45 protein-coding genes (2 of these 45 running past the window's edge) are annotated in these 57,671 nt (G+C 68.0%); 28 read left to right on the top strand and 17 right to left on the bottom strand.

Features of this window, described 5'->3' with window-relative positions:
- Positions 1-1,576, top strand: the 3' portion of a protein-coding gene (locus EDF58_RS17080) for a potassium transporter Kup (RefSeq protein WP_132267717.1). Its footprint begins 308 nt before the window's first position; 1,576 of the gene's 1,884 nt are visible here — the last part of the coding sequence; its start codon lies off the left edge, out of view; its stop codon occupies positions 1,574-1,576.
- A 198-nt stretch (positions 1,577-1,774) separates the two neighbouring features.
- A complete protein-coding gene (locus tag EDF58_RS17075; RefSeq protein WP_243654323.1) occupies positions 1,775-2,596 on the top strand; it encodes an energy transducer TonB in 822 nt (273 codons plus the stop codon).
- 39 nt (positions 2,597-2,635) lie between these two features.
- Here EDF58_RS17075 and EDF58_RS17070 read toward each other — a convergent pair whose 3' ends face one another.
- Positions 2,636-3,304, bottom strand: a complete 669-nt coding sequence (locus EDF58_RS17070; protein WP_243654322.1) for an isochorismatase family cysteine hydrolase — start codon at positions 3,302-3,304, stop codon at positions 2,636-2,638.
- A 27-nt stretch (positions 3,305-3,331) separates the two neighbouring features.
- On the opposite strand from EDF58_RS17070, the gene pncB reads away from it, so the two are divergent.
- On the top strand, positions 3,332-4,636 hold the full coding sequence (pncB, locus tag EDF58_RS17065) for a nicotinate phosphoribosyltransferase (RefSeq protein ID WP_132267715.1): 1,305 nt from the start codon (positions 3,332-3,334) through the stop codon (positions 4,634-4,636).
- Positions 4,637-4,661: 25 nt separating this feature from the next.
- Here pncB and EDF58_RS17060 read toward each other — a convergent pair whose 3' ends face one another.
- Positions 4,662-5,555, bottom strand: coding sequence for a class I SAM-dependent methyltransferase (locus EDF58_RS17060; RefSeq protein ID WP_132267714.1), 894 nt, complete (start codon positions 5,553-5,555; stop codon positions 4,662-4,664).
- Positions 5,556-5,669: 114 nt separating this feature from the next.
- On the opposite strand from EDF58_RS17060, the gene EDF58_RS17055 reads away from it, so the two are divergent.
- A complete protein-coding gene (locus tag EDF58_RS17055) occupies positions 5,670-6,689 on the top strand; it encodes a pyridoxamine 5'-phosphate oxidase family protein (RefSeq protein WP_132267712.1) in 1,020 nt (339 codons plus the stop codon).
- A gap of 14 nt (positions 6,690-6,703) precedes the next feature.
- On the opposite strand, the gene EDF58_RS17050 is transcribed toward EDF58_RS17055, so the two are convergent.
- The gene (locus EDF58_RS17050; protein WP_165921461.1) at positions 6,704-7,969 is read right to left on the bottom strand and encodes an FAD-dependent oxidoreductase; all 1,266 of its coding nucleotides are present in this window, start codon (positions 7,967-7,969) and stop codon (positions 6,704-6,706) included.
- A gap of 130 nt (positions 7,970-8,099) precedes the next feature.
- Positions 8,100-9,917, bottom strand: coding sequence for a diguanylate cyclase (locus tag EDF58_RS17045; RefSeq protein WP_132267708.1), 1,818 nt, complete (start codon positions 9,915-9,917; stop codon positions 8,100-8,102).
- Between the two features lie 185 nt (positions 9,918-10,102).
- Between EDF58_RS17045 and EDF58_RS17040 the strand changes: the two genes are divergently transcribed.
- On the top strand, positions 10,103-10,510 hold the full coding sequence (locus tag EDF58_RS17040; protein WP_132267706.1) for a low affinity iron permease family protein: 408 nt from the start codon (positions 10,103-10,105) through the stop codon (positions 10,508-10,510).
- 118 nt (positions 10,511-10,628) lie between these two features.
- Positions 10,629-12,572 (top strand): sugar phosphate isomerase/epimerase and 4-hydroxyphenylpyruvate domain-containing protein, encoded by a 1,944-nt coding sequence (locus EDF58_RS17035; protein WP_132267704.1) that lies wholly within the window; start codon positions 10,629-10,631, stop codon positions 12,570-12,572.
- A gap of 108 nt (positions 12,573-12,680) precedes the next feature.
- Here the strand turns inward: EDF58_RS17035 and EDF58_RS17030 are convergent, their stop codons facing one another.
- From EDF58_RS17030 to EDF58_RS17015, 4 genes are all read right to left on the bottom strand, one after another.
- A complete protein-coding gene (locus EDF58_RS17030; protein WP_132267703.1) occupies positions 12,681-13,592 on the bottom strand; it encodes a shikimate dehydrogenase in 912 nt (303 codons plus the stop codon).
- An 87-nt stretch (positions 13,593-13,679) separates the two neighbouring features.
- Complete coding sequence (locus EDF58_RS17025) at positions 13,680-15,029, bottom strand: MFS transporter (protein WP_132267701.1); 1,350 nt, start codon at positions 15,027-15,029, stop codon at positions 13,680-13,682.
- Positions 15,030-15,203: 174 nt separating this feature from the next.
- On the bottom strand, positions 15,204-16,121 hold the full coding sequence (locus tag EDF58_RS17020; protein ID WP_132267699.1) for a LysR family transcriptional regulator: 918 nt from the start codon (positions 16,119-16,121) through the stop codon (positions 15,204-15,206).
- Positions 16,122-16,195: 74 nt separating this feature from the next.
- Positions 16,196-17,551 (bottom strand): amino acid permease, encoded by a 1,356-nt coding sequence (locus tag EDF58_RS17015; RefSeq protein WP_132267697.1) that lies wholly within the window; start codon positions 17,549-17,551, stop codon positions 16,196-16,198.
- Positions 17,552-17,888: 337 nt separating this feature from the next.
- Here EDF58_RS17015 and EDF58_RS17010 point away from each other — a divergent pair, with 337 nt between their 5' ends.
- The 7 genes from EDF58_RS17010 to EDF58_RS16980 all read left to right on the top strand — a co-directional run bounded on the left by EDF58_RS17010 (position 17,889) and on the right by EDF58_RS16980 (position 24,911).
- On the top strand, positions 17,889-19,037 hold the full coding sequence (locus EDF58_RS17010) for an FAD-dependent oxidoreductase (RefSeq protein ID WP_132267695.1): 1,149 nt from the start codon (positions 17,889-17,891) through the stop codon (positions 19,035-19,037).
- Between the two features lie 25 nt (positions 19,038-19,062).
- A complete protein-coding gene (locus tag EDF58_RS17005; protein ID WP_132267693.1) occupies positions 19,063-19,965 on the top strand; it encodes a VOC family protein in 903 nt (300 codons plus the stop codon).
- On the top strand, positions 19,965-20,414 hold the full coding sequence (locus EDF58_RS17000; protein WP_132267691.1) for a nuclear transport factor 2 family protein: 450 nt from the start codon (positions 19,965-19,967) through the stop codon (positions 20,412-20,414). Before EDF58_RS17005 ends, EDF58_RS17000 begins: the two co-directional genes overlap by 1 nt.
- A gap of 15 nt (positions 20,415-20,429) precedes the next feature.
- Positions 20,430-21,587 (top strand): alpha/beta fold hydrolase, encoded by a 1,158-nt coding sequence (locus EDF58_RS16995; protein WP_132267689.1) that lies wholly within the window; start codon positions 20,430-20,432, stop codon positions 21,585-21,587.
- On the top strand, positions 21,584-22,375 hold the full coding sequence (locus EDF58_RS16990) for a cyclase family protein (RefSeq protein ID WP_132267687.1): 792 nt from the start codon (positions 21,584-21,586) through the stop codon (positions 22,373-22,375). The genes EDF58_RS16995 and EDF58_RS16990 overlap by 4 nt, the downstream gene beginning before the upstream one ends.
- 2 nt (positions 22,376-22,377) lie before the next feature.
- Positions 22,378-23,352, top strand: a complete 975-nt coding sequence (locus tag EDF58_RS16985) for a fumarylacetoacetate hydrolase family protein (protein ID WP_132267686.1) — start codon at positions 22,378-22,380, stop codon at positions 23,350-23,352.
- 254 nt (positions 23,353-23,606) lie between these two features.
- Positions 23,607-24,911, top strand: coding sequence for a methyl-accepting chemotaxis protein (locus tag EDF58_RS16980; RefSeq protein ID WP_132267684.1), 1,305 nt, complete (start codon positions 23,607-23,609; stop codon positions 24,909-24,911).
- A gap of 100 nt (positions 24,912-25,011) precedes the next feature.
- Here the strand turns inward: EDF58_RS16980 and EDF58_RS16975 are convergent, their stop codons facing one another.
- From EDF58_RS16975 to EDF58_RS16965, 3 genes are read right to left on the bottom strand one after another with little or no spacing between them, the layout of a single operon-like run.
- A complete protein-coding gene (locus tag EDF58_RS16975; RefSeq protein WP_132267682.1) occupies positions 25,012-26,472 on the bottom strand; it encodes an efflux transporter outer membrane subunit in 1,461 nt (486 codons plus the stop codon).
- Between the two features lie 8 nt (positions 26,473-26,480).
- Complete coding sequence (locus EDF58_RS16970; protein ID WP_132267681.1) at positions 26,481-28,055, bottom strand: MDR family MFS transporter; 1,575 nt, start codon at positions 28,053-28,055, stop codon at positions 26,481-26,483.
- Positions 28,052-29,248 carry an HlyD family secretion protein gene (locus tag EDF58_RS16965; protein WP_132267679.1) on the bottom strand — a complete coding sequence of 399 codons (1,197 nt, stop codon included), beginning with the start codon at positions 29,246-29,248 and terminating at the stop codon, positions 28,052-28,054. The genes EDF58_RS16970 and EDF58_RS16965 overlap by 4 nt, the downstream gene beginning before the upstream one ends.
- A 111-nt stretch (positions 29,249-29,359) precedes the next feature.
- On the opposite strand from EDF58_RS16965, the gene EDF58_RS16960 reads away from it, so the two are divergent.
- Both EDF58_RS16960 and EDF58_RS16955 read left to right on the top strand, forming a co-directional pair.
- Complete coding sequence (locus EDF58_RS16960; RefSeq protein ID WP_132267678.1) at positions 29,360-29,860, top strand: MarR family transcriptional regulator; 501 nt, start codon at positions 29,360-29,362, stop codon at positions 29,858-29,860.
- 391 nt (positions 29,861-30,251) lie between these two features.
- The gene (locus EDF58_RS16955) at positions 30,252-31,286 is read left to right on the top strand and encodes a class 1 fructose-bisphosphatase (protein WP_132267676.1); all 1,035 of its coding nucleotides are present in this window, start codon (positions 30,252-30,254) and stop codon (positions 31,284-31,286) included.
- 76 nt (positions 31,287-31,362) lie between these two features.
- Here EDF58_RS16955 and EDF58_RS16950 read toward each other — a convergent pair whose 3' ends face one another.
- A complete protein-coding gene (locus EDF58_RS16950; protein WP_132267674.1) occupies positions 31,363-32,577 on the bottom strand; it encodes a mechanosensitive ion channel family protein in 1,215 nt (404 codons plus the stop codon).
- 358 nt (positions 32,578-32,935) lie between these two features.
- Here EDF58_RS16950 and EDF58_RS16945 point away from each other — a divergent pair, with 358 nt between their 5' ends.
- The 5 genes from EDF58_RS16945 to treY all read left to right on the top strand — a co-directional run bounded on the left by EDF58_RS16945 (position 32,936) and on the right by treY (position 41,448).
- Positions 32,936-34,078 (top strand): glycosidase, encoded by a 1,143-nt coding sequence (locus EDF58_RS16945; RefSeq protein WP_132267673.1) that lies wholly within the window; start codon positions 32,936-32,938, stop codon positions 34,076-34,078.
- Between the two features lie 86 nt (positions 34,079-34,164).
- Positions 34,165-35,394, top strand: coding sequence for a sugar phosphate nucleotidyltransferase (locus EDF58_RS16940; protein ID WP_132267671.1), 1,230 nt, complete (start codon positions 34,165-34,167; stop codon positions 35,392-35,394).
- An 11-nt stretch (positions 35,395-35,405) separates the two neighbouring features.
- Positions 35,406-37,529 (top strand): glycogen debranching protein GlgX, encoded by a 2,124-nt coding sequence (gene glgX, locus EDF58_RS16935; RefSeq protein WP_132267670.1) that lies wholly within the window; start codon positions 35,406-35,408, stop codon positions 37,527-37,529.
- A gap of 5 nt (positions 37,530-37,534) precedes the next feature.
- Positions 37,535-39,280, top strand: coding sequence for a malto-oligosyltrehalose trehalohydrolase (gene treZ, locus EDF58_RS16930; RefSeq protein WP_132267668.1), 1,746 nt, complete (start codon positions 37,535-37,537; stop codon positions 39,278-39,280).
- Positions 39,277-41,448 carry a malto-oligosyltrehalose synthase gene (treY, locus tag EDF58_RS16925; RefSeq protein WP_132267666.1) on the top strand — a complete coding sequence of 724 codons (2,172 nt, stop codon included), beginning with the start codon at positions 39,277-39,279 and terminating at the stop codon, positions 41,446-41,448. Before treZ ends, treY begins: the two co-directional genes overlap by 4 nt.
- A 58-nt stretch (positions 41,449-41,506) precedes the next feature.
- On the opposite strand, the gene EDF58_RS16920 is transcribed toward treY, so the two are convergent.
- From EDF58_RS16920 to EDF58_RS16910, 3 genes are all read right to left on the bottom strand, one after another.
- The gene (locus EDF58_RS16920; protein WP_132267664.1) at positions 41,507-42,358 is read right to left on the bottom strand and encodes an SDR family oxidoreductase; all 852 of its coding nucleotides are present in this window, start codon (positions 42,356-42,358) and stop codon (positions 41,507-41,509) included.
- A gap of 143 nt (positions 42,359-42,501) precedes the next feature.
- Positions 42,502-43,242, bottom strand: a complete 741-nt coding sequence (locus tag EDF58_RS16915; RefSeq protein ID WP_132267663.1) for an alpha/beta fold hydrolase — start codon at positions 43,240-43,242, stop codon at positions 42,502-42,504.
- A gap of 52 nt (positions 43,243-43,294) precedes the next feature.
- Positions 43,295-44,404: a DUF3182 family protein gene (locus EDF58_RS16910; protein WP_165921460.1), complete on the bottom strand. Its 1,110-nt coding sequence runs from the start codon at positions 44,402-44,404 to the stop codon at positions 43,295-43,297.
- Positions 44,405-44,619: 215 nt separating this feature from the next.
- Between EDF58_RS16910 and EDF58_RS16905 the strand changes: the two genes are divergently transcribed.
- Genes EDF58_RS16905 through EDF58_RS16890 form a run of 4 tightly spaced genes read left to right on the top strand, consistent with a single transcriptional unit; the run spans position 44,620 to position 48,878 of the window.
- Positions 44,620-45,738, top strand: a complete 1,119-nt coding sequence (locus EDF58_RS16905; protein ID WP_132267660.1) for a fumarylacetoacetate hydrolase family protein — start codon at positions 44,620-44,622, stop codon at positions 45,736-45,738.
- An 11-nt stretch (positions 45,739-45,749) separates the two neighbouring features.
- Positions 45,750-46,502 (top strand): SDR family oxidoreductase, encoded by a 753-nt coding sequence (locus tag EDF58_RS16900; protein WP_132267658.1) that lies wholly within the window; start codon positions 45,750-45,752, stop codon positions 46,500-46,502.
- Positions 46,486-47,364 carry an SMP-30/gluconolactonase/LRE family protein gene (locus tag EDF58_RS16895; protein WP_132267657.1) on the top strand — a complete coding sequence of 293 codons (879 nt, stop codon included), beginning with the start codon at positions 46,486-46,488 and terminating at the stop codon, positions 47,362-47,364. Before EDF58_RS16900 ends, EDF58_RS16895 begins: the two co-directional genes overlap by 17 nt.
- A gap of 50 nt (positions 47,365-47,414) precedes the next feature.
- Positions 47,415-48,878, top strand: a complete 1,464-nt coding sequence (locus EDF58_RS16890; protein ID WP_279388331.1) for a sugar porter family MFS transporter — start codon at positions 47,415-47,417, stop codon at positions 48,876-48,878.
- A gap of 320 nt (positions 48,879-49,198) precedes the next feature.
- On the opposite strand, the gene EDF58_RS16885 is transcribed toward EDF58_RS16890, so the two are convergent.
- Together EDF58_RS16885 and EDF58_RS16880 are read right to left on the bottom strand one after the other, a co-directional pair.
- Complete coding sequence (locus EDF58_RS16885; protein WP_132267653.1) at positions 49,199-50,269, bottom strand: LacI family DNA-binding transcriptional regulator; 1,071 nt, start codon at positions 50,267-50,269, stop codon at positions 49,199-49,201.
- A 121-nt stretch (positions 50,270-50,390) separates the two neighbouring features.
- Entirely contained in the window at positions 50,391-52,490 is a 2,100-nt protein-coding gene (locus tag EDF58_RS16880; RefSeq protein ID WP_132267652.1) for an alpha-glucuronidase family glycosyl hydrolase, read from the bottom strand.
- A gap of 247 nt (positions 52,491-52,737) precedes the next feature.
- Here EDF58_RS16880 and EDF58_RS16875 point away from each other — a divergent pair, with 247 nt between their 5' ends.
- The 4 genes in view from EDF58_RS16875 to uxaC are tightly spaced (at most 11 nt apart) and all read left to right on the top strand, a layout consistent with a single transcriptional unit that may run on beyond the window.
- Positions 52,738-55,119 (top strand): glycoside hydrolase family 3 N-terminal domain-containing protein, encoded by a 2,382-nt coding sequence (locus tag EDF58_RS16875; protein WP_132267650.1) that lies wholly within the window; start codon positions 52,738-52,740, stop codon positions 55,117-55,119.
- Between the two features lie 11 nt (positions 55,120-55,130).
- Positions 55,131-56,342 (top strand): D-mannonate dehydratase ManD, encoded by a 1,212-nt coding sequence (manD, locus tag EDF58_RS16870; RefSeq protein WP_132267648.1) that lies wholly within the window; start codon positions 55,131-55,133, stop codon positions 56,340-56,342.
- A complete protein-coding gene (locus EDF58_RS16865) occupies positions 56,339-57,658 on the top strand; it encodes an MFS transporter (RefSeq protein ID WP_243654321.1) in 1,320 nt (439 codons plus the stop codon). Before manD ends, EDF58_RS16865 begins: the two co-directional genes overlap by 4 nt.
- Positions 57,655-57,671: the 5' end (the start) of a glucuronate isomerase gene (uxaC, locus tag EDF58_RS16860; RefSeq protein WP_132267645.1), read on the top strand. It continues 1,396 nt past the right edge of the window; the window shows 17 of its 1,413 coding nt (coding positions 1-17); its start codon is at positions 57,655-57,657; its stop codon lies beyond the right edge, outside the window. Before EDF58_RS16865 ends, uxaC begins: the two co-directional genes overlap by 4 nt.

Here is a 57,671-nt window from a genome sequence, read left to right as displayed (position 1 = left end):
CTGGACGCCGGTGATCGCCATGCTGGGCGTGATGGCCACGGCGCTGTTCTACGGCGATGCCATCATCACCCCCGCCATGTCCGTGCTTTCGGCGGTGGAGGGGCTGACGGTGGTGAACCCGCGCTTCGCCGAATTCGTGCTGCCGATCGCCGTGGTGATCCTGATCGGGCTGTTCTCGGTCCAGTCCCACGGCACGGCGGCCATGGGCAAGCTGTTCGGGCCGATCATGATCGTCTACTTCCTGGTGCTGGCCGGGCTGGGCATCCATTCCATCCTCCAGGCCCCCGAAGTGCTGTCCGCGCTGAGCCCGCATCACGCGCTCGAATTCTTCATGGTCAACCCGAAGCTCGCCTTCCTGGCCCTTGGCTCGGTGGTGCTGGCCGTGACCGGGGCCGAGGCGCTCTATGCCGACATGGGCCATTTCGGCCGCAAGGCGATCTCGATCTCGTGGCTCTACGTGGCCTTTCCGTGCCTCCTGCTCAATTACCTGGGGCAGGCCTCGCTAGTGCTGCGCAATCCCGAGGCGATCCGCAATCCGTTCTTCTTCATGGCGCCGGACTGGGCGCGCCTGCCGCTGGTGGCGCTGGCCACGATGGCCACGATCATCGCCAGCCAGGCCGTGATCTCGGGCGCGTTCTCGGTCTCGCACCAGGCCGTGCAGCTCGGCTTCCTGCCGCGCCTGAAGATCATGCACACGAGCGCCAAGGCGGCGGGGCAGATCTACGTGCCGCTGGTGAACTGGGGCCTGCTGGGCATGGTGATCCTGCTGGTGTTCGGCTTCCGCAGCTCGGGCAATCTGGCGGCGGCCTATGGCATCGCGGTGACCGGAACGATGCTCATTTCCGCCTGCCTGCTGGGCGTCCTGACCTTCACCGTGTGGAAATGGCACCCGCTGCTGGCCGGAGCCGTGACCCTGGGCTTCCTGTTCATCGACGGGCTCTACTTCGCCTCGACTGCGACGAAGATTCCCGACGGCGGCTGGTTCCCGCTGCTGGTGGCGGCCGTGGTGTTCACTTTGCTCACCACCTGGGCCACCGGGCGGCGGCTGGTGCGCGAGCGGATGCACGAGGATTCGATCCCCATCGAGGCCTTCCTGAAATCCGTGGGAGAACGCGTGCGGCGCGTGGCGGGAACCTCGGTGTTCCTGGCCTCCACCGTCGAGGGCGTGCCGCCGGGGCTGCTCCACAACCTGAAGCACAACCACATCCTGCATGACCGCGTGGTGATCCTGACCGTCGCCAACCGCGGCGTGCCTCATGTCGCGCCGGAAGACCGCTGCGAAGTGGAGGACATGGGCGCCGGTTTCTACCGCATGGTCCTGCGCTACGGCTTCATGGACGAGGCCGACATTCCCGCCGCCCTCGCCGCCGAGAACCGGGCGGGAGGGCCGTTCAAACCGATGGAGACCAGCTACTTCCTCTCGCGCCAGACGCTGATCCCGTCGAGCCGCCCCGGCATGGCGATCTGGCGGGAGAAACTCTTCGCCTCGATGGTGCGCAACGCCCAGAGCGCGATGGAATTCTTCAAGCTGCCCACCAACCGCGTGATCGAACTGGGCAGCCAGCTGGAGATCTGACGCGGCGCGTCCTTCCCTCCCTTGAAGGCAGCGGCGCGCCGATCCGGTGAGTTCACAAAACCCCGAGAGGCACCCCGCGTCCACCGGATCGCCGGGGCGCGATGGATTCGTGCTCGACGGCGACCGCCGACTCAGCTATGCGAATGCCTCGCATTAGCCCGAATGACGAGGCGGCTTCGAGGGGGGCAGCGCCAGACTATGTACGCAACCTTAGATCACGCGGATCCGCTTGCCCCGGAGCCGGGCCGTTCCCCGGACCTCGCACCCCGGGCGCAGACCCGCCTTGCCGGCGCGCTGCCGCGCGACGCGGCGGGCATGGCCACCGGCTGGTCGCATCCGGCACAGGCCGCCGCACAGGGTGCGCGCTATGGCGAGGACCAGCGACCGAACCTGGTCGCCATGCTCGGCGCCACGGCGATCGTCGGCGGGATGATCGCGGCCATGCTGGCGCTCAATGTCGTCCATGGCCACCAGAAGGCGCGCCCACGGCTGGTCGTCGCCCAGCTGGAGCAGCCCCGCCCGCCGGCTCCGCCGCCGCCCAGGCCCTCGCCGCAGCCGGTGAAGCATGTGGTGCAGACCGCCTCGCCCGTGGTCGCGCCCCCGCCGCCGCTGGTGCTGAGCGCCGCCCCGGCCACGATCACCACTTCGCCCGCGCCGCCGGTCCTGCCGGTGGCCGTACCGGGACCGCCCGCCCCGCCGGCTGCCGCCGTCGCCGTTTCGGCGCCGCCGCGCGTGGAGAATGCCGGCGATCTCTCGTCCAAGATGATCGCCGCCGATCCGCCGCGCTATCCGGTCGATTCGCGCCGCAATCGCGAGCAGGGCACGGTGGTCCTGCTGGTGGTCCTGGGCATGGACGGCAGAGTTGCCGACATCTCGGTATCGCGCAGCAGCGGCTTCGATCGGCTCGACCGGGCCGCGCTATCGGCGGTGCGTCACTGGAAATGGTCGCCCACCCGCCGCGACGGCGCGGCAGTCATGGTGCGCGGCCTGGTGGAAATACCCTTCGTCCTGCATAGCTGACGTCCCGTTGGCCAGTAGCCGGTGGCCGGCGTTTCGCGCCTAACTGGCCGAGGCGCGGTCCCGTGAGGGGGCCAGCTGCGCCGCCACCGCTTCGGCTTCCATGGCAATGCCCCGCGTCAGGGCGGCAGGCAGTTCCACGCGGAAACCGCGGGCGAGCAGGCCTTCCGCGGCCCACTTCACGCAGAAATCCGCAGCCACGCCCACCACGGTGACATCGGCCACGCCCTCTGCAGCCAGGCCGGCCAAAAAGCCGTCGCGGTCGATCGCCTCGTCCCGGTTTCCGGTCGCCTCGGTTCCCTCGCCATTCAGGCGAATCAAGCGGAGGCCCGGCTCGGCCCACATGTCGAACACGCCTTTTTCAAGGGAATAGACCGGGATCGACGGCGCGATGGCGTCTGCGTCCAGAACGCTGTCCCATCCCGGCGTGCCGCGCAGGCAGTGGATCGGGAACTGCGCGCTCTCGGGCGAGACGGCGTAGATTTCGGGACTGTGCGTGTCGAAGGTCAGGAGCACGCCCGCCGTGGTCGCGGGATCGAGCGCCGCCAGCCATTCCTGCATCGGCGCCACGATCGCTTCGGCGCCTGGAACCGGCAAGGCGCCCGAGGCGCGCACGAAGTCTCCCTGCATGTCCACCACCACGACGAAGCGCCGCGTGCCGGAAACCGGAAGCGGCATTGCCGAAAGCGCGATCGTGCCAAGGTTTGTCATCGCGTGAGAACGTCCTAAGAATGGCTCATGGTCTACACGGATATTGCAACCCGCACTTACAATCACAACTGGCGGCTCGATCCGATCGTGCGCAGCCTGCTCGATACGGACTTCTACAAGCTGTTGATGCTGCAGATGGTCCGGCATCTCTATCCCGATGTCCAGGCGACGTTCGAGCTGATCAACCGCTCCAAAACGGTGCGCCTGGCCGAAGTGATCGACGAAGCCGAGTTGCGCGCACAGCTCGATCATGCGCGCGGCCTGCGGTTCGGCAAGAAGGAGCTGATCTGGCTGGCGGGCAACAGCTTCTACGGCAAGGCGCAGATGTTCAGCCCGGATTTCATCGCCTGGCTCGCCGATTTCCGCCTTCCCGAATACGACCTGCGCCGCGTGGACGGCCAGTACGAGCTGCGCTTCGAAGGTCCGTGGACGCACACGATGATGTGGGAGATCCCCGCGCTCGCCATCGTCAACGAACTGCGCTCGCGCGCGGCGCTGAAGGACCGCGGCCGTTTCGCGCTCGACGTGCTCTACGCCCGCGCCAAGGCCAAGTTGTGGGAGAAAGTGGAGCGCCTGGCCCAGCTTCCCGACCTCGTGCTCTCGGATTTCGGCACCCGGCGCCGGCACGGGTTCCTGTGGCAGCGCTGGTGCGTGGAGGCCCTGAAGGAAGGGCTCGGCAGCCGCTTCATCGGCTCGTCCAACGTGCTTCTGGCGATGGACGCGGACCTCGAAGCGATCGGCACCAATGCTCACGAATTGCCGATGGTGCTGGCCGCGCTGGCCGATGGCGACGAGGAACTGCGGCAGGCGCCCTACCGCGTGCTCAAGGACTGGAGCGACCATTACGGCGGGAACTTGCGCGTGGTGCTTCCCGATGCCTTCGGCACCGCCGCCTTCCTCGAACGCGCGCCGGACTGGGTGGCGGACTGGACCGGCTTCCGCCCGGACAGCGCCCCGCCGATCGAGGGCGGCGAGCAGATCATTCGCTGGTGGCAGGAAAAGGGCCGCGATCCCAGGACCAAGCTGCTGATCTTCTCCGACGGGATGGATATCGACAGCATCGAGGCGACTTATCGCCATTTCCACGGCCGCGTGCGCATGAGCTTCGGCTGGGGCACCAACCTCACCAATGACTTCCGCGGCTGCGCGCCGTTCGAAACGGACGATCTCGATCCGATCTCGCTGGTCTGCAAGGTCGTGTCGGCCAATGGGCGCCCGGCGGTGAAGCTCTCGGACAATCCCGCCAAGGCCACTGGCGATCCGGCCGAGATAGCGCGCTATCTCGGCGTGTTCGGCGCCGCGGGCCGGGTGGCGAGCGCGGTATCGGTCTAGACCGGCGGAGCGCCCCCCGGGTGCGTCAGCCGCCCGGATTGCGCGCGGTGACGATCCAGGCCGCGCCGTCGATCATGACCGACGTTTCGCCGGGCCTGCGGGCGAAGGCCTTGCGCACTTCGATGGCGGCGCGGGCGCGCAGGTCCTGCGGCTGATCGGCAAGCGCGCGCGAAAGCGGCCCGACCTCGAAAGCCATGGCCACGGCATCGTTCAGCGCGGCCTCGCGGTCTTCGCCTTGGCCGAAGGGGATGTCGTGATCGAAGGGGAGCACGGAAATCCGCGAGAACCCGGCCTCGGCCAGGATGCGTTCCACGCGGGCCGCATCGCCGAAGGAGAACGGGCCGGGGGCTTCGGGTTGGGGCGGGGGCGGCGCAGGGATCATGCCCTTGATCGCGCCCATCGGCAGGCGCACCCAGTCGTTCTCCGTCGCGCCGCGCCAGCAGACGAAGGCCAGGCGCCCGCCCGGCCGCAGCGCGCCGCGCAGATGGGCGAAGGCGGCGGCGGGCTCATCGAAGAACATCACCCCGAAGCGCGAGAACAGCAGGTCGAACCCGGCATCCGGCAGCGGCGTGCGCGCGGCGTCGGCCAGATCGAACGCCACCGGCGCTCCGGGGGGAGCGACCTCCCGCGCGCGCTCCACCAGCGCAGCGGAGATATCGACGCCGCGGACATGGCCCGATGCACCGACTTTTTCGGCAAGGGCGAAACTGGTCGCACCCGCGCCGCAGCCGATGTCGAGGACATGCTCTCCCGCCCGCGGGGCGGCGGCGGCGAGGGCCTCCTCTCCGAGCACGGCCAGCATGGCGTCGAGCCGGATCTGGTTGGACACCCAGCGCTCGCCGCTGGTGCCGTTCCATTCGGACACCTGGTAGACCGTGCTGCCGGGCGCCAGCGCGGCAGATCCTTCGGCTTCTGACATGACAGTCCTCTATTTGCGAATCATTCGCAAATACTCTAGAGGCAGTGGCTGAAGAAGCAATGGTTTGTAGCCGGGGCGGCCGTCAGCCTCCCGGCGCAGGAGGAGAAACGCGGGATGGATGGGCCTTTCATCGAAACGCTGGCCGATCTGGAGGCCGTGATCGGCAAGACGCCGCCGCAGATGTATCTCAAGGACATCGACCATCTCGATCCCGGCGCGCTCGGCTGGATCGCGCAGTCCCCTTTGATGTTCGCCACGTTCGGCGGGGATCGGGGGCCGGCGGTCACGCTGGCGGGCGGGCAGGCCGGCTTCGCCTCGGGCGCGGGGCAGGACTTGCGCCTGCCGCTGGCATCGATCGACGATCCCGACCTTGCCCGGCCTGGTCAACCGTTCGGTTCGCTGTTCCTGCTGCCCGGCATCGGCGAGACCCTGCGCGTCAATGGGCGGGTCCGGGCGGTGGCGGACGGTCATGTCCATGTCGCCGTGGCGGAATGCTACGGCCACTGCGCCAAGGCCATGATCCGCTCCGAACTCTGGTCCGCGCAGCCGGTGGCGGCACCGGAGGCGCTTTCCGACTTCGTCGCGGCGAGCCGTTTCCTGGCGCTGGCGACCGTCAGCCGGACGGGGCTGGCCGACCTCAGCCCCAAGGGCGATCCTGCCGGTGCCATGGCGCGGCTCGATGACGGGGAGGCGGCGGCCGTGTGGTTCGCGGACCGGCCGGGCAACCGCCGGGTCGACAGCTTTCGCAACATCGTGGAGCAGCCCGCGCTGGCGATGGCGCTGCTGGTGCCGGGCTCGACGCGCCTTGCCGTCGTGCGGGGCCGGGCGGTGCTGTCCACGGCCGAGGCGCAGCGCGGGCGCTTCGCGGTGAAAGGCAAAGTCCCGGCCCTGGCGATCCGCGTCGCGGCCGAATCCGTCAGCCTGCGCACCAGCGCCGCGCTGGAACGCGCCGATCTCTGGCCCTTGCGCCAATGCAGCGACATCGATCCGGCGCGGCTCTTCGTCAATCACATCAAGCGCAACCGGACCGAGGGCATGGCCGCCCGGCTGACCCGCGCCAGCCTCTCGGTGCCGGGCGCCGCGGACCTGATGAAGAAGGGGCTGGCCAAGGACTACAAGGACAACCTCTACTAGCGCGCAGGCCCGGCTCAGTTGCCGAAGCGGTAAGGATCGAAGCAGGCGGAATCGGGATCTTCCCCGCCCCCGCCCCCGCCCCCACCTTCTCCCCCTGCAAGCGCGCGGTCGAGCAGTTCGGCGGCGAGGGCCGCGAAAGCGATGCCGTTGCCGCCGAACCCGGCGGAGAGCCACACCCGCTCCATCAGTGCCGAGCGGCCGATGGCGGGCAGTCCATCGGGCGAGGCACCGAACGTGGCGGTCCAGGCCCGGTCCACGGCGATGGGCGCGGAATGGCCGAGCATGGCCTCCAGCTTGGCGGCGATCGTGCCGGATTTCGCCGCCAGCAAGGCATCGCGCGAGAGGGCATCCGCCAGTTCCACGTCCTCTCCCCCGGCGATCACGCGCCCGTCCTTGCAGGTGCGGACGTAAAGATAGGGGTCTGACGCTTCCCAGATCATCGCGTTTTCCTTCCACAGCGGCGCCGTGCCGGGCGAGGTGGCGATGGCGAATGTCGAGAGCAGGGAGAAGGCGGGCGGCAGGAACAGCCGCGCGCGCTCGTAGCCGGTGGCCAGGATGACATCGCCTGCGATGAGGCTGCGCCCATCCGCCAGCTCCAGCTCCACCCCCGCCGGGATGGGGTGCAGGCCGGCGACATCGGCGGGGTAGGCCGTCACCGCGCCGTGCGTGCCGGCCTCGCGCAGCAGGTCGTGGCAGGTCGCGACCGGATCGATGGCGTAGGACCCTTCCGAAACGATCCCGGCGCGCGGGGCGATGCCGAAGCGCTCGGCGACGGCCTGGGCATCGAGATAGCGCGAGGGCAGGCCATGGCGGCGGTGGGCCTCGGCCTCGGCGCGCAGCCCGTCCTCGTCCAGCAGGTCACCGGCGAGGTAGAGCGTGGGGCAGGGGGTGCGGGCATCGGGCCCGAGCCGGTCCAGCCGTTCTCCGAAGCGCTGCACGGCCGCGAAGACGCGCCGCCAGCGCCGGGCGGCTTCCCGTTCGCCGAGGTCTTCGGCCAGCCGGATCAGTGGCACGTCCATGGCCCACATGATCTGCGCGGTGGAGGCGGCGGTGCTGCCGCAGCCGGGCGGCCTGCGGTCCAGCAGCGCCACCGAGCGGCCCGTGGCGGCCAGCCGGTCCGCCAGGATCGCGCCCATGATCCCCGATCCCAGGATGGCGACGTCCACCGGCCCGGCCGGGAGCGGCGCGGCCGCGGGCAAGGTCCAGTCCGCGTCGCGCCAGGGCACGGTGCCGCTGCGCAAGTTCCGGGTTTCGGTCAGGGTGATCGATCCGTTCGCCATGGTAACTCCGTGAATGCCGCAGGGAGCAACGCACGAAGGGGCGGCAGGTTGATCGCGCCCCGACCCGGGGCGGGGGGGGGGGGGGGCAAGCTGCGGGTTTCCGGTTCGCCTGCCCGACCGGAAAAACGCTCTAGCCCAGCGCGGAAGAGGCGGCGCTGGTGTCGCGGCGGCCGGTGGCCATGACGATGCGGTTGCGGCCATCGTCCTTCGCGCGCAGCAGCGCGGCGTCGGCCGTGCCGATCAGGGCATGGGCGGGGCCGTGGGCGGGATAGCTGCCGATGCCGATGGAGATCGTGACAGGGCCGAGCGGCGTGCCGTCATGCACCAGGGTCATGCCGGAAATGCGCTCCTGGATCAGGTGGGCGCGTTCCAGCGCACGTTCCTCGTCGCAGCCGGGGATCAGCAGCAGGAATTCCTCGCCGCCATAGCGGAAGGCGATGCCGTCTTCGCGCACCGCATTGTCCAGCGCGCCCGCCACGGAGCGGATCGTCAGGTCTCCGGCATCGTGGCCGTAGCGATCGTTGAGCTGCTTGAAATGGTCGATGTCGACCATGAGGCAGCTCAGCGGCGTGCGCGCGGCATCGGCCTGGGCCACGCTGCGGCGCAGGGTATCCGCCAGTTCGTGGCGGTTGCGCAGGCCGGTCAGCGCATCGAACAGGGCCTTTTCGTGCAGCGCGTCGCGCAGCTTGAGATTGGCCAGCGCCAGCCCGATCGTCTCGGACATCAGCTCGATATAGACCTTGATGTTCTCGCTGGGGCCTTGCGCGCCGGCCGTGTTTTCCAGCACCAGCAGCCCGATGGTTTCGCCCTGCGCGGTGAGCGGCACGCAGACGGTGGCGTCGGCGCTTTCCGGCGGGACATGCTTGCAGGGCACGTCCACCAGGTTGCCGCCGGGCATGTGCGACTGGCCGCGCCGCAGCGCCCAGCAATCGTCCGGGGTGAAGGCCGCGTTGCTGCCGTGGGGAGATTGCCACTCCGAAGCGCAGGCCATCATCCCCAATCGCGCATCCAGCGTATAGAGGCGCCCGGCCAGATCCGGGGCGATCCGGGGGGCGAACAGGCGCACGACTTCGAACAGGTCGGCCACGGATTCGCAGCCCTGCAGGCGCTGGGTCATGCGGGCGAGCAGGTCGCGGACGTGCCAGTCGGCATCGCGCTCCCGTTCCAGCCTTTGCCGTTCGATGCCGTTCTCCCGGAAGATGCGGACGGCGTGGGCCATGTCGCCGATCTCGTCGATCTGCGAGAGCTGGGGCGGCTCCACCGCATAGTCCTGGTCCGCCAGGCGGTTCACCACGTCGCTCAGCTTGACCACGGGCTTGAGGATGCGCCGCTTGAGCACGAAGCCCAGCACGAAGAGGAACAGCACGGCGGTGATCGCCACCATGACTTCCGAAACCGTGCGCAACCGCTGGGAGGCGCGGCTGGCGTCCTCTATCGCGCGGTCGGAGCGCTGGTCGAGCATGTAGCGGAAGCGGCCGAGCAGGAAATGCGCGCGTTCCAGTTCGCGTTCGTATTCGGCGCCGAAGATGATCTTGTGGGCGGTGATCTCGTCTCCAGACTTGATCGCGGCGATGGCGGCCTTCTGCTCGTCCTGGAGGGTCGCGGCCCAGCGCAGGCCTTCTTCCAGCGAGCGCAGTTCCTCTTCCCTGGCGCCGTTGTCCTTCAGCTTCGCGATGCGCTGCTCCACCGGGCCGATCGCGGCGAGCGTGCGGTTATAGGCGATCTCGTGGCTGGGATCGCCCGAGACGGCCGCCAGTCGGGCCTGGTCGGTAAGCTGCGCCTCGTCTTCCTCCACTTCGAAGGCGAGCTGGTCGAACAGATCGCGCTGCTGCACCGCATCGCGCTCCACCCGGTCGGCGTTGGAGGCCATGACCATGGTGATGCCGGCTGCGATGGTCAGGCAGACCGTGGCCCCGTAGGCCCAGTTGGTAATCGTCGCTATGCGCATGCCGTAATCCTGCCCCCCTGACGCCAGCGTGATCCTGGCGACAGGCCTGTCGCTCCTCATGCGCCTGACGCAGCAAGTTTTCCAGCGGGGAAACCACCGCTTTGGGAATGATTCGCCCCCGGCGCCGAGAGGGAACGGAGGGTGCCCGCCGAACGTTTCCCAGCGACCATTGCTGGAGCCATGCCATGCGCAAGTCGTTCACCGCTTTCGCCAATGTCGTCGCCGGAGCGGCGGGCAAGGCCCAGACTTTCATCATCGCCCTGCTGGTCGTGGCGGTCTGGGCAATCTCCGGGCCAGTGTTCAAGTGGTCCGACACCTGGCAACTGGTCATCAACACCGGCACCACCATCGTCACCTTCCTGATGGTCTTCCTGATCCAGAACAGCCAGAACCGCGATGCCGCCGCCTTCCAGGCCAAGCTCGACGAACTGCTGCGCGCGCTGGAAACCGCGCGGGACGACTTCATCGGTATCGAGCACCTCAGCGTCGAGGAGATCGAGCGGCTGCGCAAGCTGCTCGAGGAAGAGACCGGCGAATGCAAGGACGGCCACAAGGCCCATGCCAGCGTGGAGCGCCTGCTGAGTCGATACTGAAACCGGCCGGTTTCCCACCTTGCCATAACAAGATGGCATGGGAGACCGCATCGGAGCCGCTTCAATCCCAAGGGCGGCGGCGCGATATCGAGAGGATCACAATTCCGGGAGCATCGCCATGTCCAGCGCCGCCGCAGGCCCGAATGCCGCCACGAACGCCGCCACGGATTCAGGCACGAATTCAGGCACGAACGCTATCGCCACTGTCTCGCTTCGCGGCACGCTTGAGGAAAAGCTGCAGGCGGCCGCCGATGCCGGCTTCGACAGCGTGGAGATCTTCGAGAACGACCTGATCGGCTCGGCCTTGCGCCCTGCCGAAGTGCGGCGCCGGATGGCCGACCTGGGCATCCACTGCTCGCTCTACCAGCCCTTCCGCGATTTCGAAGGCATGCCCGGCGAGATGCGCGCCCGCGCCATGGACCGGGCAGAGCGCAAGTTCGACCTGATGGGCGAACTCGGCACCGACCGCATCCTCGTCTGCTCCAATTGCTCGCCCCATGCGCTGGGCGAGCGGCAGCGCATCGTCGACGATTTCCGCGAACTGGGCGATCGCGCCGCCGCGCGCGGCATCCTGGTGGGCTACGAAGCCCTCGCCTGGGGGCGCCACGTCAACGACCACCGCGATGTCTGGTCGATCGTCAAGCAGGTGGACCATCCCGCCATCGGCATCATTCTCGACAGTTTCCATTCGCTCTCGCGCCGGATTCCCAGCGACAGCATCCGCGAGATCCCGGGCGACAAGATCGTCTACGTGCAACTGGCCGATGCGCCGCTGCTCGACATGGACCTGCTCTACTGGAGCCGCCATTTCCGCAACTTGCCGGGGCAGGGCGGGCTGGACCTGCCGGGCTATGTCGCGGAAATCCTGCGCACCGGCTATGACGGGCCGCTCTCGCTGGAGATCTTCAACGACCGGTTCCGCTCGATTTCCTCGCGCCTGGTGGCGCAGGACGGGCATCGCGCGCTGGAATATGTGCGCGATGCGGCGAAACGCCTGCTCGGCCTGCCGACCACCATGCCTGCCGCCCAGCCGCCGCTCGCGGCCGAATTCGTCGAGTTCACGGCCAGCGGCGAGGATGTGGCGCGCCTTGGCGAGACCTTCCACACGCTCGGCTTCGCGCATATCGGCTCGCATCGCACCAAAAAGGTCGCGCGCTGGCGGCAGGGCAACGTCAACCTGGTGATCAATGCCGAGCCCAAGGGCTTCGCCAAGTCCTACCGCATCGTCCACGGCACCTCGATCTGCGCGATCGGTGTGCGGGTGAAGGACGCGGCCGCCGTGATGGAGCGTGCCGCCGCGCTGGGCATCCGCGCCTATAGCCCCGAGGGGCGCCCCGGCCGCATGGCCATGCCTGCGCTGCGCGGCGTCGGCGGCAGCCTGGTTTACCTCGTGGAGGACGACAGCGCCGAAGCGCTCTGGGCCCGCGAGTTCGAGGCGGTGCCGGTGGCGGACCTGACCGACGATGCCCGCGCCCGCTCGGTCGACCACCTTGCCGCCGTGGTCCACAATGACGAGTTCCTGTCCTGGCAGCTCTACTGGCGCGCGCTGTTCGGGCTGGAGGGCCGCGATGCCAACGATGTGATCGACCCCTCGGGCCTCGTCCATAGCCAGGCGCTGCAGTCGCCCGACGGCGGGTTCCGCCTGACGCTTAATGCCTCTGACGCGCGCGAGACGCTGTCCTCGCGCTTCCTGGCACAGGGCATGGGTGGCGGCTTCCAGCATGTCGCGCTGGCCAGCGACGACTTGCTCGCCACGGCCGCGGCGGTGCGCGCGCGCGGCGCGGCCATGCTCGATATTCCCGAGAACTACTACGACGATCTCGTCGCCCGCTTCGGCTTCGACGGCCGGGTTGCCGCGCGCATGGAAGTGGCCGGGATGCTTTACGACGAGGATCTGGCGGGCCACGCCTATCGCCAGCTCTACAGCCGGGCGTTCGACAAGCTGTTCTTCTTCGAATTCGTCGAACGCAGCGGGACTTATGCCGGCTACGGCGCGCCCAATGCCGGGATCAGGCTGGCGGCGCAGAACCGCTTCCGCGGCGTGGAGGACGCGGCCGGGTAGGAAGGGGCATTCGGCCCCCGGCGGGTGTGAGGCGCACCCTTGCCGAACCCGCCATCCCCTGCCGGTGGCCGGCGGTGGCGCGTCCGATACGGGCCGGGAGGTTTCGTCTCAGACCGCCTTGCTGGCCGCGGCGAAGTCCGCGAGCATGCGGTCCACGTCCGGTTCCAGGCCGGTGAAGCGCGCGAAGGCGTGGGCGGCCTGCATCACCGCCATGCCGCCGCCGTTCAGCGTGGCGCAGCCGATGGCCCTGGCGGCCTTGAGCAGCTCGGTTTCGAGCGGGAAGTAGATCACGTCCGAAACCCACATGTCGCGCGTGAGCAGGGCGGGGTCGAACGGCAGGCCGGGGTGGCTCTCCATGCCCACGGGCGAGCACTGGACCACGCCGTCGGCCGCCGCGATCGCTTCGGCCGCAGAGCCTGCGGCGATCACTTCGGCATCGGGGAACAGGGCGGAGAGGCGGCTGGCAAGCGCTTCGGCGCGTTCGGCAGCAGGATCGAAGATCGCCAGCCGCTCCGCGCCGAGGTCGAGATGGGCATAGCCCACTGCCGAAGCCGCGCCGCCGGCGCCGATCATCGCCACTCGCCCGCGCGGCAGTACGCCCAGCGCGGCGAGAAAGCTGGCGCGGTAGCCCGACCAGTCGGTGTTGTCGCCGATCAGGCGCCCGTCACGCAGGAGCACGGTATTGACCGCGCCCAGCTTGGCAGCGGCTTCCGACAGCTCGTCCATCAGCGGCAGGACCGCCTGCTTGAAGGGGTGAGTGACATTGGTGCCGTCGAAGCCGAGCGCGGCCAGCGTGTTCAGCAGGGAGCCAAGGTCATCCGCGCCGAAACCGATCACCTCGCTGTCGAGGATGCGGTAGGCCAGCGGCAGGCCCAGCGCCCTGGCCTCGGTCTCGTGCATGGCCGGGCTGCGCGAGCCGCCGATGCCCGAGCCGATCAGGCCGCAGATCTTCGAGGTTCCTGGCGCGGATGCGCGAAGCGAGGCGCGCGCGGTGGCCGGGAGCACGGGAGACTGGAACATGAGGCGGGTCCTTGAGAGCGGCAGGGGTGGGACGGCAGGGGGGATCGGCAGGGAGCGCGGCGTGAGAGCGCGGCGTGAGAGCTTGGCTCAGGGCTGGCCGGGCATGCGGATCAGGGTGACGGCAAGGCCGGCCAGCACCGCCGGGACGGCGAAGATCGCGAAGATCGCCGAAAGCGGCACTTTCTCCGCCAGCAGCACGCCGCCCAGCATCGGGCCGATCACCGCGCCGATGCGGCCGATGCCCATCGCCCAGCCCAGTCCGGTGCTGCGGACTTGCGGCGGGTAGAAGCTGGTGGCCAGCGGATAGCAGCCGTTGAAGCCGCCCTGGATGAAGGCGCCGATGAAGAAGGCGGTGAGCAGGGTGGCGGCGATGGTCATGGACACCGCACCGAACACGACGAGGGCGGCCGCGGCGAGCACCATGTAGAGCAGGATCAGGCGGCGCAAGTCGATGCGGCTGGCGATCAGGCCGATCGAGGTGATGCCGATGAAGGCGCCGATGTTGTAGACCGCGCCCGCGTAGATCGCCTGGGTGGCGGGAAGCCCGGCCTCCACGGCGAGCTTGGGGATCCAGCTGATGACGAAATAGAGCGTCATGAAGCCGAAGATCGTGGCGGTCCACAGCAGGATCGTGCCCGAAGTGCGTCCTTCGCCCAGCACGCCGCGCAAGCCCACCGAATGGGCTTCGGCCTGGCGGCGCTCGGGCAGGGCCTCCAGCGTCGGGCGGCCGAGCGAGGCGAGCAGGCGGTTGGCCTTGGCCAGCGCGCCCCTGGGCTGGTGGGCCAGCAAGAAGTCCACCGATTCGGGCAGCAGCGTCCAGACCAGCGGCAGGGCCAGCAGGCAGAGCGTCGCCGCGCCGAGCAGCATGGCCTGCCAGCCGTGAGCGTCGATCTGATGAGCGACGATGAAGCCGGTGATGGTTGCGCCGACCGGGTATCCGGCCTGGAGGAAGCCCACGGCGAACGTGCGGTGGCGGGCCGGGGCATATTCGGCCGTCAGCGCGGCCATGCTGGCCAGCACCGTGCCGATGCCGATGCCCACCACGAAGCGCGAGAGGATGAGTTCGGCGATCGAGGCCGCCAGCGCGGATCCGAACATGGCCACCGTCATCATCACCAGCGAGGCGATGATCAGCTTGCGGCGGCCGAACCTGTCGGCCAGCGGCGCGATCAGCAGCCCGCCCGCGGCCATGCCGGCCAGGCTGGAGCTGAACACCACGCCCAGGCTTTCCGGGCTGACTTTCCAGTCGGCGGAAAGGGCGGGGGCGACGTAGGAGAGGATGAGCACGTCCATGCCGTCCAGCATGTTCAGCAGGAAGCAGATGGCGACCACGAGCACTTGCCGCGGCGTCCAGCCGTCGACGTTCTGCGAGGCGGATTCGCCGACAGTCACGTAAGGACGCACGGACACCGATCCGGCGGCGGAATAGCTGGCCATGGTAACGCCTTTCCCATCCTCAGCGGCGCTTGCATCGCGCCTGTTGTCGTCCGGCGGCCCGGCGCCGGGACATTCGTGAACCTTTCGGGCCGGAACCTGGCGGTCCAAACCTTTGCGAGCGGGATCACGGTGTTTGATCCGGGGGCGCTTTGCCAGACATTGCGGGACTGTGACTTATAGCGTTATGTTATGGGAGATGCCTCTTGGGAGGTTCATCAGCATGTTGCGGGCGATCTCCTCGAAGGTCTCGCCCACCAGGGTTCGCGCCACGTCCAGATTGCGGCTGACATAGACCGGCAGCAGGCCCGGCGACTCGAACTCCAGGAAGCGCACGGTCTCGGCATGGGGCTGCATGGCGGTGAAGCTGTCCACCAGCGCGATGCCCATGCCGTGAGCGACGAAAGCCACGGCCGTTTCTGCAAAGCGGATATAAGTGGAGACTTCCAGCTGCTCGCCGGCTTCCTCGTACATCCTGGCGATGATGCGGCCATGGGGGGTATCTTCCCGGAACGACTGGATCGGCTCTCCGCCCAGGTCCGCCACGGTGATCCGCTCGCGGTCGGCCAGGCGATGGCCGGCCGGCACGGCGCAGACCATGCGGCCGTTGCCGATGCGGCTGGACAGGACATTGGGGTGATCGATGGGAAACACCGTCAGCGCATAGTCGCCGCGCTGGAGCGCCAGCCAGTCGTCCGCCTGCTCCACCGAGAGGATGTCGAACTGGATGGTGAGGCCGGGGTAATTGGTGGTCAGGCGCGAGAGCATCTGCGGCACCACCGAATGGCCCAGCGAGGGCGAGGCGCCCAGGCGGAAGGTGCGATCCTCGCCCTTGGCCAGGCGGCGCACGACATGCTCCAGGTCGTTGAAGCCCTTGTAGATCTGCTCGATCTCCTCGAACAGCACGCGGGCTTCGGACGTGGGCACCAGCCGGCCGCGCGTCCGGTCGAACAGGCGGAAGTGGAGCTTGTCCTCCATATGGCCCAGCATGCGGCTGAGGCCGGGCTGTGACGTGCCCAGCATGCGCGCGGCGCCGCTCACCGTCTTGGTGATCATCACCGCGCGGAAGATCTCGATCTGCCTGATGGTCAGCATGGTTCCGGCTAGCACGCGCCGGAGCCCGCGCCAACCGGCGTCATGGGCGGCCGGTCAGCGGCGGCCCCGGCCTGTCAGGGCCTGCGGCGCCCGCGAACGAGATAGAGCGCGCCGCCCAGCAGGTTCCAGCACAGGCAGGCCAGCAGGGTCTTGGTGGGCAGGCTGGCGAAGAGATAGAGGCAGCCGAGGATGGTCGCGCCGCCCACCACGATGCCGGCAGGCACGCGGAAGGGGCGGGGCGCGTCCGGCTCGCGCTTGCGCAGGACGATCAGGCAGGTACCCACCGCGGCGAAGGCGATCAGCGTGCCGGCATTGGCCAGCGCCGCGATTTCCGAGATCGGCAGCACGCCGGCCAGGATCGCCACGATCACCGCCGTCATCGTCGTCACCCTCAGCGGTGTCCCGCGCGAGGAGAGCTTCGCCAGCGAGGCGGGCAGGAAACCGTCGCGCGCCATGGCCAGGAAGATGCGGCTCTGGCCGTAGAGGAAGCCCAGCAGCACGGTCGGCAGCGCGATCACGGCGGCCACCGCGACGATATGCGCCACCGGCGCGCGGCCCATTTCGCGCAGGATCAGCGCCAGCGGCTCCGGGCTGTCGGCAAAGCGGGTGAAGGGCATGGCGCCGATCGCGGCGGCCGCGACGAGGACGTAGACGAGGGTGCAGATCGCCAGCGATCCGATGATGCCGATCACCAGGTCGCGGCTGGGATTGCGCGTCTCCTCGGCGGCGGTGGAGATGGCGTCGAAGCCATAGAAGGCGAAGAAGATGATCGCGGCGGCGGCCATGACCCCGCGCTCGACACCGTCCGGGCTCATCGACTTGCCGAAGCCGAAGGGCATGAAGGGTTGAAGGTTCGCCGCGTCGAAGGCGGGCAGCGCCACGGCCACGAACAGGCTGAGCGTCAGGATCTTGATGACCACCAGCACGGTGTTCACCCGCGCGCTTTCCTTCGTGCCGAAGGCCAGCAGGCCCGCAACCACGGCGATGATGACGATGGCAGGCAGGTTGACCAGCCCGCCCAGCTCCGGCCCCTGGGTAAGCGCCTTGGGGAAGCCCACACCCTGCAGCAGCGGCGCGGCATAGCCCGACCAGCCGACCGCCACGGTGGAGACCACCAGCGAATATTCCAGGATCAGGCTCCAGCCCACGATCCAGCCCACCGTACCGCCCAGCACCTTGTGGCTGTAGCTGTAGGCGCTGCCGGCGGTGGGCATCATCGTCGACAGTTCGGCATAGGCGAGCGCGGCGCAGGCGCAGATGGCGCCGGCAATGGCGAAAGACAGCAGCACCGCCGGTCCCGCGCGGTCCGCCCCCACGCCGATCAGCGTCAAGATGCCGGTGCCGACGATGGAGCCGACCCCCAGCGCGAGCAGGTGCGGCCATGACAGTGTCTTGGGGAGGGCAGCCGGCGCCGTGGCGGGAGCGGTCATGGCAGTCTTTGTCCTTCTCGGGTCGTGGTTCGATCTAGCACTCGCAGGCGCACGCGCAAGTTCGCTCGCTTCCGGCCTATCCGCGGGAAGGGCTCTGTCATCGATAATGTCGATGCAAATAGATCAAATCAATTCATTTCAGCGATGCTCGCCGATGTGCGAGAGGCGGGTTCGAGAAGAGAAGATCGGGCTGCACGAATCCGGGCGAGAGCGATGACCGAAAGGCCGGACACGGCCTGATGCAAGCCGGCGGGGCGATCCCGCGGACTTGCCCCGTTGCATCGACGCTCCTGCCGCCTCCCGATCCTCTCCGGCCTTGACCGAGGAGTTTCTGAGCATGTCCGGCAGGACGACACCCGCAGCCCCGCTCGTTCCGGACCTGAACGTCCTGGTGATCGGCGGCGGCATTGGCGGCCTTTCCGCGGCCATCGCGCTGCGCCGCAAGGGACACCGCGTCACCGTGATCGAGCGCGATCCCACCTGGTCGGTCTACGGGGTGGGCATCATCCAGCAGTCCAACGTGGTGCGCGCCATGGACCAGCTCGGCGTGCTCGATGCCTTCCTGGACGCCGCCTGCGGCTTCGACGCGGTGGAGATCTACATTCCGGACGGCAGCCGCGTCGCCCGCATTCCCACGCCCACCCTGGTCGAGGGCAAGCCTGCCAACGTCGGCATCGGCCGCCGCGCCTTGCAGAAAGTGCTGGGAGACAGCGTGAGGGCGCTGGGCGCCGAAATCCGTCCTGGCGTAACGGCCGAGACGCTCGATCAGGACGAGACCGGCGTATCGGTGCGCTTTTCCGACGGCGGAGAGGCGCGCTACGACGTCGTGATCGGCGCGGACGGCGTCTATTCGCAGACCCGCCGCATGGTCCTGCCCGAGGCGGAAAGCCCTGAATTCACCGGGCAGTCGGTCTGGCGCTACAACTTCCCGCGGCCCGAGGGGCTCGACGCTCTCCACGTTTACAACGGCCCGACCGGGGTGGGGCTGGTGCCGATGTCGGCCGAGACCATGTATATGTACGCGACGACGCCGGAGCCGGGCAATCCGCGCTATCCGGTCGAGGGCCTGGCCGCGACGATGCGCGCGAAGCTGGGGCAGACCGCGCCGGCGATCCGCGCGCTGGCCGAGGCGATCACCGAGGATGCCGAGGTCGTCTATCGCCCGCTGGAAGGCATGATGGTCCATGGGCCCTGGCACGCCGGACGCGTCGTCCTGCTGGGCGATGCCGTCCACGCCACCACGCCGCACCTGGGGCAGGGCGCGGGCATGGCGATCGAGGATGCGATCGTGCTGGCAGAGGAACTCTCCGCTCATGCTGATCCGGAAGCGGCCTTCGAGGCTTACCGGGCCCGCCGCTACGACCGCTGCCGCTACATCGTCGAGGCCTCGCTGGCGATTTGCCACGGCCAGATCGGCAAGGGGCCGCCCGTCGACAACCACAAGGCCACCGCGGAGATGTTCGCAGTGGTCAGCCAGCCCATTTGACCATTTCATGCAGGGAATTGCAGCCATGAGCCGAGTGACCGAAATCCGCTACGTCGGATATGGCGTCGAGGACTTCGACGCCGAACGCACATTCTACACCGAGGACTGGGGCCTGGTGGAAGTCGGCGCGAACGAGGACTTCGCGTGGTTCAAGACGCACGGGCATGACGAGCATCACGTCGTGCGCCTCCACAAGTCGGATGCCAACCATGTGGAAGTGATCGCTTTCGCCGCCGACACGCGCGAAGACGTGAATGCCCTGCACGACAAGGTCGTGGCGGCCGGCTGCAAGGTGATCTTCGCCCCGCGCGAAATCGATGCGCCGGGCGGCGGTTATGCCTTCCGCTTCTTCAGCCCTGACGGCCTGCCGTTCGAGATCTCGGCCGGGGTCGAAACGCTCGGCAAGCGGGCGATGGAGCGCTGGGAAGGCATGCCGGTGAAGATCAGCCATATCGTCATGCACTCGCCCGATCATCAGGCGCTGGTGGCATTCTTCACCGATGTGCTGGGCTTCAAGGTGAGCGACTGGCTGGGTGATTTCATGTGCTTCCTGCGCTGCAACGAAGCCCATCACCGCGTGGCCATCCTGCCCGGGCCGCCGTGCCTCAACCATGTCGCCTACGACATGCTCTCGGTCGACGACATGATGCGCGGTGTCCACCGCCTGAAGCAGCGCGGCACGGATCTTCGCTGGGGGCCGGGTCGCCACACGGCGGGCAACAACACGTTCAGCTACTTCACGACGCCGGCGGGCTTCGCGGTCGAGTACACCTCGGAGCTGGAAGAGGTCGATTTCGAGACGCACCAGCACAAGGTGCATATCCCCGGCCCGCAGGTCATGGACCAGTGGGGCATCGGCGTCGGCGGCCCGCAGACGATGCCGCATCCCGCGCCCGATGCGCGCCTGTTCCAGGCGGCGGACGCCTGATGAAGCGGGGCCTGTCGGTCGCGGCCCTTGCGGCCTGCGCTCTCGCTCTGGTCTCGGCCCGCGCGCCGGAGACGCTGACGACGCGCAACCGCGCGGTCGTGACCGACTTCGCCCGGCTCTTCTACACCGAGCGCAAGGTACGCGCGGCCTTCGAGCGCTACGTGGCGGCGGACTATATCCAGCACAACCCCGGCATTCTTGACGGGCGCGAGGCGGCGATCGCCATGCTGGAGCCGAAGTTCTCCGCGCCCGGCGCCTCGTTCGACGTGAAGCGGATCCTCGTCGATGGCGACATGGCGATGATCCACCTTCGCGGCCGCCCTTCGCCGGACAATCCCGGCGGGGCGGTGGCCGACATCTACCGCCTGAAGGACGGCAGGATCGTCGAGCACTGGGACGTGCTCCAGCCGATCCAGACGCAGACCGTCAATCCGCACCCCTATTTCTGATTACAGGAGCCCCCCTTGGCCCTCTTCGAATACTTCCCGAACTACATCTGGAATCTCTCGGTCTCGATCGCGATGGAATCGGGCGCGCAGCTCGGTGAGATCATCGACATGTGCCAGCCGATCCGCGACGCGGCGGCAGGCGGCGCCGATGCCGGCACGCCGCAGTTCATGAAGGCCTGGGCGGCGATGGGCTACAAGCTGCTGGAACTCGCCGTCGAGGACGAGGCGAAGGGCCGCAAGTTTTCGGCCTCGAACAAGCTGGAGCGCGCCTCGCTCTATCTGATCACCGCCGAGCGGATGCAGGGCCACGGCCATCCCGGACGCAAGGAAACCTATGCTCGGGCGCGCGCGGCTTTCGACCGCTCGACCGCGCTGGGCAAGATCAACCGCGAACGCGTGGAGATCCCGCTGGAGGCAGGCACGATGCCGGCGCTGTTCACCCGCGCGCCGGGAGCAGGCCGCAAGCCGGTGGTGGTGTTCTGCAACGGCCTCGATAGCTGCAAGGAACTGCTCTACTGGACCCGCCTGCCGCAGGAACTGGCGCGCCGGGGCATCTCCACCCTCTGCGTCGACCAGCCCGGATCGGGCGAGGCGCTGCGCCTGCAGGACCTGCCTGTCGATCCGCATTCGGAAAGCTGGGCGAGCAAGGCAGTGGACTGGCTGGAGCAGCAGGCGGATGTCGATCCGGCGCGCATCGGCATGACCGGCATCTCGCTTGGCGGCCATTTCGCGCCGCGCGCGGTGGCGTATGAGCCGCGCTTCGCCTCGGGCGCGGTCTGGGGTGCCAACCACAACTGGCGCGAAGTGCAGGACAAGCGCATGGCGCGCGAGGGCGAGAATCCGGTGCCGCACTACTGGGCGCACGTCCACTGGGCCTTTGGAGCCGAGGATCAGGACGATTTCCTGGCGAAGTCCGAAGCGATGAACCTCAATGGCCATATGGACCGCATCAAGGTGCCATTCCTCGTCACGCACGGCGCCAGGGACCGTCAGATCAGCGTGGATTACGCCGATGACCTCTACGACCAACTCGTCAACTCGCCGCGCCGAGAGAAGGTGATTTTCACGCCCCGCGAAGGCGGCGTGGAGCACGTCGGTGCCGACAACATGGCTTATGGCCGCGACCTGATTTCGGACTGGTTCGCCGAGACGCTCGGAGGAGAAACCGCATGACCCGCCGCTTTGTCGACCTCTCGATCTCGCTCTGCAACGACGTGGTCAGCGATCCGCCGTTCCTGAAGCCGGAGATCACGTACCAGACCCACATGGACACCGCGCCGGAGCTGGACATGTTCTTCCCCGGCGTCACCGCCGAGGACACGCCCGACGGCGCTGGTTTTGCCGCGTCCGAATGGGTGAAGCTGACCACCCACAGCGGCACGCACCTCGATGCGCCCTATCACTTCCACCCGACCATGAACGGCAAGGATGGAGAGCCAGAGCGTTCGATCACCATCGACGAAGTGCCGCTGGAATGGTGTTTCCAGTCCGGCGTGAAGCTGGACTTCCGCCACCTCCCCGATGGCTATGTGGTCACCGCCAAGGACGTCGAGGACGAACTCGCCCGCATCGGCCATGACCTCAAGCCGCTCGACATCGTCCTCGTCAACACCGCCGCCGGCAAGGCGCTGGGCGAGCCGAACTACGTCAACCGCGGCTGCGGCATGGGTTACGAGGCTACGATGTACCTCACGACCCGCGGCGTGCGCGTGACCGGCACCGATGCCTGGTCGTGGGATGCGCCGTTCAGCTATACGGCCGAAAAGGTGAAGGAAACCGGCGATACCTCGCTCATCTGGGAAGGCCACAAGGCGGGCCGCGACATCGGCTACTGTCACCTCGAAAAGCTGCACAACCTGGAAGTGCTGCCGGGGCACGGCTTCACCGTCTCGTGCTTCCCGCACAAGATCAAGGGCGCTTCGGCTGGCTGGACGCGCGCCGTCGCGATCTTCGAGGACTGACCATGCGTCTTGCCACGGTGGAAAACGGGCGCCCCGATGGAGCGCTGATCGTCGTGTCGCGCGACGGCGCGCGCTGGCTGGCGACGCCGGGCCTGACCCTGCTCTCCGCGATGGAGGACTGGACCGCCGCCGAGCCAGTCTTGCGCAAGCTTGCAGACATGCTGGAGGCAGGCGGCGGCGGGACGCTCGACCCCGCCCGCCTTCGCGCGCCCTTGCCGCGGTCCTGGCAGTGGCTGGACGGATCGGCCTTCGGCACGCACGGCGAACTCATGCAGATCGCCTTCGGGCTGCCTCCCGTCGATAGCGACCGGCCGCTGATGTACCAGGGGATGTCGGACCGCTTCCACGGCCCCCACGACCCGGTACCTTTCGCAGACCCCGCCCACGGCATCGATTTCGAGGGCGAATTCGGCGTGATCGTCGATCACGTGCCGATGGGGACGCCAGCCGCCGACGCGCTGAAGCACGTCCGGCTCGTCGTCCAGATCAACGACTGGTCGCTGCGCACGATCGCGCCGGTCGAGATGAAGACCGGCTTCGGCTGGGTCCAGGCCAAGCCCGCTTGCGCCATGGCGCCTTTCGCGGTGACGCCCGGGGCACTGGGCGCGGCTTGGCGGGACGGCCGGGTCTGCATGGACCTGCTGGTCGACCTCAACGGCCGGCGCTTCGGCGCGGCAAGCGGCGCCGCGATGGACTTCGGTTTCCACGACCTCATTGCCCATGCCGCCCTGACCCGCAATCTGGTCGCAGGCACGGTGATCGGGTCGGGCACCGTGTCCAACGCCGATTACGCGCAAGTGGGATCGAGCTGCATCTCCGAAGTCCGCGCCATCGAGATCATCCGCGACGGCAAGCCCGCCACCCCGTTCATGGTCCACGGCGACCGGGTCCGCATGGCAGCCTGCGACAGCACCGGCTGGATGCCCTTCGGCGTCATGGACCAGGCCGTGGTCCTGAAGGGAAGCCGGCCGGGCTGAGAGGCCGGCGGCGGCGGTATTCTTGCCGCTTGCAAACCATTACCTAAAAAGCGCAAGAATCCACGCGTTCATTTGGCAATCGTTTTCCGCTTTCACGGGCCTCGCAAGAACAGTCCTGCAAAAGAACCTCTTCGGTTGTAATTCCGACGAGTCCGAAACTGACGCCTTTCTTCCACTCTATAAAGCCTGATGGATATCTCGTCCGGCTGGAATTCCCGCCGCTCGGGCGACAACTCAGGGGTGGGGGAATCCGAATGGAATGGTTCAAGGCCAACGCGCCGATCAGACTGAAATTACTTATCGCTTTCAGTAGCTTCGTCATCCTCGTCGGACTGTCGGGAGGCGCCGGGCTGCTGGTGGGCGAAAGTGCCGCGCACTGGGTGGCGCTGGGCGCGACCGCGCTGGCGGTGGTCCTGGCCGTGGCCTACCGCGAGGCGATCGCCGGGCCTTACGTCACCACCGTGGTGCGCATGGAGGGCCTGGCTTCGGGCGATCTCGATAGCCCGATCGAATTCACGCACTACCGCGACTGCGTTGGCCGCCTGACCCAGGCGATGTTCCAGTTCCGCGCGACCGCGCAGGCGGAAATCGCCTCGAACGGCGAGGCGCAGCGCAATTCCGCCGTCGTGCAGGGCATGGCCGAGAACTTCCGCCGCTTGTCCGAAGGCGACCTTTCCTGCGATATCGTAGAGGACTACCCGGCCGAATACGCCGCGCTCAAGGCCAGCTTCAACGAAGCCCTGGCCAGCCTGCGCGGCCTGCTCGGCTCGGTGAAGGCCAGCACCCAGAACAGCCTCACCGGATCGCGCGAGATTGCGCAGGCCTCCGAGGACCTGGCCCGCCGCACCGAGGGCAATGCCGCCAGCCTGGAGCAGACGGCCGCGGCGATCCAGCAGATCGACGACCGCCTGCGCGCCACGGCGCAGGCCGCCTCGCGCTCGCTCTCCACGTCGGAACAGGCGATGGGCGCGGTGCTGGAAGGCCGGGCGCGCACGGACGCCGCGGTCCAGGCGATGAACCGCGTGAGCGACAGCGCCAAGGGCATCGACGGCGTGATCGAGGGTCTCGACAAGATTGCCTTCCAGACCCGCGTGCTCGCCATGAATGCGGCGGTAGAGGCCGGCCGGGCCGGCGATGCCGGGCGCGGTTTCGCGGTGGTGGCGGACCTTGTCTCGGCCCTCGCCATGCGCGCCGAAGAGGAATCGAAGCGTGCCCGCGACCAGCTGGGCGTGACCCAGACCGACATCGAGGCGGCGGTCGATGCCGTGGAGAAGGTGGACTCCGCGTTCGGCGTCATCTCCTCCTCTGGCGAGGAAGTGACCCGGCTTGCGGGCCAGATCGCCGCCGACAACGACGCGCAGGCCGCGGCGATCGGTGAAATCAATACGGCAGTGGGGGCCATGGACCACGCCACCCAGCAGAATGCGGCGATGGTCGAGGAAACCTCCGCCGCTGCTCGCAATCTGACCTCGGAAATCGCCGCACTGGCGGCCGAGGCCGATCGTTTCCGGATGGGACCGGCGACCCCGGGCCTGCGGCTGATCGCGCGCCACGGCTGAGCGGTTCCACCGCGGATACGCGAAGGCTCCCCGGTCGGTGCGACCGGGGGGCCTTTTTTTCGTCAGCGCCGTATCAGCGTCAGGTCAGCGCCAGGCCCTATCAGCGCCAGGCCAAGCCGAGCGCCTTCTGGATGGCCACGTAATCGGATGTGAGCGCGGCGCGGGCCGTCACCAGGTTCTGCTCGGCGCTGCTGCGGTCGCGGCGGGCGTTGAGCACGGCGACGCGGGTGGCCGTGCCGGACTGGAAGCGCTGGTCGGTGAGGCTCTCCGCCATCGCCGCCTTGTCGCGCGCGCGGGCCAGCGCGGCCACGGTGATGCGGCCTTCGCGGTAGCGCGCCAGCGAATCCTCGGCGTCGCGCAACGCGGTCAGCACGGTGCCGCGGTAGCGGGCCTCGGCCTCGTCGCGCACGGCTTCGGACTGGTGGACCTTGGCCTTGCTGCGGCCGAAGTCGAGGAAGCTCCAGCTCAGTTGCGGGGCGGCAAGGGCGGTGAAGTCGTCCAGCTTGCCAAGGTCGCTGATCTTGGTGCCGCCGATGCCGATCAGGCCCATGAACGAGAGGCGCGGGAAGCGCGCGGCTTCGGCCTGGCCGATCTTGGCGGTATCGGCGGCCAGCTCACGCTCGGCCGCGCGGATGTCGGGACGGTTGGCGATCAGCCGCGCGGGATCGCCCACGGGCACTGTCGCGGGCGGCAGCGGGATCTCCCCGGCGGCGGCCAGGGCAGCGTCGAGCGCGCCGGGTTCTTGCGCGGTCAGCACCGCCAGCGCGTTCATGTAGGCGTCGCGCTCGGCGGCGAGCGGGGCGATCTGGGCGCGGGCGGAGGCGAGCTGGCCTTCGGCCTGGGCCACTTCCATCGCGGTTGCGGTGCCGCGTTCGAGCCGCTGGCGCGTGAGGGTGAGCGCCTCTTCCTGCCAGGCGATCGACTGCTGGCCGAGCGCGATGCGCTGCTGACGGTCGCGCAAGTCGAGGTAGGACTTGGCGACATTGGCGGCGATGCTCACCTGCACGTCGGCCAGGCTGGCCTCGGCGCCCTCGATGCCGGCGCGCGCGGCTTCCACCGCACGGCGCTGGCCGCCGAACAGGTCGACTTCCCAGCTGGCGTTGAAGCCCAGGTTGTAGAGGTTGAGGTCGGTGCCGCTGCTGCCCCCGCTGCTGTCGCCGCCGCTGCTGTCGCTGCCGTCACTGCTGCCGAAAGCCACGCCGGGGACATGGGCATGAGCGTACATGGCCGAAGCGCTGACCTTGGGCGCGAGGTTGGCGCGCTCCTCGCCCAAGGCGGCGCGGGCCTGGCGCAGGCGCGCCTCGCCGGCCTTGACGTCGGTATTGCCGGTCAGGGCGCGGGCGATCAGATCGTCGAGCAGCGGATCGCCAAGCGGCTTCCACCAGTCGGCGACCGGCGACGCGGCCGTGACCGCACCGGCATCGGCGCGCACGAAGGCGGCGGCGGTGGCGCCGTCGGAGGCGGCCCTGGGCGGGCCGGCATAGTCGGGACCGACCGTGCAGCCGGCGAGAGTGGCCGTCAGAGCCCCGGTCATCAGGGGCAGCAGAAGGATGGAACGCATGGTTTTCCTCAATGTCCGGTCGCCAGCGGCGCATTCTTGGGCAGCGGGCGAAGGAACAGAACGAGCGGAATGACGAAGACGATGCCCACCGACATCATCCAGAACATGTCGGCATAAGTCATCGTCAGCGCCTGGATCTGGATGGTCGATTCCAGCGATCGCAGCACGCCCGGTCCCTGCGCGGCGACATAGTCCTGCACGGAGACCGAATTGGCGTTGAGCGTTTCTTCCAGGCGCCGGGCGTGGAGCCAGAGGCGCTGGTCCTGGATCACCGCGATGCCGGCCAGGGCGAAGGAACCGCCCAGGTTGCGCGCGGCGTTGTAGAGGCCCGAGGCATCGCCCGCCTCTTCCCTGGGCACCGAGCGGATCGCCGCCTGGTTCAGGAACATCATGCAGAACACCGTGCCCATGCCGCGCATGAGCTGGGATTCCACGAAGTCCGCGCCGTCGGAAAGCGGCGTCAGGCCGGTCTCCAGCAGGGCGCTCAGCGCCAGTACGGAGAGGCCGAAGCCGACGGAGAGGCGAATGTCGACGTTGCGGATCAGCCAGGGCGTAATCGGCATCATCAGCATGACCGGGATGCCCGAAAGCATCACCACCTGCCCCGATTGCAGCGAATTGTATCCGGCGATCGTCGAAAGGAACTGCGGGATCACGTAGGACGTGCCGTAGATCACCATGCCCACCACGGTGACCATGGCGACGACGCTGCCGAATTGCCGGTTCAGCAGGAGCTTGAGCTGGATCACCGGCTTGCGCGCGAAAATCTGGCCCAGCGCGATCAGCACCATCCCGAACACCGATACCGCCGTCAGCGAGATGATGAGGCCGGAGGAGAACCACTGCTCGCGCTCGCCTTCCTCCAGCACCACGGTCAGTCCGCCCAGGCCGAGGGCCAGGCCGAGAATGCCCATCCAGTCCGCCTCGCGGATGAGGCCGAGGTTGGATTTCTGGTGCGGGATGGCCACCAGCAGCAGCGTCGCCAGTGCGATGCCGACCGGCAGGTTGAGGAAGAAGGCATAGTGCCAGCTGACGTTCTCGGTCAGCCAGCCGCCCAGCACGGGGCCGACCACCGGCCCGAGCAGCGCGGTCGCGCCGAACAGGGCATTGCCGATCGGCTGCTGGGCGCGGGGCAATCGTGTCGCCACGATGGTCATGGCGGTGGGGATCAGCGCGCCGCCCGTGAAGCCCTGGCCCACGCGGCCGACGATCATCATCGGCAGGGTGGTCGAAAGGCCGCACATGATCGAGAACAGGGTGAACAGCGCCGAGGCGACGAGCAGCAGGGTGCGAAGGCCCAGCAGGCGTTCAAGCCAGCCGGACAGTGGAATGATGACGATCTCGGCCACGAGATAGGCCGTGGCGATCCAGGTGCCTTCGGTGCCGCTGGCGCCGATCTCGCCCTGGATCGTGGGCAGCGAGCTGTTGACGATGGAGACGTCCAGCGTCGCCATCAGCGCGCCCAGCGTGCCCGCGGCCACGGCCAGCCAGGCGGCGGCATCGGCGCGCTGCTCGGTTTCCGGCGGCGCCGGCGGTTCGGCCGGCGACCGGGCCGGGGACGAAACGGAAGCGGATCGGCTCACCGGTTATCGTCCCGGCGTGCCTTTTCCTGCTTGGCCACGGCGCCCTGGGTGCCCTTGGCGGCCAGGGTGTCGACCGTGACGGTGACCGAAAGGCCGGGCACGAGGACGCGGCGCGCCTCGGGTCCGGCGTCGATGGCGATGCGCACGGGCACGCGCTGGACGATCTTGGTGAAGTTGCCGGTCGCGTTCTGGGGCGGCAGCAGGGAGAACTGCGCGCCCGTGCCCGGCGAGATGGATTCGACGTGGCCGCGGATCCTGGTGCCGTCCAGCGCGTCCACCTGGATGGTCGCGGGCTGGCCGGCGTGCATCAGGCCGATCTGCGTTTCCTTGAAGTTGGCGGTGACGTAGAGCTTGGTCAGCGGCACCACCGACATCAGGCGGGTGCCGGCCTGCACGAACTGCCCGGTGCGCACGGTACGGTCGCCGATGCGGCCGTCGATGCTGGCCTTGAGCACGGTGGAGCCGACATTGACATGGGCGGCGGCCAGCTGGGCGCGGGCGGCTTCGCCCTGGGCCTCGGCCTGGCGGATCTGGGCGTTGAGCGAACCGATCCGGCGCTCGGCCGAAAGCACGGCGGCGCGCTGCGCATCGGCGGCGGCGCGGGCCTTGGCGGCCTGGTTGCGCAAGGAGGCGAGCTGCTGCTTCGTCTCGGCGCCGCTGGCGGCCAGCGGGGCATAGCGGGCGGCCTCGCGCTCGGCGTAGCGGGCGTCTTCCTCGGCCGAGGCCAGCTGGGCGCGGGCCTGGGCGATGCCGGCTTCCTGCTCGCCGATGCCGGCGCGCACGTTATCGGCATTGGCCTTGGCGACGTCGATCTGCGCCTGGTACTGCTCCGCCTGGGCATTGTAGTCGCGCGGGTCGATGCGGACGAGCGGCTGGCCGGCCTTCACGTCCTGGTTGTCGCCGACGAGCACGTCCTCGACATAGCCGGAGATCTTGGGCGAAATGGTGACCGCGTCCGCCTGGATATAGGCGTCGTTGGTGTCCTGAAGGTACTTGCCCCGCGTTTCGTAGTGAAGCAGCCAGGCGCCGCCCGCGACGATCACCACCAGCACCCCGACGAACAGCGCGCGGCGCACGCCCGGGCGCTTGAGCGCGGAAGGCCGATTCGCGGTTTCGGCTGCCGGGGAGGCGCCGGATTCGCTGTCGGGGGCATTCTGGGGACCTTCGTGCGACCCGCTCACATCGTTTGCCATCAATCGTTACTCATGCCTTATTGCTGCATCGCAGCAGTGATGGACATGCACTTGCACCCGCGCGGAGCATATGGCAATGGCATTTGATATGGTCCCACACTATTTCTCGACATGAGCATCCAGCAGGAAGTCCTCGAACAGATGCGCGATCTGCATCTGCGCATGCACCGGCTCTTCAATGACCGGATGCGGGCGCATGGGGCGTCGCTGGCGCAGCTCAAGCTGCTGTTGCTGATGGAAAGATGCGGCGCGATGCGTTCTACCGATATTGCCGACGCGCTGGGTCAGGCGCCGCGCACGGTGACCGAGGCGATCGACGGGCTGGAGCGGGATGGGCTTGTGGCGCGGAGCCCCGATCCCAGTGACCGGCGGGCGAAGCGGATCAATCTGACGGAAGCGGGGCGCGCGGTCATCCGCGAGGTGGAACCGCACCGGGATGCCTTCGCAGCGCAGTTTTTCGAGGTCCTGGGCTTTGAGGACCTGAACACGTTCCTGTCTATCCTGAGAACCTTGAACGACCGGATGATCGAGATGGGCGCGCCCAGTACGCTCGACAACGGCGCGCTGGACAACCGGGGATCTCCGGAAGGTTCAGGCCGGTCAGGTCAATAGCAGTATCGTCACGAGTGCGAGGCTACCGGAACAGCACACCGCAGCGCACAATACCTTGAACTCGCAGACGCAAAATACGGATTCCAGACGCTCCATATCGCTCTCCTATCGGTACCGCTCTTTGGCGGTTGCGCGCAGGATACCACTTCGGCGTCCGGGGAGGAAGAGAACATCGTTCTGCGGCGATGATTACCTGCTCGAAATATGGGTTTATCGCCTGCGCGAAAAGTCCCGCCTTTCTAATCCTTCATTCCAGCGTTTGACGATGGCCGCGCGGGGCCGCTTGGGCTAAGGATGCCGGACCGGAGGCTGCATGGCCGCCGCGCCACATGATTTCAGGCCGACCCCGGCCTCATCGCCTCCTTTCGACCGCCTAGGCAGGGAACCGACCATGAAGCCGACTACGCTCACCCGCTTTCTGATAGAACAGCAACGGGAGCCCAATTCCGCCTGTCCCGCCGAACTGCGTCTCCTGATCGAGACCGTGGCCCGCGCCTGCAAGGTGATTGCCCAGGCGATCTCCAAGGGTGCCCTGGGCGACGTGCTCGGCAGCCTCGGTTCCGAGAACGTCCAGGGCGAAGTGCAGAAGAAGCTGGACGTGATCGCCAATGACCTCCTGGTCGACGCGAACGAGTGGGGCGGCCACCTGGCGGCCCTGGCTTCCGAGGAAATGGAGACGATCCACCGCATCCCGGGCCGGTACCCTAAGGGCGAATACCTGTTGCTCTACGATCCCATCGACGGTTCCAGCAACATCGACGTCGATCTCTCGGTGGGCACGATCTTTTCCGTGTTCAAGGCGCCCGAGGGTGCTTCGGGCCGTGAAGTGACCGAGGAGGATTTCCTCCAGTACGGCCGCGAGCAGGTTGCCGCCGGCTATGCCATCTACGGCCCGCAGACCATGCTGGTCCTGACCATCGGCAACGGCGTCTACGAATTCACGCTCGACCGCGAAGTGGGCGCCTGGCGCATGACCGACGGTCCGCTCCGGATCACCCCGGGCAACCCCGAAGTGGCGATCAACATGGCGCGCCGCAGCCAGTGGTCGCCCGGCATCTCGCGCTACGTGGACGAACGCGTGGGCTGCATCGACGGTCCGCTGGCCGGGCAGTACAACATGCGCTGGACCGGCTCGATGGTGGCCGACGTCCACCGCATCCTCAAGCGGGGCGGCGTGTTCCTCTACCCCTCGGACTACGCCAAGCCGGGCAAGGCGCGCCTGCGCCTGCTCTATGAAGCCAACCCGATGGCCATGCTGATCGAGCAGGCCGGCGGCGCGGCCACCGATGGACGCGAGCGTATCCTGGATGCCGAGGCCGTGGGCCTGCACCAGCGCATCGGCGTGGTCCTGGGCGATCCCGAGGAAGTGGCGAAAGTCCGCGAACTGTCGCTGGAAATGGATCTTCAGGCGGCTCCGGTCACCTGAAGTCCGCCAAAGGCATGAAAAAGGCCCCGGTCGCAGCAGCGGCCGGGGCCTTTTTCGTGGTGGGGACAGCGGGTGGTTATCCGCGCTGGCTCATCTGGCGTTCGGCGCGCTGGGGTACCTGCGCCCGGTCATCGGCGTAAGGCATGATGAGCCGTCCGTCCGGCGCGGCGGTATATGTCGTCTGCGTCGGATAGGGGATGGAGATGCCCTCGGCCGCGAAACGCTTCATGATGGAGACCAGCAGGCGGTCGCGCAGCGGATGCGCCACCGACCAGTCCGCGCCGGGCACGTCGACCAGCAGCGCGAAATCGAGCGAGCTGGGGCCGAACGTCTCGAATCCGGCGCGCGCGGGCTTGCCGCCGACTTCCTCCACCAGTTCCCTCAGGATGCCGGGGATCCGTTCCAGCGTCTCCGCCGGGGTCTCGTAGGCGACGCCGATGGTGAAGGGCAGGCGGATGTGATCCCGCTTGGTGACGTTGAGGATCTCCGTGTCCAGCAGGTTCTTGTTGGAAATGATGCGCAACTCGCCGGTATAGGCGCGGATGCGGGTGGATTTGAGGCCGATCGCCTCGATCACGCCGGTGCTGCTGCCGAAGCTGATCTGGTCGCCCTTGCTGAAGGGCCGGTCGAAGATGATCGCCAGCGCCGCGAACAGATCCGCGAAGATGCCCTGCGCCGCCAGGCCGATGGCGATGCCGCCGACACCGAGGCCCGCGACGAGGCCGGTCACGTTGACGCCCAGATTGTCCAGCAGGACCACCGTGGCGACCGCGAAGACCACCACGCTCACCAGCAGCCGGATCAGGCCCATGGCATTGATGATCGTCTCGCCCTGGAAGTGCTCGCTGGCGGTCTTGTGCTCGATCGTGCCCAGAATGAACTCGCGCGCCCAGATCGCGCCCTGCAGGACGGCGGCGATGGTGAACAGGAATGTCACCAGCCGGTCGAGCGCGGGCGGGGTCTGGGCATAGTTGTCGACCACCTTGATGGCGGTCATGACGATGAAGTAGTTGGTGGTCTTGGTCACCACCCGGCCGACCACCGTCAGCCAGGCGCCGCGCGACTGGCCGGGGCGGCAGAGGCGGTTGCCCAGCCGCCGCAGCGCGTAGAGCGCCGTGACGATGCCGATGGCGATGGCACCGGCAATGATGATCTGCAGCCAGTAGGTCTGGAACCAGTTTACCGTGGCATTGGTCAGGTCGTGGATCTGTGCCTGCACGTCAGGGGGAGCATGCCGAGCCGAAGCGGCTGTGGACGTGGAGGCGGCGGGGGTGGGGGTGCTTGCAGCCATCAATACTCTTCGTTCTGCTGAGCGCATCGGCGAGCCGCTCCGCGTGACGGGGCGATCCGGCCGACCAGGCGACCCACGACGCCCTGCGTCCTGTGCGGCGCAGGCTCGGCGCAGGATGGTTCAATGATCGTGCCGGCGGGATTGTTCCCGGCCGCGCGACGCCCCGAGTAGAGAGGTGCGGCGGGCTGCGTCAACCGCGGGGGGCGAGGGGGAGGGGACAGCGCCGGCGCTGCCCTCCGACATCGGCCCCCGTCGCCCGCTCCGCCCGCCCCGCCGCCGCGAGCCGGCCCGGTGGGCACCCGGCGCCCGCTCGCGCGTTGGCGGCGAAGGGGGATCTTTCCTCAAGGAGGCCGCGCCGATGCCAGAGCCGTTTCCCGAAGATCGTCTCGTCTTCGTTCCCGACGATGTCGACCTCTCGCGCTCGCCGCTGGCGGGCCATCTCGATGCCGAGACTTACGTGCTGGGCGCCTTCAATCCGGGCCTCACCCGGCTGCCGGGCGGCAACCTGCTGATGATGGTCCGCGTGGCCGAGGCGCTGCGCGATCCGATCCGGGACGGCCATGTCCACGCCATCCGCTGGGAGGGCGAGGAAGGAGAACCGGGCCGCTATGTGCTGGATGCCTGGCCGCTCGAACACGCCGACACCGCCGATCCGCGCAAGTTCATGCTGCGGGGCGGTGGCTGGAAGGTCATGGCCCTGACCTCGCTGTCCTGGCTCTTGCCGGTGGAACTCGACGCCGCGGGGTTGGAAGTGGTGGCCGTCCATTACGACCGCGCCGTGGCGCCGCGCAGCAGCCTCCAGTGCTACGGCGTGGAGGACGCGCGGATCAGCAAGGTGGGCGAGGGCTGGCTCATGACCACGTGCTCGGTCAGCCCGGAGCGCCATTCCACCACGCTCTACAGTTCGGAGAACGGGCTGGACTGGCAGTTCGAGGATATCGTGCTGGACCACCAGAACAAGGACATGCTGATCTTCGAGGGGCTGATCGGCGGGCATTACTGGGCGCAGACGCGGCCGCTGGGCGATCTCTACTTCGCTTATCCGCCCGGCAGCGAATGGCGCGCGGGACCGTCGATCAACCTGGCCCATTCGCCGGACGGGCTGTTCTGGAAGCCCTGCCGCCGCCCCGGCATTCGCCCCCATGCCGCCACGGTTGCCACCGCGCGCATGGGCGGCGGCGCGCCGCCGGTCCTGACCGACGAGGGCTGGCTGACGCTCTGGCACGGGGTCGAGCCCAAGGAGATCGTCGGCATCTATCGCACGTACTGGTCGATTCTCGACCGGGAGGACCCCTCCCGCGTATTACGGACGGACGACCGGCCGCTGATCGAGGCGAACCCGGACCTGACTCACCCGCTGGAAGCCCAGATGTACCTGCGCGACGTTGTTTTCACGACGGGAATCGCGGACGCGGGCGATCACTATGTCGTCGCCTCGGGCGAGGCCGATCTCGCCTGCCGCATCACCCATGTTCCCAAGTCGCGTTTCCGGGCGGGATGAATGCGACGAACGGAGCGCCGCGCGGCGGAACCGGCCCTCTTTTCGCGGTTTAGGCAGCGCAGAACGGTTCCGATGAAGAGGGGCGAATGGTTAGCGCGAACATCGAAGGTCATGCCGGTACGGTGCTGTCGATCATCCTGGCGGGGGGCCGGGGCAGCCGTCTCCACGACCTGACCGATCACGAGGCGAAACCGGCCCTGCCGATCGGGCCGCACGGGCGCCTGATCGACTATACCCTGGCCAATGTCGTCAATTCCCGGTTGGGAGAGACGATGGTGCTGACCCAGTACCAGCCCGATACGCTTCACCGCCACCTTCTGGACAGCTGGCAGGCCGAAACCGCGCAGCCGGCCATCTCGATCCTCGATGGCGCCGATTTCGGTCCTTACGAGGGCACGGCCGCCGCCGTGGCCTGCATCGCCGACGAGATCGACCTCGTCGCGCCGCGCCATGTCGTGATCCTGGCGGGAGACCATCTCTACCAGATGGACTATCGCCCCTTCGTGGAACGCCACATCGCCGCCAGGGCCGAAGTCACCGTGGGCGTGGTCCATGTCCCGCGTGACCAGGCCTCGGGCTTCGGCGTGCTGAAGGCGGCTGCCGATCACCGGATCACCGCCTTCGTCGAAAAGCCCGTGATCGCCCCCGCCGCGCCGGACCGGCCGGACCACGCGCTGGCCTCCATGGGCATCTACGTCTTCGAATGGTCGCTGCTGCGCGACCTGCTGAAGGAGATCGAGGGCACCGTGGCCGATCTCGACTTCGGCAAGCACATCATTCCCGCGCTCGTTTCCTGCGGCACCGCCTATGCCTATGCCCTGCCCGGAAGGCAGGGGCGCGAGCCCTTGTGGCAGGACCTCGGCACGCTGGACGCCTATCACGCGGTGCAGCGCCACCTGCTGGACGGGTCTCTGGCGCTCGACCCCGCCTGGCCGGTGGAGCATCCCGTCCATCACGGCGTGGGAGACCGCCGCGCGATCGGCTTCGGGTCCACCTTGCGCAATGTCGTGCTGCTGCCCGGCGCGCGGATCGGGCGGGCGGTGACCATCTCGAACGCCATCGTGCTGGCCGACGCGGTGATCCCGGACGGTTTCGATCTCGATGCCGAACTGGCCGAGAGCGGCAAGTGGTGCACCATCTCGGAAGGCGGCATCCGCGTGATTTCCGCCAGGGCGCTGCAGCGGCTCGCCTCGCGGCGGCGGCGCGCCAATGAGGTGGCCCCGATCAAGGCCATCCAGCAGCCGGGTCAGATGACCGGCCAGAAACCGGATCAGCGTCCCCGCATGGCCGAAGCCATGCCCGTCTCCTTCTTCTGAAAGGGACTTCCATGTCCGCCGAGACGCCTTTCGCCTTCGCCAAGCCGGAGCGGCAGCAGCACGAACTGGGCGCGGATTTCACCGGGGAAGGCACGCATTTCGCGATCTTCTCGGAGAACGCCGAAGCCATGGAGCTTTGCCTCTTCTCCGAGGATGGCGAAGAGGAAGTCGCCCGGCTGGAAATGCCCAGCCGGGAAGGCTCGATCTTCTCGGGCTACCTTCCGGACGTGAAGCCCGGCCAGCTTTACGGCTACCGCGCCCACGGGCGCTACGAGCCGGAGCAGGGCCACCGCTTCAATCCCAACAAGCTGCTGCTCGATCCTTATGCGCGCGAGATCGCCGGCAGCCTGCAATGGGACGATGCGCTCTGGGGCTACGACCTCTCGACCGGGGACGACCTGACGTTCGACGGCCGCGATTCCGCGCCGTTCATGGTCAAGGGCGTGGTGCAGGATCCCGACTTCGACTGGGAGGGCGACAATTCGATCCGCCGCCCCTGGGGCGAAACGCTGGTCTACGAGGCGCATGTCCGCGGCCTGACCATGAGCCACCCGGACGTGCCGGAGGAACTGCGCGGCACTTATGCCGGCATGGTCAGCGCGCCGATCCTCGACCACCTGCAGAAGCTGGGCGTCTCGGCGATCGAACTGCTGCCCTGCCAGTTCTTCCTCGACGACCGCATTCTGCTGGACAAGGGCCTGTCGAACTACTGGGGCTACCAGACGCTGGGCTACTTCGCGCCAGAGCCGCGCTATCTCGGCCCGATCCGCGGCAAGCCCGGTGGCGGTTCCGTGGCGATCCGCCAGTTCAAGGCCATGGTGAAGCGCTTCCACCAGGTCGGCATCGAAGTCATCATGGACGTGGTCTACAACCACACCGCCGAAGGTTCGGAGCGCGGGCCCACGCTCTGCTTCCGCGGGCTGGACAACGCCAGCTACTACGCTCTCTCGCCCGAAAACCCGCGCTACAGCTTCGACCAGACCGGCACCGGCAATACGCTGAGCGTGGCCAATCCGATGGTCATCCGCATGGTGCTCGATTCGCTGCGCTACTGGGTGCAGGCCATGCACGTCGACGGTTTCCGCTTCGACTTGGCCTCCACGCTGGGGCGCGAGGCCCTGGGCTTCGACCGCGAGGGCGGCTTCTTCGACGCGATCCGGCAGGACCCCATCCTTTCGGGCGTCAAGCTGATCGCCGAGCCGTGGGACGTGGGCAGCGGCGGCTACCAGGTCGGTGGCTTCCCTTATCCGTTCCGTGAGTGGAACGACAAGTTCCGCGACACTGCGCGCGGGTTCTGGCGCGGCGATCCGGCGCTGGTGGGCGATCTTGCCAACCACCTGATCGGCTCGCCCGAACAGTTCAACCACTCCGATCGCGGGGCGACCTCCTCGGTCAACTTCCTGGCCGCGCATGACGGCTTCACGTTGCTGGACACCGTTTCCTACAACGACCGCCACAACGAGGCGAACGGCGAGGGCGGGGCCGACGGCCACGATAACAACTTGTCCGATGACATGGGCGCCGAAGGGCCGACCGAGGACGAGGGCATCAACGCCGCGCGCGCCGCGCGCCGCCGCGCCATGCTGGCGACCCTGCTGCTGAGCCAGGGCGTGCCGATGATCCTGGCCGGGGACGAGTTCGGCAACAGCCAGAACGGCAACAACAACGTCTACTGCCAGGACAACGAGACCGCGTGGATCGACTGGGCGGGCAAGGACGACGCGCTGCTGGCGTTCACGGCCCGCATGGTGGGCTTCCGCCGCGATCATCCCGTGCTTTCGCAGGACAATTTCCTGAACGGCGAACCGGCCGAGGACGGCCGCGTCGAGATCGCCTGGCACCAGCCCGACGGCCGCGAGATGGACGGCGAGCTGTGGGAGCAGGCGGAACTGCGCGTCCTTGGCTTCTTCCTGACTTATTCGGCGCAGGAAGCCTTCGTGGAAGGAGAGCGGCCGCTGTTCATCGTGCTCAATGCGGGCGATGAGGTGACGTTCACCCTGCCGGACCACAACGGCATCGCCCGGTGGCAGCGCGTGCTCGATACCGCGCGGCCCGATGCGTTCGAGCCCGAGCCGGTGGAAGGCGAGACCGTCATCGTTCCCGCCCATAGCGTCTGCGTCTTCGCGCCGGAGTGACCGCCATGCCGCTGCCGGCTTCGGCCCGTTTCGCGAAGTCCTGGGGCGCGGAGCCGCTTCACGACGGCCGCTGGTGCTTCAGCCTCTGGGCGCCCGACGCGCAAGGCGTCTCGGTGGCGCTGGCGGCGGGCCTGATCCCGCTGGAGAATGAGGCGGACGGCTGGTGGAGCATAGAGGCCGCCGCGGCGCCGGGCGAAAGCTATCGCTTCCATGTCGACGGCACGGCTTATCCCGACCCGGCGGCGCGGGCGCAGGAAGGCGATGTGCATGGGCCCTCGCTGCTGGTCGATCCGCAGGAATTCGACTGGCAGAACGACTGGGACGGCCTGCCGTGGAGCGAAGCGGCGGTCTACGAACTGCATCTGGGCACGTTCACCGAGGAAGGCACTTTCGCCGCCGCGGCCAGGGCGCTGCCGCGCCTGCGCGATCTGGGCGTGACCCTGGTGGAACTGCTGCCGGTGGCGCAGTTCGACGGGCGGCACGGCTGGGGCTACGACGGGGTGCTGCCTTATGCACCGCACAATGCCTATGGATCGCCCGACGATTTCCGGCGCTTCGTGGATGCGGCGCATGGGCTGGGCATGGGCGTGCTGCTGGACGTGGTCTACAACCACCTCGGCCCCTCGGGAAATTACCTGTCGGCCTGGTGCCCCTCGTTCTTCCATGCCGAGCGCAGCTCGCCCTGGGGGCAGGGCATTGCCTATGAGACCCCGGCGGTGCGCGACTATTTCCTGGAGAACGCGCTTTACTGGCTGACCGAATATCGGCTCGACGGGCTGCGGCTCGATGCGGTCCATGCCATCGAGGACCATTCCGACCGGCACTTCCTTGACGAACTGGGAGAGCGGGTGCGCGCCGCCGACTGGGGGCGGCCGATCCACCTCGTTACCGAGGACGAGCGCAACCTGGCGCGCTATTTCGCGCCGGATGCACCTTTCGACGCGACCTGGAACGACGACTGGCACCATGCCGTCCATTGCCTGCTGACCGGCGAGGACGAGGCCTATTACGCGCCTTTCGCGGTCGATCCGCTGGCCGATATCGAGACGGCGCTACGTGACGGCTATGTCGAACAGGGCCAGCAGCGCCCGGCCGCCAAGACGCGGCGCGGAGAGCCTTCCGGCGCGCTGCCGCGCACGGCTTTCGTGAACTTCCTGGGCAATCACGACCAGGTCGGCAACCGCGCGCGGGGCGAGCGGCTGCACCAACTGGTGGCGGACCGCACGGCGCTGCGCGTGACGAGTGCGCTGACCATGCTCGCGCCCTTCGTGCCGATGATCTTCATGGGCGACGAGTTCCTGACCGATGCGCCTTTCCTGTTCTTCGCGGACTTCACCGGCGACCTTGCCGAAGCCGTGCGCAAGGGCCGTGCCGCGGAATTCGCGCAGTTCAAGGCGTTCGGCGGCGAAGTGCCCGACCCGATCTCGCCCGGGACGTTCGCGGCCTCCCGGATCGGCCGTCCGCGGCGCCAGGAGCAGCGGGAGCACGAACGGTTCCTGAGCGAACTGCTCTCCCTGCGCCGCGCTCATGTGATGCCGCTGCTGGCGGCGAACCCGGCGCCCATCGCCGCCGTCCGGCGCGAGGGCGCGGCGATCGAAGCCGTCTGGAACTTCGGCGAGGCACATCTCTCGCTGCGTGCCTGCCTGGGTGATGCACCGTTCACGCCGCACGGCGATCCCCTGCTGGTGCTGACCGGCCCTGACAGCCCCTTCGCCTTTTCCGCCGCTCTTCTTCCGGATCGACATACATGAGCTTCCCGCCCGCATGGATCGCCACTTACCGCCTGCAACTGCGCGGCGGCGTGGGGTTGGAGCAGGCGCGCGCGCTGCTGCCGTGGCTGGTGGAGCTGGGCGTGAGCCACCTCTACCTCTCGCCGCTGTTCCGGGCGGCCTCCGGCTCCACCCACGGCTACGACGTGATCGATCCCAATGCCGTGGATCCCGTGCTCGGCGGCGAGGCGGCGTTCGTGGCGCTCTGCGACGCCGCGCGTGCGGCGGGCATCGGCGTGGTGCTGGACATCGTGCCCAACCACATGGCCTTCACGCCGGAAAACCCCTGGATCGCGGACATCATGCGCCACGGCCGGGGCAGCCAGTTCGCGCGGGTGTTCGACATCGACTGGGACAAGGGCCCGCTGCACTTCCCGGTGCTGGACGGCATGGTCGAGGACGTTCTCGATGCCGGCGAGATCGCCGTGACGGGCACCGTGCAGGACCCGGCGCTGGCGATCTACGGCCAGCCCTATCCCTTGCGCGAGACGCCGCTGGCCCGGCGTCTGGTCGAGGAAGGCGGCCTGGATGCGCCGACCCTGGCGGCCCTGCTCTCGGAGCAGTGGTGGTCGGTGGGAGACTGGCGCGAGACGGCCGAGGCGATCATCCACCGCCGGTTCTTCAACATCACCAGCCTGATCGGCGTGCTTCAGGAGGATGCCGGGGTGTTCAGCCTCACGCACCGCTGGATCGCCGAACAGGTACGCGCCGGGCGCATCCAGGGCCTGCGGGTCGACCATATAGACGGGCTGGCCCGCCCCGGCAGCTATCTGCGCCGCCTGCGCGATGCCGTGGGCAGCGTGCCCGTCTGGGTGGAGAAGATCGTCAAGGAGCACGAGGAAATCCCCGCTGCCTGGCCGATAGAGGGCATGAGCGGCTACGAATTCATGGCGCCGGTGACGCAGCTCCTCACTTCCGCTCCCGGCCTGTCCGCCATGCGCGAGGCGGCCGCGGGCGCCGTGCCGGCCGATACTCTGGCCGAAGTGCGCGCCGTCCGCAGCGAATTGCTGTCCGGCGCGCTCTCGCCCGAACTGCGCCGCGTCACCGAGGCGGCGATGAGCGCCCTTGCCGCGCCGCGCAGCCAGGGCTCCAGGCTGGCCGGGGCCGTGGCGGGACTGGCGCTCGCCTGGCCGGTCTACCGCTCCTACAGCGCTGACGGCCTGCCGTTCGATCCGGCGCTGGAGGCCCTGCGGGACGATCTGACCGGGCCTCTGCTGGACTTGCTGGGCGCGGCGAACGGCAGCGATGCCGCCCGCAACTTCGCGGCCCGGTTCGAGCAGCTGACCGGCGCGCTCACGGCCAAGTCGGAGGAAGACACGGTGTTCTTCCGCGCCGTATCCTACCTGCCGTTCTGCGAAGTGGGCGGAGAACCGGACCTCGCGCCGATCGGCACCGCTACGTTCGCCCGGCGCATGCAGGCCCGTGCCGAACGGACGCCGCTGGCTCTCGATGCCCTTTCCACCCACGACACCAAACGCTCCGCCGATGCGCGCGCGGCTGTCATCGCCCTCGCCCGCTTTCCCGATCTTGCGCGCACCTTCTACGAGGACGCGCGAAGCCGGGCGGCGCAGGACGGACTGCCGGAAGGCTGGGGCATCTATGCGGTGCAGACGGCGCTGGCCATGCGCGGGGTGCCCGATGCCGAGCGCCGCATCACCGATCACATGGCCAAGGCCCTTCGCGAGGCCAAGGACCTCTCCCGTCACGAAGCGCCTGACGAAGACGCCGAAAGCCGCGCCGCCGCGCTCTGCACCGCGCTGCTGCAGAATCTGGAGAACCCGGCCTACTGGCCCGAGGACGCCGAACCTGCCTTTCGCGCGGCGCGGGAGGGCGCGATTCTGGCTCAGGCGGCATTCCAGCTGACGGCGCCGGGTATTCCCGACATCTATCAGGGCACCGAGTGGACCGCGGTGGCGCTCACCGATCCCGACAATCGCCGTGCGATAGACTGGGACGGCGGCGGTGATGGCGGAACCCAGGACGATCTTTCCGCGCGCAAGCTCGCTCTCACCCGGCAACTGCTGGCAGAGCGCAAGGCCGATCCCGAGCTTTTCGCGCGGGGCAGCTATGCGCTGAGCGAAACCGCGCAAGGCTGGACGGTAACGCGCGCGCTGGAGGACCGGCGGTTCACTTTCGACATCGCGTTCTAGCGGCGCCAGGCAGGGACGGAAGGAGGGCGGGCCGCACCCGCGCTCCTTCCTGCCGACCTCAACTGCCCACGATGATCCCGCCATTGGGATGCAGCACCTGCCCGCTCATGTAGCTGGCATCCTCGCAGGCCAGGAACAGGAACGAGGGCGCCACTTCATTGGGCTGGCCGGGGCGGCCCATGGGGGTATCCTCGCCGAAATGCTCGACCTTTTCCGGGCTGGCGCCGCCGCAGGGGTTGAGCGGGGTCCAGATCGGGCCGGGCGCCACGGCGTTGACGCGAATGCCCTCGGCCACGAGGTTTTCCGACAGCGAGCGGGTGAAGGCGGTGATCGCGCCCTTGGTGGCGCTGTAGTCGAGCAGTTCCTTGCTGCCCTTGTACATCGTCACGCTGGTGCAGTTGATGATGCTGGCGCCGGGCTCCAGATGCGGCCGGGCGGCCTGGGTCATGAAGAACATGCCGAAGATGTTGGTCTGGAACGTGCGGCGAAGCTGGTCTTCGGAAATGTCGGTGATGTCCTTGTCGGGGTGCTGCTCGCCCGCATTGTTCACCAGGACGTCGATCCGGCCGAAGGTCTCGACCGTCTGGCGGATCGCCAGTTCGCAGGCATCGGGAGAGCCCACGTCGGCACGGATGGTGATGGCGCGGCGGCCCTCCGCCTCGACGATCCGCTTGGTTTCGGCGGCATCGTCATCCTCCAGCAGGTAGACGATCGCCACGTTCGCGCCCTCGCGCGCAAAGAGCGCGGCCACCGCGCGGCCGATGCCGCTGTCAGCGCCGGTAACGACGGCCACTTTGTCTTTCAGCCGGTCCGAACCGGGATAGCGGGGCTGCCACTCGGGCTTGGGTTCGAGCTGGCTCTCATGGCCGGGCAGGGCGTCTTCATGGATCATTTCCTCGATGTCGGCCATCGGTTCGCTCCTCGTCTTGTCATGTCCCGTCCGTCCTGAGCCAACGTGGCAGGCAGCCTGCGGTTTCAGGGGCAGGGCGGTGTGCGACGTACCGTTCGGCGGGCCGGGCCAGATGCGGCGGCGCTTGATCCATGTTGGTCAGGTCATGTCGGACGCCGCACGCCGCGCACCATTTCCTCGATCCAGGCGATCAGCAGGTTGTTGTAGCCCTTGCGCTGGCTCTCGTCCTTCAGCGCATGGTCTGCGCCCTTGAGCACGCGGTAGCTCAGCGAGCGGCTGTTGCGGAACGCCGCCATGTAGGAGCTGATCGCCGGGTGCGGGACGTAGTCGTCGAATTCCGATTCCACGATCAGCACGTCGCCGGCGAAGCGCTCGCAGGCGGCGAGGGCGCGGTCCTGATGGCCGGTGCGGAAATGGCTGCGGTAGCGGTCGATCTCGGCGCGGTCGAGCAGGGCCTTGGGCACGTCCCAGTGGCTGTCCGGGTAGAGCGCGGGCACCCGCAGCGCCAGCCAGGACACCGGCCGCTCGGCGGTGAGCAGGGCGGCGAGGTAGCCGCCATAACTGGTGCCGACCACGGCGATGGCGGACGCGTCGATCCCCTCCTGCCGGGCCAGGAAATCGTAGGCGGCCAGCACGTCGGCCAGACCGTCCGAACGGGTGACGCTGTCCCGCTGGTCGTCGTGGCGGGCATGGCCGCGCAAGTCGAAGGTGAAGCAGATGCAGCCGAGCTGGGCGATCTCCTCGGCGCGGACCAGATCCTGCTCCTGGCAGCCGCCCCAGCCGTGGATGAACAGCACCCCGGGGGTGAGCTTGGCCGGGGTGAGGACCGTGCCGTCGATGGTTTCGTCGGCGACGGTCAGGGTGACGGGACGGGCGGATTTCATGCGTTCACCATTCGTTGGGCACCCTCTCGTTGGGCAGGGCCGTTCAGCAGGATCAGTCGAGGATTTCGGCGTACTTGGTCAGCGGACCGGCCACCGGGTCCACGCCGCTGTAGTACACCGCCGCGCCGGGCGGGGCGGCGTCGACCGCTCCGTAGATCTCGACGGTGGCACACGTCACCCCGGCGCGTTCGGGATGGGCCTGCAGATATTCGAAAGCGGCGATTTCCGCGCCGGTCGCGCCGCCGATCCGCCAGCTTTGCTCCAGCACGCCGATGCGGGTGGTGCCGTCGGCGGCCCGCCCTTCGGCGACGTCGTAATTGCGGCGCGAGGCGAAGAGGCCGGGATAGGCCGCGAAAACGGCCTCGTCGTAGGCATGGGCCTTGGCCACGGCCTCGGCCCGGTCATGGCGGAGAAGTTCGCGGCCCAGGTCCGCGAACCCGCCCCGCACCACATGAAGCTGCGATCCGCCATAGGCGACGTCCCCGGTATTGTTGCGTGTCAGCCGCTGCATGCCCCAATAGGCGAGCGAGCCACCGGGCAGCGCCACCACGCCGACGCTGAAGGTCTCGACTTCGGCCAGGTTCTCCTCGATCACCAGTCCGTCGCTTTCCAGCCGCGCCGGATCGATTTCCGCCAGTGCCGCGTCCAGTTCCGCCGGGGTGGACACGACCGTCTGGCCCTGCCCGCTGGTGGCCTCTACTTCCTTGAGCCGCACCGCGCCCTCTGGCAGCATCAGGCGCCCGGCGCGGCGGGCGTCTTCCACGGCAAAGGCGGTATAGCCGCGCAGCACCGCGTCTCCCAGGCTGGCCGCGAGCGCCGCGCACCAGCCTTCCGGCGCGCGGGCATCGGGAGAGACCAGCCCATGACTGATCGCCTTGGTGGCCACGAAGCGGGCGGGCACGGCGCCGCCGAAGAACTGCGAATCGCGGGTAATGCCCAAGGCGTGCGCCTCTGGCACCAGCAGGGTGTCGCGCGGCACGAAGAAGCGCTCGCCGCTGCCGCGCAGCGTCATCCAGCCGGGCTGGTCCGAGAGATCGGCCTCGGCAATGGCGGCGATGCGCCGCGCCGCCTCCAGCCATGTCGCCTGATCGTGCTCGTTGGCGAAAGGTTCGTCGGGCGGCGGCGTGGCCAGGATCCCGGCTCCAGAGCGAATTTCCGTCACGTCGCACCATCCTCGCATCAGCGTTCCAGAACGGTTGAACGCCCGAGCCCGGCCCGAGGATGCAGCCTGCCCCCGCGCCGCCGGGCCCAGGGCGGCTTCGGCGCACCCGGCCCCGCGCGCAATCGGTCTTGACAACGCCTGCCGATCTGCCAATTGGTAGCGCTATCACTGTAAGAAACATGGGAGGGGGAAATCGTGACGAATCCCGATACTGCATGTCGTTGATGCCTGCCGACTGGACTGCCGGTACCTTCCTGGGCCGTGCCGATTTCGGCGAAGGGCCGAGCCCGATCCTCGTCGTTCGCGGCGAACTGATCGACATGTCCGCCGTGGCCCCCACCGTTTCGGCGCTGGTCGAGGCCGGCGATTTCTCCGGTCAGGGCGGCAAGAACCTCGGCGCGTTCGACGCAGAGGCGGTGAACCTGCTCTCCCCGGTCGACCTCCAGTGCGTGAAGGCCTGCGGCGTCACTTTCGCCACTTCCGCCATCGAGCGCGTGATCGAAGAGCGCGCGCGCGGTGACTGGAGCGCTGCCGCTGCCATTCGCGAACGCCTGGAAGCGCGCATCGGCGGCCAGATCCGCTCGGTCGTGCCCGGCTCCGAAAGCGCCGCGCAGCTCAAGGCCGCGCTGATCGAGGACGGCCTCTGGTCGCAGTACCTCGAAGTCGCCATCGGTCCCGATGCCGAAGTCTTCACCAAGTCGCCGGTGCTTTCCACCATGGGCGTCGGCGCCGAGATCGGCGTGCGTTCGGATTCCAGCTGGAACAACCCCGAGCCCGAAATCGCCCTGCTCGTCGGCAGCGACGGCCAGGCCGTGGGCGCCACGCTGGGCAACGACGTCAACTTACGCGATTTCGAGGGCCGCTCGGCCCTGCTGCTGGGCAAGGCGAAGGACAACAACGCCTCCTGCTCGCTCGGCCCGCTCGTCCGCATTTTCGACGAGAGCTTCACCATCGATGACGTGCGCGTCGCCGAAGTGCGCCTCTCGATCACCGGCGAGGACCAGTTTGTGCTGCGCGGCACCAGCAACATGGCGGAAATCAGCCGCGATCCGCTGGACCTCGTGCGCCAGACGCTGAGCGAGCACCAGTACCCGGACGGCTTCGTGCTGTTCCTCGGCACGCTCTTCGCGCCCGTGCAGGACCGCGACGAGGAAGGCCGCGGCTTCACCCACAAAGTCGGCGACGTCGTCACCATCGAGAGCGACAAGCTGGGCCAGCTCCAGAACCGCGTCGTCACCTCGCGCGATGCCGCGCCGTGGAAGAGCGGCATTGCGGCGCTCTACGCCAACCTGCTCGCGCGCGGCCTCCTGACCGCCGGATCGCTCAAGGCTTGAAGACCCGAACCATGACAAACCACTCCGCCATCTATCCCAGCCTCAAGGGCAAGCGCGTCCTCATCACCGGGGGCGGCACCGGCATCGGCGCTGGCCTGGTCGAGGCATTCGTGGCCCAGGGCGCCCAGGTCGCCTTCGTGGACATCAATGCCGCAGCCGGCGAGGCGCTCTCCGCCTCGCTGCCGGGCACGCATTTCCGCACGTGCGACCTTCGCGACCTGGATGCCACCGCCGCCACCGTGGCCGAGCTTTCGGGCCTGCTGGGCGGCGTGGACGTGCTGCTCAACAATGCCGCCAACGACGATCGCCACACGATCGACGACGTGACGCCCGCCTATTGGGACGAGCGCATGGCCACCAATCTGCGCCACCAGTTCTTCGCGGCGCAGGCGGTGGTTCCGGGCATGAAGGCGCAAGGCGGCGGCGTGATCCTGAACTTCGGTTCGATCAGCTGGCACCTCGGCCTGCCCGACCTCGTGCTCTACCAGACCGCCAAGGCGGCCGTGGAAGGCATGACCCGCGCGATGGCGCGCGATCTGGGCGCGGACAATATCCGCGTCAACACGATCGTGCCGGGCAATGTCGATACCCCGCGCCAGAAGCAGTGGTACACGCCCGAGGGCGAGGCCGAGATCATGGCCGCGCAGTGCCTCAAGGCGCGCATCCAGCCTGCCGACGTCGCCGCGCTCTGCCTGTTCCTGGCCTCGGACGACGGCGCTATGTGCACCGGGCACGACTACTTCGTCGATGCCGGGTGGCGCTGACGTGACGCCGGAATCCGTCCTCTCCATCGGCGCCACGCTGGGCGAGGGGCCGGTCTGGACCGGCGACCGCCTGTGGTTCGTCGATATCAAGGAACACCGGCTCTACCGGCACGATCCCGCCACCGGCATGCTCGACATGTGGCATGCACCCGACCAGATCGGCTGGGCGCTGCCGACCGAGCGGGGCGACATGATCGTCGGCGTCAAGACCGGGCTGCACCGTTTCAGCCCGGACACCGGCGCCTTCACGCTGCTCCACGATCCCGAGCCGAGCCGTCCGGACAACCGGCTCAACGATGCCGCCACCGATCCGGCCGGGCGCATCTGGCTGGGGTCGATGCATGACGCGGAGACCGAGGCTTCGGGCGCGCTCTACCGGCTCGACCGGGGGCACTGCGTCCATGCCGGCCTGCCCGAGGTGGTCATCACCAACGGCCCTGCGATCAGCGCGGACGGGCGCACGCTCTGGCACACCGATACGCTGGGCAAGACGATCTGGCGCGTCGCCGTCAATGAAGACGGCGCGCTTGGCCAGGCCGAACCGTTCGTCACCATCGAGGACGGTGCAGGCTGGCCCGACGGCTGCGTGATCGATGCCGAGGGCTGCCTCTGGACCGGCCTGTTCGGCGGCTGGGGCGTGCGGCGCTACGACCCCGCGGGCAAGCTGATGGCCACCGTGAAATTCCCGGTCGCCAACATCACCAAGATCGCGTTCGGAGGCCCGGACCTGCGCACTGCCTATGCCACCACGGCACGCAAGGGCCTGTCCCCCGCCGAACTGGAACAACAGCCGTTTGCAGGCAACGTTTTTGCCTTCGATCCGGGCGTTTCCGGCTTGCCGGTTTACCCCGCCAACAGCTAAGTCCGCCAACAGCAAAGTCCCGGCAACATTTTTCGGGCGCCAAAAATAACATCGCGCATCACGATGAAGGGGAAAGAGGAATGACTGCGGCGCAGACTGGGCCAGCGATTGGTTCGGAAAGCCGGATCAACATGGCGTTCATCATCGCTATCGTGGCCGTCGCCACGATCGGCGGTTTCATGTTCGGCTACGATTCCGGCGTTATCAACGGCACCCAGAAGGGGCTTGAAGCCGCCTTCGACCTTGGCAAGCTGGGCATCGGCTTCAATGTCGGTGCGATCCTGGTCGGTTCGTCGATCGGTGCTTTCGCCGCCGGCCGCATGGCCGACATCATCGGCCGCCGCGGCGTGATGATGCTCGCCGCCGTACTTTTCTTCATCAGCGCCCTCGTGGCCGGCGCGGCCGGTTCCTCGGTCATCTTCATCCTCGCGCGCATCGTCGGCGGCCTCGGCGTCGGCGCGGCCAGCGTCATTTCGCCGGTCTATATCTCGGAAGTGACGCCCGCCGCCATTCGCGGCCGTCTGTCGAGCGTGCAGCAGGTGATGATCATCTCCGGTCTCACCGGCGCCTTCGTCGCCAACTTCGCGCTCGCGCGCTATGCGGGCGGTTCCACGGAATCGCTCTGGCTCGACCTTCCGGCCTGGCGCTGGATGTTCTGGCTGCAGTCGATCCCCGCCGCGATCTACTTCTTCGCGCTGCTCATCATCCCCGAGAGCCCGCGCTATCTGGTGGTCAAGGGCCAGGAGCCCCGCGCCCATGCCGTGCTGACCAAGCTGTTCGGCACGGCCGAGGCGGACCGCAAGGTTGCCGAGATTCGCGCCAGCCTGGCCGCGGACCACCACAAGCCCAAGCTCTCCGACCTGATCGACAAGGCCAGCGGCCGCGTGCGCCCGATCGTCTGGGCAGGCATCGGCCTGGCCGTGTTCCAGCAGCTCGTCGGCATCAACGTGGTGTTCTACTACGGCGCCACCTTGTGGGAGGCCGTCGGCTTCTCGGAAGACTATGCGCTCCAGACCAACATCCTTTCCGGCGTGCTCTCGATCGGCGCCTGCCTCGCCACGATCGCGCTGGTGGACCGCATCGGCCGCAAGCCGCTGCTGCTGATCGGCTCGGCGGGCATGGCGGTCACGCTGGCAACCGTGGCCTATGCCTTCTCCACCGCCGTCACCGGCGCGGACGGCGCCGTTTCGCTGCCCGGCAACAACGGCGTGATCGCGCTGGTCGCTGCCAACCTCTACGTGATCTTCTTCAATATGAGCTGGGGCCCGATCATGTGGGTCATGCTGGGCGAGATGTTCCCCAACCAGATCCGCGGCTCCGGCCTGGCGGTGGCGGGCTTCGCGCAGTGGATCGCCAATGCCGCCGTCTCGGTGAGCTTCCCGGCGCTGGCCGTCAGCCCGGGCCTGGCCGTCACCTACACCGGCTATGCCTTCTTCGCGGCCGTGTCGTTCTTCTTCGTCCGCGCCATGGTCAACGAGACCAAGGGCCGCGAACTGGAAGAAATGGAAGGCTGACGGATCGGGGGCAGGGGCTGGATAGCCCTTGCCCCCCGTCCTCACGGCTTATGGCCAAGGCGCTCGCGGGCTCACGCGGCGGCCTCTACCACTTCACTTCACCGCGCGTCACCTCACCTCCCCCCAAACTTCGTCATTGCGAGCGTAGCGAAGCAATCCAGGGCGGCTCTGCGCGACTCTGGATTGCTTCGCTACGCTCGCAATGACGAAGGGGAGGGATGAAGACAAAGGGACGCTTCGACGCGTCGCGAGGCACGTCGGCGAGGCACGTCGGCGAGGCACGCCGGCAAGGCGCGCCGGGCAAGGCACGCCAGGCGGGCTCAGGCGCCAGGGCTGGCGTCGGAATCCCGGCGGATCAGCGTGAACTCGGCCACGACATGGGGATGCTCCACGGTGGGTGTGCCCGCGCTGCGCGCGCGGATTTCGCCGATCAGCAGCCGCACGGCGCGGCGCGCCATCTCGGTGGTCGGCTGGCGGATCGTGGTCAGTTCGGGCCAGACCGAGACGGCCAGCGCGGTATCGTCGTAGCCGCAGACGGTGAGCTGGCGCGGCACGTCCAGCCCGCGGCGATGGGCCACGGTGATGGCGGCGGCGGCCATGTCGTCGTTGGAGGCGAAGATCGCGGTGGGCGGACTGTCGAGGTCCAGCAATCGCCCTGCCGCTTCCAGCCCCGAGCGATAGGTGAAGTAGCCCTGCGCCACCAGCGCGGGATCGAAGGGCAGGTTGAGCGCGGAAAGCGCCTCGCGGTAGCCGTCGAGGCGCTCGGCGCTGGCGGTCTGGTTCGGGTGGCCGGTCACGAAGCCGATCCGGCGATGCCCCAGCGCGGCCAGGTGATGCGTCATCGTGAAAGCCGCCTCGCGGTCGTCGATGCTGACCGAGAGCGCCCATTCCGGCGCCCGGCCCGTGGCGACTGCCACCACCGGCACGTCGGCATCCTTGAGCGCTTCCAGCACGGCCGGGGAATCGCTGAGCGGCGGCGGCAGGATCACGCCGTCGATTCGGGTGCGCAGCAATTGCGCCACGGCCTTCGCCTCACCGCCGCCCTCGCCGCCTTCCTCGTTGCAGGGCTTGACCAGAAGCTGGGCATGGGCGGCGCTGGTCTCCTCCAGGGCGCCGACCAGGAATTCGCTGAGATAGGCGAAGCTGGGGTTGGAATGGAGCAGGCCGATCCGCAAGTCCTCGCCCCCCGCCAGCGCGCGCGCGGCCGTGCTGGGGGCATAGTTCAGCTCCGCGATGGCGGCCTCCACCTTGCGGCGGGTTTCCTCGCGGACGTTGGCGCCCTTGTTGATCACGCGGCTGACCGTCATCGGCGAGACGCCGGCCAGACGCGCGACGTCGTCGATCTTGGCGCTGGTGCGCTGCTTGCGCGGACCTCGGGTGGTGCTGCTCATCTGGTTCCCTGGCGGAGCCCCGGCGCTCACGAAGAGCGCCGGGGAATGTTCGCTAACACCACAAGTTACGTTGGTAGCGCAACCATCGAGCGTAAAATCGATGCCTTGTCCAGCGTCCGGCTCAGTGAGGATGCCCGGGGGCGAGCGGGAAGTCCTGCGCCTCGTACCAGGCCAGGTCGTGCTCGGGCGCCGGGGATCCGGCCGGCAGGGGCAGTCCGTTGATCGACATCCAGTAGGCCAGGCTGGCATCGCGCCACCACCTGGCCTCGTTATGCTGGATCTTGAGGTAGCTGGCGGTCTTCTGCCAGCGCTCGGCATCGACCTGGCCCTTCACGCCCTGCCAGTCCGCTTCCATCTGCGCGACGGTGGCCACGCCGCGATCGTAGTGCGCCACCATCTCGTTCCACAGCGTGCGGCCGGACTTCATCTTCCAGTCCCACGGCAAGTGGTGGAACCAGAGCAGTTCGCTTTCCGGTGTCGTGCGCGGATCGGCCAGCATCTTCGCCACGGCCGGCTCGTACTGCGCAACCGCGTTGCTGCCGGTCTTCGTGCGATCGAAGCCGATGCCGTCCTTGTCGGCCTTGTGGTAGTAGACCGGGTTCCATTCGGGCCGCGCGAGGTTGCTGATCCAAGGGCCGGGGCCGTAGTGGTGGCCGGTGCCCATGACGTGCGCGAGCCCGAGCGGGCCGGTATAGTCGACCACCGCCTCGCGCGAGGCCATCATCATCTTCACCGCCGTATCGACCACGCGCGGATCGTTGCCGAAGGTCTGCTGTGCCCATTCGCGGGCGATCGTGTCCGCCGAAAGCGTCGGATCCCAGGCGAGGCGGCCGAAAGCGTACCAGTTGGCCTGGTTGAAGGTGGAGCCCGACCAGTCCCGGTCGCGCCCGACATTGGCGACGCCGGCAATGCCGCTCAAGCGGTGGCCGTAGAGCGAACCGTCGACCACTTTGGCCACGGTCGATCCCTTACCCTTCGCACGGGTGTCGGCCTCCAGCACTTCCTCGAACAAGGGGCCGAGGTAGGCGAGGTGGGTGGCGAAGCCGAGGTATTCCTTGGTGATCTGGAGTTCCAGCATCATCGGCGTCTTCGGCATGGCGCCGAACAGCGGATGGAACGGTTCGCGCGGCTGGAAGTCGATGGCGCCGTTCTTGACCTGCACCAGCACGTTGTCCGCGAACTTGCCATCGAGCGGCTTGAATTCGGTATAGGCCTGCTTGGCGCGGTCGTCCGGGTCGGTTTCGGCATAGACGAAGGCGCGCCACATGACGATGCCGTTATGCGGGGCGACGGCGGCGGCCAGCATGTTGGCGCCTTCGGCATGGCTGCGGTGATAGTCGCGCGGGCCGGGCTGGCCTTCGCTGTTGGCCTTGACCAGGAAACCGCCGAAATCGGGGATCGCGGCATAGATCTCGTCGGTCTTGGCCTTCCACCAGGCCTGGACTTCGGGGTCGAGCGGGTCGGCGCTCTTGAGATGGCCAATTTCGATCGGCGCGGAGAAGCGGGCCGAGAGGTAGACCTTGATGCCCCAGGGCCGGAACACTTCGGCCAGCGCCTTGGCCTTGGCGATATAAGGCGCGGTCAGGCTTTCGGGCTTGGCGTTGACGTTGTTGAGGACCACGCCGTTGATGCCGAGCGCCGCATTGGCGCGAGCATAGTCGGTGTAGCGGGGATCCTTGAAGTCCGGCAGGGTCCACCAGTCCCACAGCGACTGGCCCGCGTAGCCGCGCTCCACCGAGCCGTCGAGATTGTCCCAGTGATTGAGCACGCGCAGCCCGATCTTCGGGGCGGACTGGAGGTCGATCGCGGCCAGATCGGCGCCGGTCTTCTGCGCGCGGATCAGCGCGAAGGCGCCGTAGAGCACGGCTCGGTCGGTCCTGCCGGTGACGACCAGTGACTTGCGGCCATCCAGCGTGGCGGCGCGCACCAGATAGCCTTCCTCGCCCAGGGCCGCCGTGGGCAGGCGCAGAGCGGAAAGGGCGGGATCGTCGGCCCTGGCCAGGACCACGGGAAGCGGCGCGGCGGTCAGGTCGCGGCGCAGTTCGCCGGCGGCGCGGTCCAGCGTTTCGGACTGGCCGATCACGCGGATTTCGCTCGCTTGCAGTGCCGGATTGGCCGCAGGGGCCAGCCAGAGGTCGTAGCCATCGTTTGCAAAGGCAGGCGTGCCAGCGAAGCCCAGCGCCGCAAGGCATACGCCAATCGTCAGAAGCCGCTTCTTCATCATCCTCCCCTGTGTCCCAGATCATGGCCCTGTGGCCGGATTAATTAGCGCCGCGATGCCATTGACAAGCTCGTTCATTGTCGCGCATGATACCGCTAACACACAAAGTTCAGGGCAGGCAACAGTGTTTGCCGTCCGATTGGGAAATGAACCCAACGCGGTTCAAGGGGATGCAGGGGAGAAATATGATTTTTCCGGTTTGTCTGACGCATGCGCAAACGCGCCGTTTGCGCGTGGTTGCGGTATCATGATCGCTGCCCAGGTGAAACGCCGCGAACTGCTGCGCTGGGGCGCGGGTGCCTCGATGCTGGCCTTCCTGCCGGTTTCCGCGCGTGCCGCCACCCCGCTTTACAAGGATCCCAAGGTCCCGGTGGACCTTCGCGTCAAGGACCTGATGGCCCGCATGACGCTGGACGAGAAGGTGGCCCAGCTCGTCACCCTCTCCACCCGCAAGCGCGAGATCATGGACGAATCGCGCGCTTTCGATCCGGCGCTGGCCAGCAAGAACCATCCCGAGGGCATTGGCCAGATCGCGCGCCCGTCCGACCGGGGCGGCGCGGCCACGGCCAACAATACCGGCACCGACGTCACCGGCCGCTGGCGCAAGCCCGCCGATACCATCGCTTTCGTCAATGCCACCCAGAAGTGGGCGCGCGAGCAGACCCGCCTCGGCATTCCCGTGCTGTTCCACGAGGAATCGCTTCACGGCTACATGGCGCCTGAGGCCACCAGCTTCCCGCAGGCCATCGCCATGGCCGGCAGCTTCGACCCTGAACTGGTGGAGCGCGTGCAGTCGGTGATCGGCCGCGAAGTGCGCGCGCACGGTTCCACCCTGGCGCTGTCGCCGGTGGTGGACATCGCTCGCGACCCGCGCTGGGGCCGTATCGAGGAAACCTTCGGGGAAGACCCCTATCTCTGCGGAGAAATGGGCGTCGCCGCCGTGCGCGGCCTGCAGGGCGAAGGCAAGGAACTGGCCGAGGGCAAAGTCTTCGCCACGCTCAAGCACATGACCGGCCACGGCCAGCCCGAGGCGGGCAACAACGTCGCCCCGGCCCCGCTCGGCAAGCGCGAGCTTTACGACAGCTTCTTCCCGCCGTTCCGCGAAGTGGTGCGCCGCACCGGCATCGCCGCGGTCATGCCTTCCTACAACGAGATCGACGGCATCCCCAGCCACGCCAATCGCTGGCTGCTGAACGACGTGCTGCGCGGCGAATGGGGCTTCGACGGCGCCATCGTCAGCGACTATGCCGCGATCGGCGAACTGGCGAGCTTCCACCACCTTGCCGCCGATATCCAGGGCGCGGCGCGCCTTGCCCTTCACGCGGGCGTCGATTGCGACCTGCCCGACGGCGAGGCCTATCGCACCCTGGCCGATCAGGTCCGCAAGGGGCTGGTGCCGCTTGCCGCCGTCGATACCGCCTGCCGCCACATGCTGACGCTGAAGTTCCGCGCGGGCATGTTCGAGGCCGGGCCGGTCGATCCCAAGGCTTCCGCAAAGCTCACCGCCAATGCCGAAGCCCGCGCGCTGGCGCTGGAAGCGGCGCGCAAGTCGATCTGCCTGCTCAAGAATAGCGGCGTCCTGCCACTGGCGGCAGGCGCGCAGAAGCGCATCGCCGTGATCGGGCCGAACGCCAATGTCACGCGCCTCGGCGGCTATTCGTCCGAGCCGCGTTCCAGCGTGAACCTCGTCGAAGGCATCAAGGCGCGCGTTGCTGGCAAGGCCGAAGTGGTCTTCGCGCAAGGCGTGTTCATCACGAAAAGCGAGGACCGTTCGGCCAACGAAGTGCTGCTGGCTGACCCCGCCAAGAACCGCGCCCTGATTGCCGAGGCGGCCGAAGTCGCGAAAGCCAGCGACGTGATCGTGCTGGCCATCGGCGATACCGAGCAGACCAGCCGCGAAGGTTACGCGAAGAACCACCTCGGCGACCGTACCGACCTCGACCTCGTGGGCGAGCAGAACGAACTGTTCCGCGCGCTCAAGGCGACCGGCAAGCCGGTGATCGTCGTCGCGCTCAACGGCCGCCCGCCTTCATGGCCGACCGTGGCCGAGCAGGCCGACGCGATCCTCGAATGCTGGTATCTCGGCCAGGAAGGCGGCACCGCCATGGCCGAGGCGCTGTTCGGAGACGTCAATCCCGGTGCCAAGCTGCCGGTCACCGTGGTCAAGGACGTGGGGCAGGTGCCCTTCTTCTACAACCACAAGCCCTCGGCCAAGCGCGGCTATCTCTTCACCGAGACGGCGCCGCTCTATCCGTTCGGCTTCGGCCTCAGCTACACCACCTTCACCGTGGGCGCGCCCAGCCTTTCGGCGCCGCGCATCGGCCTCTCGGGCAATGTCACCGTCTCTGTCGACGTGACCAACACCGGCCAGCGCGCTGGTGATGAAGTGGTGCAGCTCTATGTCCACGATCAGGCCGCGAGTGTAACCCGCCCGGTCATGGAACTGCGCGGTTTCCGCCGCGTCACGCTGAAGCCCGGCGAGACGCGCAGGATCGAATTCACGCTCGGCCCTGACGATTTCAGCCTCTGGAACGAGGATATGCGCGAAGTCGTCGAACCCGGCCTGTTCGATATCCTGGTCGGCGCCAGCAGCGCCGATCTCAAGACCACCACTCTCGAAATCGCCTGAGGATCCTCCCCATGCCCAAGATCGTCGATGCCAAAGTCATCATCACCTGCCCGGGTCGCAACTTCGTCACGCTGAAGATCACTTGCGACGACGGCACCACCGGCGTGGGTGACGCGACCCTCAACGGCCGCGAACTCTCGGTGGCCAGCTACCTGACCGACCACGTCATCCCCTGCCTGATCGGCCGCGACGCGCACCGTATCGAGGACGTCTGGCAGTACCTCTACAAGGGCGCCTACTGGCGACGCGGCCCGGTGACGATGACCGCCATCGCCGCCGTCGACATGGCGCTGTGGGACATCAAGGGCAAGATCGCCGGCCTGCCGGTCTACCAGCTGCTGGGCGGCGCCAGCCGTGAAGGCGTGATGGTCTACGGCCACGCCAACGGCACCACGATCGAGGACACGATCAACGTGGCGCTCGACTATCAGAAGCAGGGCTACAAGGCGATCCGCCTCCAGTGCGGCGTGCCGGGCATGGCTTCGACGTACGGCGTTTCCAAGGACAAGTACTTCTACGAGCCCGCCGACGCCGACCTGCCGACCGAAAACGTCTGGAACACCGCGAAGTACCTGCGTGTCGTGCCCGAACTGTTCAAGGCCGCGCGCGAGGCGCTGGGCTGGGACGTGCACCTGCTGCATGACATCCATCACCGCCTGACCCCGATCGAGGCGGGCCGCCTGGGCAAGGATCTTGAGCCCTACCGTCCGTTCTGGCTGGAAGACGCGACGCCTGCCGAAAACCAGGAAGCGTTCAAGCTGATCCGCCAGCACACCACCGCGCCGCTGGCCGTGGGCGAGATCTTCAACTCGATCTGGGACTGCAAGGACCTGATCCAGAACCAGCTGATCGACTACATCCGCGCCACCGTGGTCCATGCGGGCGGCATCACGCACCTTCGCCGCATCGCCGCGCTGGCCGATCTCTACCAGATTCGCACCGGCTGCCACGGCGCCACCGACCTTTCGCCGGTCTGCATGGCCGCCGCGCTGCACTTCGACCTCTCGGTGCCGAACTTCGGCGTGCAGGAATACATGCGCCACACGCCCGAGACCGACGCGGTCTTCCCCCATGCCTATACGTTCGAGAACGGCATGATGCACCCGGGCGAAGCGCCGGGCCTGGGCGTGGACATCGATGAGGAACTGGCCGCCGGCTACGAATACAGCCGCGCCTTCCTGCCGGTGAACCGCCTCGAAGACGGCACGATGTACAACTGGTGATCGCGGTGAACGGCGTGACGCCACTCAAGGCCGCGGCGACCGGCCCGGGGAAACCCGCGGGCCGGGTGCGCTGGATCGTCTGCGCGCTGCTGTTCGCGGCGGTGGTGCTGAGCTATGTGGACAGGCTGGTCCTGCCCACGCTCAAGCCCGAGCTTCAGGCCCGCTACGGCTGGAGCGAGAGCGGCTATGCCGATCTCGCGATCTGGTTCCAGGCGGGCTACGGCATTGCCTATGTCGTGTTCGGCAGGCTGATCGACCGGCTGGGCGCGCGGGCGGGCTATGCCCTGGCCGTGACGCTCTGGACGGTGGGCCACATGGCGCACGCGCTGTTCACGTCCACCAGCGGCATGCTCCTGGCGCGCATCCCGCTCGCCATCGGCGAGGCGGGGACATTCCCCGCCGCCATCGCCGCCACCAACGAATGGTTCCCCAAGCGCGAGCGCGCTTTCGCCATCGGCATCTTCAACGCCGGTTCCAACGTGGGCGCGATCCTGACGCCGCTGGTGGTGCCCGTGATCGCGCTGACGCTCGGCTGGCGCTGGGCCTTCATCCTCACCGGCCTGCTGACGGTGGTGTGGCTGGCGGCCTGGCTCGGCTTCTACCGCCGCCCGCGCGACAAGAAGAACCTCAGCGCCGAAGAACTGGCCTGGATCGAGGCCGATCCGGTGGAGAAACCGCGCCCCGTCAAGTGGCGCGCGCTGTTCGGCTATCGGCAGACCTGGGCCTACATGATGGGCCGCTTCCTGATCGATCCGGTCTGGTGGACTTTCCTGTTCTGGCTGCCGGACTTCTTCAACAAGCAGTTCGGCGTGAAGATGCTGGACTTCGGCCCGCCGCTGATCGCGGTCTATATTCTGGCCGACATCGGTTCGGTGCTGGGCGGCTGGGCTTCCTCGCGCTTCATCGGCCGGGGCTGGAGCGTCAACCGCTCGCGCAAGACGGCGATGTTCATGGCCGCGCTCTGCGCCGTGCCGATCGCCATGGCGCCGAATGCGCCGGGCCTGTGGACGGCCGTGGCGCTGGTGGGCCTCGCCTGCGCGGGACACCAGGGCTTCTCCGCCAACCTCTACGCGCTTCCCGGCGATACCATGCCGCGCTGGATGACCGGATCGGTCGTCGGCCTCGGCGGGCTTTCCGGGGCGCTGGGCGGCATGCTCATGGCCAAGTTCGCCGGCGCCATCCTTGAAACCGTGGGCAGCTACGAGCCGATCTTCGTCGTCGCCTCCTGCGCCTATCTCGTGGCGCTCGGCGTCATTCACCTGATTCTTCCCCGCTACCAGGTCGCCGATCCCGACGGCGAGAAAGTACCCGCATGACTCGTCCCCTCGT

This window comes from Novosphingobium sp. PhB57, from assembly GCF_004342985.1.
Taxonomy (GTDB): domain Bacteria; phylum Pseudomonadota; class Alphaproteobacteria; order Sphingomonadales; family Sphingomonadaceae; genus Novosphingobium.
Note: the sequence above shows the minus strand (reverse complement) of the source record. Positions and strands in the feature narration are given on the sequence as shown.

Coding starts and splice junctions, on each gene's coding strand:
- EDF58_RS17075 (WP_243654323.1), top strand. CDS start 1,775: ATGTACGCAACCTTAGATCACGCGGATCCGCTTGCCCCGGAGCCGGGC.
- EDF58_RS17070 (WP_243654322.1), bottom strand. CDS start 3,304: ATGACAAACCTTGGCACGATCGCGCTTTCGGCAATGCCGCTTCCGGTT.
- pncB (WP_132267715.1), top strand. CDS start 3,332: ATGGTCTACACGGATATTGCAACCCGCACTTACAATCACAACTGGCGG.
- EDF58_RS17060 (WP_132267714.1), bottom strand. CDS start 5,555: ATGTCAGAAGCCGAAGGATCTGCCGCGCTGGCGCCCGGCAGCACGGTC.
- EDF58_RS17055 (WP_132267712.1), top strand. CDS start 5,670: ATGGATGGGCCTTTCATCGAAACGCTGGCCGATCTGGAGGCCGTGATC.
- EDF58_RS17050 (WP_165921461.1), bottom strand. CDS start 7,969: ATGGCGAACGGATCGATCACCCTGACCGAAACCCGGAACTTGCGCAGC.
- EDF58_RS17045 (WP_132267708.1), bottom strand. CDS start 9,917: ATGCGCATAGCGACGATTACCAACTGGGCCTACGGGGCCACGGTCTGC.
- EDF58_RS17040 (WP_132267706.1), top strand. CDS start 10,103: ATGCGCAAGTCGTTCACCGCTTTCGCCAATGTCGTCGCCGGAGCGGCG.
- EDF58_RS17035 (WP_132267704.1), top strand. CDS start 10,629: ATGTCCAGCGCCGCCGCAGGCCCGAATGCCGCCACGAACGCCGCCACG.
- EDF58_RS17030 (WP_132267703.1), bottom strand. CDS start 13,592: ATGTTCCAGTCTCCCGTGCTCCCGGCCACCGCGCGCGCCTCGCTTCGC.
- EDF58_RS17025 (WP_132267701.1), bottom strand. CDS start 15,029: ATGGCCAGCTATTCCGCCGCCGGATCGGTGTCCGTGCGTCCTTACGTG.
- EDF58_RS17020 (WP_132267699.1), bottom strand. CDS start 16,121: ATGCTGACCATCAGGCAGATCGAGATCTTCCGCGCGGTGATGATCACC.
- EDF58_RS17015 (WP_132267697.1), bottom strand. CDS start 17,551: ATGACCGCTCCCGCCACGGCGCCGGCTGCCCTCCCCAAGACACTGTCA.
- EDF58_RS17010 (WP_132267695.1), top strand. CDS start 17,889: ATGTCCGGCAGGACGACACCCGCAGCCCCGCTCGTTCCGGACCTGAAC.
- EDF58_RS17005 (WP_132267693.1), top strand. CDS start 19,063: ATGAGCCGAGTGACCGAAATCCGCTACGTCGGATATGGCGTCGAGGAC.
- EDF58_RS17000 (WP_132267691.1), top strand. CDS start 19,965: ATGAAGCGGGGCCTGTCGGTCGCGGCCCTTGCGGCCTGCGCTCTCGCT.
- EDF58_RS16990 (WP_132267687.1), top strand. CDS start 21,584: ATGACCCGCCGCTTTGTCGACCTCTCGATCTCGCTCTGCAACGACGTG.
- EDF58_RS16985 (WP_132267686.1), top strand. CDS start 22,378: ATGCGTCTTGCCACGGTGGAAAACGGGCGCCCCGATGGAGCGCTGATC.
- EDF58_RS16980 (WP_132267684.1), top strand. CDS start 23,607: ATGGAATGGTTCAAGGCCAACGCGCCGATCAGACTGAAATTACTTATC.
- EDF58_RS16975 (WP_132267682.1), bottom strand. CDS start 26,472: ATGCGTTCCATCCTTCTGCTGCCCCTGATGACCGGGGCTCTGACGGCC.
- EDF58_RS16965 (WP_132267679.1), bottom strand. CDS start 29,248: ATGGCAAACGATGTGAGCGGGTCGCACGAAGGTCCCCAGAATGCCCCC.
- EDF58_RS16960 (WP_132267678.1), top strand. CDS start 29,360: ATGAGCATCCAGCAGGAAGTCCTCGAACAGATGCGCGATCTGCATCTG.
- EDF58_RS16955 (WP_132267676.1), top strand. CDS start 30,252: ATGAAGCCGACTACGCTCACCCGCTTTCTGATAGAACAGCAACGGGAG.
- EDF58_RS16950 (WP_132267674.1), bottom strand. CDS start 32,577: ATGGCTGCAAGCACCCCCACCCCCGCCGCCTCCACGTCCACAGCCGCT.
- EDF58_RS16945 (WP_132267673.1), top strand. CDS start 32,936: ATGCCAGAGCCGTTTCCCGAAGATCGTCTCGTCTTCGTTCCCGACGAT.
- EDF58_RS16940 (WP_132267671.1), top strand. CDS start 34,165: ATGGTTAGCGCGAACATCGAAGGTCATGCCGGTACGGTGCTGTCGATC.
- glgX (WP_132267670.1), top strand. CDS start 35,406: ATGTCCGCCGAGACGCCTTTCGCCTTCGCCAAGCCGGAGCGGCAGCAG.
- treZ (WP_132267668.1), top strand. CDS start 37,535: ATGCCGCTGCCGGCTTCGGCCCGTTTCGCGAAGTCCTGGGGCGCGGAG.
- treY (WP_132267666.1), top strand. CDS start 39,277: ATGAGCTTCCCGCCCGCATGGATCGCCACTTACCGCCTGCAACTGCGC.
- EDF58_RS16920 (WP_132267664.1), bottom strand. CDS start 42,358: ATGGCCGACATCGAGGAAATGATCCATGAAGACGCCCTGCCCGGCCAT.
- EDF58_RS16915 (WP_132267663.1), bottom strand. CDS start 43,242: ATGAAATCCGCCCGTCCCGTCACCCTGACCGTCGCCGACGAAACCATC.
- EDF58_RS16905 (WP_132267660.1), top strand. CDS start 44,620: ATGTCGTTGATGCCTGCCGACTGGACTGCCGGTACCTTCCTGGGCCGT.
- EDF58_RS16900 (WP_132267658.1), top strand. CDS start 45,750: ATGACAAACCACTCCGCCATCTATCCCAGCCTCAAGGGCAAGCGCGTC.
- EDF58_RS16895 (WP_132267657.1), top strand. CDS start 46,486: ATGCCGGGTGGCGCTGACGTGACGCCGGAATCCGTCCTCTCCATCGGC.
- EDF58_RS16885 (WP_132267653.1), bottom strand. CDS start 50,269: ATGAGCAGCACCACCCGAGGTCCGCGCAAGCAGCGCACCAGCGCCAAG.
- EDF58_RS16880 (WP_132267652.1), bottom strand. CDS start 52,490: ATGAAGAAGCGGCTTCTGACGATTGGCGTATGCCTTGCGGCGCTGGGC.
- EDF58_RS16875 (WP_132267650.1), top strand. CDS start 52,738: ATGATCGCTGCCCAGGTGAAACGCCGCGAACTGCTGCGCTGGGGCGCG.
- manD (WP_132267648.1), top strand. CDS start 55,131: ATGCCCAAGATCGTCGATGCCAAAGTCATCATCACCTGCCCGGGTCGC.